Source organism: Maribellus maritimus, from assembly GCF_022267315.1.
Classification (GTDB): domain Bacteria; phylum Bacteroidota; class Bacteroidia; order Bacteroidales; family Prolixibacteraceae; genus Draconibacterium; species Draconibacterium maritimum.
In genome coordinates this window covers 115,343-159,775 of the sequence record NZ_JAIKLE010000015.1, presented here as the reverse complement: position 1 = coordinate 159,775, position 44,433 = coordinate 115,343, and the positions used below count along the sequence as shown (strand labels likewise).

Below are 44,433 nucleotides of genomic sequence, written 5' to 3'. Positions count from 1 at the left end.
ACATGCCCCGGGAAAGGTATGTCCCTCTTTGTGTGTCCCGATAAAAGGATTGACATAAACAGTTAAATCTTCAATACCGGGTTGCTTTTTAGCAGAGATACTCTGGCATCCAAATGCAATTAGCAGTGTTATAGCTGCAACCGTTGTTTTAGTTTTAGTTGAAATACTCATTATGATTTACATCTCGTTAGTTTACATTTAATTCGTAATGGTTTCTGAATGAACTTCAAGATAAATATAAGTTTCAAGCTGTAAAAGTTTTGTTAACAGATTTCTTCCCGACAGCGGGACAAAATCTCTTTATTTTCCTCCATCGTTAAGCAGGCTTTTTTTTGTACATTTGCACCTCAAAAATTTTTAGTCAGAACTCTGAAAAAGAAAACATGGAAATTCCGAGTAAATACAACCCGGCCAAAGTAGAAGACAAGTGGTATAAATACTGGATGGACTACAACTATTTCCATTCAACACCCGACGAACGTGAACCCTACACCATTGTCATACCACCACCTAATGTTACAGGTGTATTGCATATGGGGCACATGCTCAACAATACCATTCAGGATATTTTGGTTCGACGGGCTCGTATGACCGGTAAAAATGCCTGTTGGGTACCCGGAACCGACCATGCTTCAATTGCAACGGAAGCCAAAGTGGTAAATAAACTGCGTGCTGAAGGAATTGACAAATATGATCTTTCCCGTGAAGAGTTTTTAAAACATGCCTGGGACTGGACAGACAAACATGGCGGAATTATCCTTGAACAGTTAAAAAAACTGGGTGCTTCCTGCGACTGGGAACGCACTGCTTTTACCATGGACGAGGCCCGAAGTGAATCGGTAATTAAAGTTTTTGTTGACCTGTTTAACAAAGGACTGATTTATCGCGGCGTTCGGATGGTAAATTGGGATCCGGCTGCCAAAACAGCACTTTCCGACGAAGAAGTGATTTACAAGGAAATGCAGGGAAAACTGTATTACCTCAACTATAAAATTGAAGGAGAAGATGGTTTTGTAACAATCGCAACCACCCGCCCGGAGACTATTCTGGGCGATACCGCGGTTTGTGTAAATCCGGCTGACGAGCGTTTTTCTCACCTCAAAGGGAAACGCGTTTTGGTGCCGCTTGTTAACCGTTCTGTTCCAATTATCGAGGATGAATATGTGGACATGGAATTTGGAACCGGCTGTCTGAAAATCACTCCTGCTCACGACATTAATGACTATGAAATCGGGCTGAAACACAATTTGCCTACCATCGATATTTTTAACGACAACGGAACATTAAGCGAAAAAGCCGAACTGTTTATCGGGGAAGATCGTTTTGATGTGAGAGATAAAATAGTTCCGGAACTGGAAAAAGCCGGTAATCTGGTTAAAATTGAAGATTACACCAATAAAGTAGGTTTCTCGGAACGTACGGATGTGATTATCGAGCCAAAACTTTCGGCGCAGTGGTTCCTGAAAATGGATGAACTGGTAAAACCGGCACTGGAAAATGTGATGAATGACACCATAAAATTTCATCCGGCAAAATTTAAAAATATATACAACCACTGGATGAGTAACATCAAGGATTGGTGTATCAGCCGCCAGTTGTGGTGGGGGCATCAAATACCGGTGTATTATTTACCCGATGGAACTCATGTTTGTGCCGAGACTGTTGAACAAGCACTGGTGCTTGCAAAAGAAAAGTCGGGTAATTCCGGTTTAACAGCAGCCGACCTGAAACAAGACGAGGACGCACTGGATACCTGGTTTTCCAGCTGGCTCTGGCCCATTTCGGTTTTTGACGGAATTCGTGATCCGGAAAACAAAGAAGTGAATTATTATTATCCGACTTCGGATTTAGTAACAGCGCCGGATATTATTTTCTTCTGGGTAGCCCGAATGATTATTGCCGGGTATGAATACCGTGATGAACTCCCCTATAAAAATGTGTATTTCACAGGAATGGTTCGCGATGCGCAGCGAAGAAAAATGTCCAAATCATTGGGAAATTCTCCCGACCCGCTGGACCTGATTGCCAAGTATGGAGCAGACGGAGTAAGGGTTGGAATGCTGCTTTGTTCTCCGGCAGGTGGCGATTTGCTTTTTGATGAAGGCTTACCTCAACAGGGAGCAGGATTTGCTACAAAAATATGGAATGCTTTCCGCCTGGTAAAAAACTGGGAAGTTTCTGCTGAAATAGAACAGCCGGAACACTCAAAACTGGCCATCGAATGGTTTAAAAATAAACTGAATGAAGTAGTCGTCCTGTTAAACAAACAGTTTGAACAATTCCGTGTTTCCGAAGCGCTTATGACGGTTTACACATCGGTACGTGACGAGTTTTCGGGCTGGCTGCTTGAAGTTGTAAAACCGGCTTACCAGCAACCTGTTGATGCAAAAACATATAACGAGGTAGTTGAATTGTTTGACCAGATGTTACGATTGATGCATCCTTTCACACCGTTTATAACAGAAGAGATCTGGCAACTGTTAAGCGAGAGAAAAGAGGATGAAAGCATTATGATAAGCCAACTTCCAAAGGCTGAAAAATTTGATGCTGATTTGCTTTTAGCTTTTGAAAATGTAAAAGAAGCCATTTCGGGTATTCGTAAAATCAGAAAAGATAAAAATATTCCGAACAAAGATTCGCTGGAATTAAAAATACAAAAAGGAGACAAAGGTTACGAAGCCGCTTTTGACAGTGTTCTTGCAAAAATGGGGAACCTGTCATCTCTTGAATCTGTTGGAGAAGAGGTAAAAGGCGCCGCTTCCTTCCGGGTAAAGTCAACAAATTTCTATATTCCTCTGGAAGGATTTATTGATGAGGAAGAAGAACTCAAAAAGTTGGAGGAAGAACTCAAATATACAAAAGGCTTTCTTCATTCGGTGATGAAAAAACTGGGCAACGAACGTTTTGTCAACAATGCTCCGGAAGCGGTGGTTGCAAAAGAAAAAGCAAAACAAGCCGATGCCGAAGCAAAAATAAAGGTACTGGAAGAAAGGATTGCGGGGATGAAATAAAAACAAGTTGCTGATTTTGGTTTCAAAACAGACAACAAGGAGTAGCTAACAATAAGAGCTTCCTTCTCCTTAAATCATGTTAAAAAAGCCGTTAAAATATGTTATCTTTCAGGCCTTCTAAAACCAATTGAATACTTTTATAGCCGGTTTTTTGAATGGCAATGAAAACAATAAACAAAACTATATTCTTTTTTCTGCTGGCTGTTGCCCTCAATGGTTATACCCAGGACGATGTCGTTGTGGACCCGATGTTAATCCGGCTGCAGGCAAAAATTATCAGTGCAGCTGACAGTTCCGCAGTGCCTTATGCCAACATCGTAAACAACCGTACCCACAGCGGAACCATAACAAATGCCGATGGCTTCTTCTCGCTTGAAATGTTAAACATTGATAGTTTGGTAGTATCCTCGGTAGGTTATCAGAAGGCGGTTTTAAAAGTGCCTTATAATTATAACGGGAACAGTGTTTTGGTTTTTCTGTTAAAACCGATGAACTACAATTTGGGGGAGGTTCAGGTAAAAGGGGAACGACCAAACGTTGATCTTGGTCTGGAAACAGGCAAACCAACTGATATTCCTGTTGAATTGCGAGGCGATGCATTTAATGAAAAACCACCTGTGGTTGCGGCACTTTTTAGCCCAATCTCGTTCTGGCACTACCATTTAAGCAAACGCGAAAAACAAAAAAGAGAAGTAAGAAAAGCCGTAGCCCTGGAAAAAAACTGGGAAATGCATTCACAAAATTACAACAAAGAAATGGTCATCTTTCTGACAGGAATGACTGAACCACAAGCTGACACTTTTATGGTTTGGTTTAACGGGAAAGATGTATTGCCTTACACATCAACTGAATATCAGGTCCGTGCTTCTATTCTGGAATACTTCGAAATTTATAAGAGAGAAGGCAGGCTAAAATAAAAAAACCACCCCCAAAAGAGTGGTTCATGTAATTATAATTCAATGACTTTAATATTTCTCCATTTCACCTTTATCCCTCCGCCGGAGTGAATTTGCAACGCAATCGCACCTTTGCCTTTTGCAATTTTTTCATCTTTTATATCAACCATCTCTGTGTCGTTCAACCATGTCGTAACATGACCGCCTTCAACACGGATTCTCATTTTGTTCCACTCTCCCATTTTCAGGATGTTTTCTTTTTCATCAGGAATCTGCACAAGCCATCCCCTTCCGTACGATTCATAAATTCCACCGGTGTCGTGATTTGGCGGAGCAACCTCCACCTGCCATCCACTTACTTTGGTTCCTTCAAATGTTGAACGAAAAAATACTCCGGAGTTGCCGTCAGCTTCCTGCAGAAATTCAAGTGTTAAATCAAAATCGTCGTAAAATTTTTTGGTTGACAGGTAGCCATATTCCTCATCGGGTCCGCTTTCACAAATCAAAAGACCGTCTTCAACATACCATTTTTCAGTGCCGTGAACGACCCATCCTTTTAGATTTTTACCGTTGAATAATGCTTTCCCGTCTTTGGCAGAAGCCATAAAAGTACCTGCAAATGCAAATAAAATCAGAAGTAATAATGTTTTTTTCATCGTTGGTAGTTCGTTATATATGTTTTAGTTTTATTCGTTTTACCGGCCCAATTCTTTTTTCAGCAATTTTACATTATTTTCCAGCCGCGTGATGGTTTCATCTTTTTCTTTAATCTGAGCCTTCAGATTTTCTGTTTCCGACTTCACTTTTTCAAGCTGATTTTGCAAATCCGTAGTTTTCTTTTCACCCGAATTCACTTGCCCTTCCAAAACACTTATTCTTTCCGCCAGTTGACGCTTATCAAAACTATACTGGTCAACAAGCTGTGTTTTTGCATCCAGCTGGCTTTCCATCTGGGCAACCCTCGATTCGAGTGTGCGAATAGATTTATCCTTATTTTCTATAGCTGCTGTTAAGCGCTGTTTTTCAAAATCCAGATTAAAGCTGGTTTGCTCCAATGATTCATTTTGCTGACTTAATTTTTCATTTAAAACAAAAACCTCGCTATTCAATGAGTCAATGTACTGATCTTTCATTGCGTTACTTTGCATCAGCTCATTTTTCATGGCTTCAAAATCGGAAATCAACGCTTCAATTCGTTTTGCCCGTGCATTATTTTCGTCGGTTAACTGCCGAACCTGCTCCTCGGCTTTTAACCTGCCACCCTGCATCTCAAGAAATTTCTTTTTTGATACACACGAACTCATTAAAACTGTAATTGCAAGAAAGAAAAGTATAAAATATTTTTTTGACATATTTTTCGTTTTTGTTTTAACAAAGATATAAATAATAATCCCCTATTATAACGTTATATAAGTGTGAATGGTATTTATTTATTACTTTTAATTCAAAAAGAAAATGAAGAAAATAATTATAATAGTAACGCTCTTTTTTTCTACATGGGTTGCTTCGGCGCAGAACGGGTCAAAAATTATTGAAACCATTAAAGGAAAAGTTATCAATGTAGCAACCAACGAACCGGTAGCTTATACCAACATCGGTTTAGAGGGCACATTGTATGGGACTGCCAGCAATGCAGATGGTGATTTTGAACTAAAAATCCCTGAAGAACTTGCATCAAAAAACATTTATTTCTCAGCAGTGGGTTTTAAAAACAAAACATTTCCGGTTACCGAGCTGTATGGAAAAGAATATAGTGTGATTAAACTTGAGTCGCAATCGTACGATATTGGGAATATTGATGTTGCCGCCCAATCCAAAGTTTTAATACGAATTCTTCGAATGGCTGCAGAAAACACTCCCTATAACTTTATTGGCGGACCTTATAACCTGATTTGCAGTTACGAGAACAATAAAACCACAAACGACACCACACAAACGAATCAGAAAGCAAGCGTTACAATTTATGACAAGAGTGGCTACACCAATCCGTCGAAACTTGATGCTTTTCAGTCGGTAAAATATGTCGTAAAAAAAGACTCGGAATATGAAACCGACTATCGTTTTTCAACCGGAACAAATAACATTGGCGAATTGCTTGATTTTGACTGGGTTCGTTCGGGATCTTCCGTATTAAACCCCGATCTTCTCGCCGATTTCAGACTGACTTTGGAAGATGAGCCGGTTGTAAATGGTGATGAATGCTGGACTATCGCTTTCAAACAAACCGTTCCAACACTGGCTGGTTCGGGTGACTTTTATGCTACTTTTTTTGAAGGAAAAATTACGATTGAAAAAGAAGATTATTCCGTTAAAAAAATTGAAGGAACTATCCGTTCAAAACAAAACAGTTTGCAGGGCCGATCCCTGGCAGTAACGAATTCCAGCCTAAAAGTAAAAAAGGATGTTTCGTATCAGTATACAGTTAGCTACGCCAATTTAAAACCGGAACTTATACAGGTTGAAAAGAAATACAAAATGGATGGCAGCAAAATTCAGGAACAAATCAGTTTAAAAGTTAACCAGGTGCAAACGACTAATGTAACCGCCTTGCAAAACAGAGACTATTTTTCAGGAGAATAAAAAAAATTTAAAGGTTGACGACTATTCCTGTATCTTAAAGGAATTGTTTGATTAAATAAAAAGCGCTTGGTAAAAAAATACAAAACGCTTTTTTTATGAGCCCTTACTTATTTTTAATCTTCTTTGAAAAGTTCTTCTTCGGTTACTTTTTTTACCAGCATACTGTCCTTCAGCGATTTTGTTATTGCATTATAAGGCGCAATAACTACCTCATCCCCTTCTGAAATTCCTTCCAATATTTCAATACTGTTGTTATCCTGAATACCGGTTTTAACTTCCACTTTTCGAACAACATCGTCCTTCAAAACAAAAACAACTTCCTGTTTTTCTTCACGTTCAATAACTTCCTCTTCTCCATCCTCATCCGGCGAATTGCTTTCGTCTTTCACTTCCTCTGTTCCGCCACCTTCCTTTTTCACACGTGTTGTAACAGCAGAAATAGGAACAGAAATAACATTTTCACGCGTTTCTGTTTGAATATCAACTGTGGCCGACATCCCAGGGCGAAACGGGTATAAATTACCGGAAACAGAATCAACAAGATCAGTATAGGACTCAGCCAGCAAAAATACCTTTACCTCAAAATTGGTCACCTGGTCGGTTGCGGTCCCGGTAGTGCTTGCCGAGTTGGCTATTTCAGTGACAACTCCTTTAAATTTCCGCTGCAAATAAGCATCTACCTCAACCAAAGCCGTATCGTATTTTGAGACTTTTACAATATCATTTTCATTGACCTCCACTTCCACCTCCATCCTGTCTAAATCGGCAACAACCATCATTTCAGTACCAACCATCATACTGGTTCCCACTACACGTTCACCTTTTTCAACATTTAAAGCCGAAATGGTTCCAGCGATAGGTGCATAAATTTTGGTTTTTCTCAATTGTTCGTCAGCTTCTGATACCGAGGCTTCAGCACTTTTCACTGAAAATTCAGCAGCCCGAACCTCAGACTGGGCAACTTTATAAGAGGCTTCGGCAGATTCGTATTCCGAAACTGGAATAGCGCCTCCGTCATAAAGCTGTTTTGCCCTTTTAAAAGCCATCTCCCGCTCAATTCGTTGTGCTTCGGCCTGTGCCAATCGGGCTTTCGAAGAATTCAACGTCGCCTGTGCCCTGTTTAATGCCGAAACATACATATCAGGCTTAATCACACATAGTAAGTCACCGGCTTTTACTTCGTCGCCTTCTTCAACATATAACTCAACAATTTCACCGGCAACATCGGGGCTAATTTTCACCTCCGTTTCAGGTTGAATTTTACCATTGGCTGTAATCTGTTCTGTTATTGTTTTACTTTCAACCGTTTCGGTAGCAACGCTAATAGCATATTCCTGCCCAAACCAACCGGCCTTTTTCCCAACAACCAAAACAATAATAGCAACAACAAGCAAAACAATTGCGTATGGTAGTATCTTTTTCTGATTCATAATTGTCGAAGTTTTGTTTTATATGTCAGTCGAGTCCGCTTAAAATTACAACTTATTGGTTGCGATAAAGAAATAATTTCTGAAATAATCTTTATTGTTTTACAAGCATTCTTGCCGTCAGCCTGCTGTGTTGTTCCAGATAAATATCTTTTTCTTTGACCATCCAGTCTAAAACTTCTTCTGTGTAATGCCTGATTGTGATTAAAGTAAGGTCGGTGTTGTACCTGACGGTGTAGAATGGTTTCAGTTCCAGAAAAATCTCCTGCAAATCAGCCTCAGGCGCATCAATTACAAGATTTAAATCGATTGCCGACTGTTGCATGAGGGTAACTTTCACCCGGTTCTCCAGCAAAAAATTGACTACGCGGTCGATGTCATTAATGCTTATAAATGAAAAATCTTTAGGAGATAAGGTAATCAATACCAGATTTTCTTTTAGAATAAAAATTGGAGGCAATTCTATTTTATGATCGATTTTATGAATTACAGTTCCGGAATTTTCAGGCTCCAAAAACGATTTTACATACAGCGAAATACCCTTATTATGAAGAGGTTTCATTGTTTTGGGATGAATAATCTGAGCTCCTGAATGCGTCATCTCAACTGCTTCTCGATACGATAACTCAGTAATTTTTACAGCGCCATCCATCTTTTTGGGATCTGCGCTCAGTACACCCGGTACGTCTTTCCAAAAAGAAACGCTTTCAGCATTTAAGATATTCCCCAAAATGGCAGCTGTAAAATCTGAACCTTCGCGCCCCAGTGATGTGGTTAAATTTGTGGTAGTAGAACCAATAAAACCTTGAGTAATATATAAGTTCTGTCCGTTAAACCGGAATGTGTCCTGAACCAACTCTTCTGTCCATTCCCAGTCAATTGAGGCGTCGCGAAAATTATCGTCTGTTCGGAGACAGGCACGAATATCAATCCACTGATTTTTTACTCCTGCGTAGTTCAGATAATCGCTTATGATTTGTGTAGAAACCAGCTCCCCGAAACAGATAATCTGATCGTATTCAAAATTAAAATCGAGTGAAGGAACCTTCTTCAATTTCGCTTCAAGTTCAACAAATAAAAAGGTAACCGACTCAGGAATTCCGTTTCCATCAAAAAGGTTATCCATTATTTCTTTATGATAAGCTTTAAATTCCTGAAATATCTCGTATTTTTTTTCCTCTCTGTTAAAATAGGCTCTCACCAGCGTTTCCAGCAAATTGGTCGTTTTTCCCATTGCTGAAACGACAACTACAAGGTTCTCACTGTATTTTCCCAGGATACGGGTTACATTTTTAACGGCCTCCGCGCTTTTAACAGAAGCGCCACCAAACTTAAATATTTTCATTGTCCGATATTTTCTCTGTGCAGGGAATACTCCCATTTTTAAACGAAAGGCGTAAAATAATATTTTTCAGCAAAACTAAAGAAATATTATCATCATATATTCAATACAAAACAAACAAGGCTTCCTCTGAAAAATTGATTAATTTAGTTGCGCTCTGAAAATAGCTTATGTATGAATATTTCTTCGAAAGTAAAACTAAATAACGGAGTAGAGATGCCCTGGCTGGGATTGGGAGTATTCGAATCCCGGGAAGGAGGGGAAGTTGAAAAAGCAGTTCTTCATGCTTTGGATTGTGGCTACCGGAGTATTGACACTGCTGCTATGTATTACAACGAAAGAGGTGTTGGAAACGCAGTAAAACAAAGTGGTATTCCCAGGAAGGATATTTTTCTCACAACAAAAGTATGGAACAGCGATCAGGGGTACCAAACTACCCTGCGCGCTTTTGAAGAAAGTATCGGGAAGCTGCAAACCGAATATATTGATCTTTATCTTATCCACTGGCCCAAAGGGAAGCGCTCGGCAGAAACATGGGAAGCAATGGAAGAGTTGTACCAAAAAGGTAAAATCAGAGCCATTGGTATCAGTAATTTTATGATTCATCACCTTGAAGAATTTTTACCCCGATGCAATGTGTTGCCCGCCGTTAACCAGGTGGAGTTTCACCCGGAACTGGTTCAACCCGAATTGTTAAAATATTGTCAGGAGAAAAAAATCCAACTGGAAGCCTGGAGTCCGATTATCAAAGGAAAAGTAAATAACTTACCGGTAATTCAGGCACTGGCAGTAAAATACGGAAAGACACCGGTTCAGATTGTTTTGCGCTGGGATATTCAAAAAGGGGTGGTAACTATTCCAAAATCATCAAATCCGGAACGAATTTCTTCCAATGCGGACATCTTCGATTTTAATATTAGTGAGGAAGACATTTTAAAAATCGACCGGTTGGATAAATCGCTCAGAATTGGGCCGGATCCAAATAATTTTAGCTTTTAATTCAAAAAAAATACGATGAAAAAACTGCTGCTGTTTATTATTATTCTCGGTGCTTTAAGTGTACAGGCACAAATTCAAAAAAATAATAAAAGTGTACTTACGATTGAAAAAATCATGCAGAATCCAGACCACTGGATTGGAACACTTCCTGAAAGAATCTCCTGGGATGACAACAGTTCGAAAATATACTTTAACTGGAATCCCGGTATGGACACGCTTTCATCGCTTTATGCCTATAATCTGAAAAGCAGAAAAACAGAGAAAGTCTCGTTGGAAGAACAGCAAAATTTACCTGGCCGGTTTTCCGATTATAATTCAGACAACACAAAAAAAGTAGCAATCAAAAATGGGAATCTGTATCTTTTCGATTTGAAAAAAAGAACTGAAAAGCAACTCACCGACTGGTTAAAACGAATCTCAGACCCTCAGTTTGTGCTTGATGATTCGCACATTTCTTTCCTACTCGATCAGAATCTTTTTTTGCTGAATTTGGAAACCGGCGTAATAAAGCAAATAACTAATTTTTCTCCGGGTGATGAACGACCGGAAAGAAAGAGTCAGGGACAGGACAAGTGGCTGGAAAAGCAGCAAATGGAACTGTTTGATGTACTAAGAGAAAGAGAAGCCATGAACAATGCCCGTGAAAGACAACGGGAAAAAGAGGAAATACCGGAACCACTAAAAATATACTTGGGTAAAAACAGGTTAAGAGACGCTTCACTGAGCCCTACAGGGAAATTTGTTATTTATTCCACTTTTGAAATGCCGCAAGGACAAAAATCGACATCGGTTACTCACTTTGTTACAGAATCGGGGTACACAGAAGAACGTGATGCACGAGCAAAAGTTGGGAGCCCGCAGGCGAACTCTGAAATGGGGATTTTTGATATTGAAAATAACAAAACTGTTAAAATTAAAACAGATGATATTCCCGGATTAAAAGACCTGCCTGAATACTTAAACGATTATCCGGATAAAAAGGCCAAAGATGATGCTGAATTAAAAAATCGGGGACTTAGCCTACTTGGTCCGATATGGAATCCCGAAAGCGATAAAGCCATTTTAGTGGCTCTTGCTGCAGATCACAAAGACAGGTGGATTTTACTTCTCGATCCGGCAACAGGAGAACTCGATCTACTGGATCGTCAACATGACGAAGCATGGATAGGTGGCCCGGGAATCGGAAGTTGGGGATATTCAACAGGCAGTATTGGCTGGATGCCCGACGGGACATCTGTTTGGTTTCAGTCGGAAGAAAGTGGTTACTCTCAGTTATACACCGTAAATACGGAAACAAAGGCAAAAAAAGCATTAACCTCGGGAAAATATGAAGTTTCCGAAGCTTCCATTTCTAATGATAAAAAATATTTCTATTTCGTCGCCAACAAAGTACACCCCGGAGTAATGCATTTTTACCGGATGCCGGTTTGGGGAGGTGAGTTTACACAAATTACATCGATGGAAGGCAACAACGAAGTAACGCTTTCTCCCGATGAAAAATATCTTGCCATCCGTTATTCGTATGCCAACAAACCCTGGGAACTGTATTTACAGGAAAATAAACCCGGAGCCGAAGCAACTCAGATAACCCAGTCAACAACTGATGATTTTAATGCCTATTCATGGCGGGTGCCCGAGTTTATTACTTTTAGTGCTGAAGACGGAGCGGAAGTTTATGCACGTTTATACCGTCCTGAAAATATAGAGAAAAATGGCCCTGCTGTTGTTTTTGTGCATGGTGCCGGCTATTTGCAAAATGCACACAAATGGTGGAGCAGCTATTTCCGTGAATTTATGTTCCACAACTTTTTAGTCGACAATGGCTACACTGTTTTAGATATCGATTATCGTGGCAGTTCTGGTTATGGCCGCGACTGGCGAACAGGAATATACCGCCACATGGGAGGTAAAGATCTTTCAGACCATGTAGATGGTGCTAAAATGTTAGTCGAAAAGTACAATGTTTCGCCTGATCGAATCGGAATTTACGGAGGGTCGTATGGCGGATTTATTACTTTGATGGCCATGTTCACAGAACCCGGTGTTTTTGCCGCCGGAGCCGGACTTCGTTCTGTTACCGACTGGGCACATTACAACCACGGTTACACTGCGAATATTTTAAATACCCCGGTGGAAGATAGTATTGCCTACAGGCAAAGTTCACCCATTTATTTTGCAGAAGGCCTGGAAGGCGCGCTTCTGATGTGCCATGGAATGGTGGATGACAACGTTCAATTTCAGGATATCGTGCGACTGTCGCAACGTCTGATTGAACTGGGGAAAGAAAACTGGGAACTGGCTGTTTATCCCGTTGAAGCACACGGGTTTGTGGAACCATCGAGCTGGACTGATGAATACAAACGAATTTTTAACCTTTTTGAAGAAAATCTAAAATAAAAATATTGCTCCTCCAGAAAGTAAAAACGTCAAGATTGAATTATTGACATTTTTACTTTCTTAATTTATTATAAAATATCGGATTATTTAACTTGCTGAAATTCAAAACTGTCCTACATTGTTTACCTTTGTTTTCTAAAACAGACAGAATTGAAAAGTTATTTAAAAATATTCAAATGGGTCTCCCCCATTGCTTTTTGCCTGTTTTTCTGTTTATCCGGACAGTTCAACCAATCTATACAAAAAATCAATTCAACAGGCAACATTGTTTGTTCAGAAGATTTGAATTTTATTTGTGACACCTCCACCGAAATCCCCTCTTTTATTGAAGAGGAAGTTGAGGATACAGATAAGAGTTTTGGTGAGCTAACCAGAAAAACATTCTCAAAAAAAAAGATTACCCAAACTTCTTTACCTGCGAAATATACTAACAATGATATTTTACCGGTTGTTGTTTTGATTCAACAGACCAACCTGCCTCCTCCGGTTTTTAACATCGACTGAGGCACATTGACCAATTAAAACAAAAATTTTAAAAAATCGAACCTAAAACAACAGTTTGATTGTTTACCATTTACGGATTGTTTTAGCCCGTTGAATTTTAACACAATGTTTAAAGCAAAAATAAATCCTTCTCTGATTCTGCATTTTCTTTCAATTGTAATTTCTTTTGAAAGTTTGTTTATGTTCCTGGCTGTTTTTGTTTCAGCTTTAAATCACGAAACAATTACAGAAAAGCTTCTTTTGGCATCGGTATTTGCATTTCTTTTAGGACTTTCGTTAAATATTCTCACCAAAAACCAACGACACAGTGAACCATCGCGGAAGGAAAGCTTTTTTATCGTGAGCATTAGCTGGTTTATGCTCGGACTAATCGGTACAATTCCATACCTGGTAACCGGAACTATTCCGAATTTTGTAAATGCTTTTTTTGAATCAATATCGGGATTTACCACAACTGGTTCGTCCATTCTTGCCGATATTGAGTCGCTCCCAAAAAGTATCTTGTTCTGGCGAGCTGAAACTCACTGGATTGGCGGAATGGGAATTATTGTTCTGGTGGTAGCAGTTATGCCCTTTCTGAACATTAACGGGATTTATCTTTTTTATTCTGAAATTTCGAGTGTTACAGATGAAAAAATATCAACAAAAATCAGATATGCTGCCCGGAACATGTGGCTCGTTTACATCGGATTAACATTTATAGAAATAGTTTTTCTGCTGATCGGGAAAATGTCGCTTTTTGACAGTGTCTGTCACGCTTTTGCCACGGTTGCAACCGGTGGTTTTTCCACCAAAAACGACAGCATCGCAGGCTTTTCGCCTTACATTCAATACATTATAACTTTATTTATGTTACTGTCCGGAATCAATTTTTCTTTGCATGTTATTTTGTTAAAAGGGAAATTCCGCACTTTTATAAAAAATGAAGAACTAAGGTTGTACCTCTTTATTATTTTGGTAGTTGGTGCTACCATCACCGGACTTTTATATTTTGAGCAACATCTCAAACTTGAACAGGCTTTCCGAGACTCGGTTTTTCAAGTTGTTTCTGTTTTAACGGCAACCGGCTTTGCCACTGCTGATTATCTGAAATGGCCTGAACAGGCGACTTTACTCATTGCCCTTTTAATGTTAATCGGAGCGTCTTCCGGGTCAACAGGCGGCGGTGTGAAAGTTATCAGGCATCTTATTTCCTTAAAAAAAATAAGACATTCATTTAAAACCTTGATAAAACCCAACGTTGTAAATGTAATACGATATAACGGAAGCGCTGTACAATCCGAATATATCTCAGGAGTACTTGCATTTGTGATTTTGTATTACCTTATATTAATGGTCAGCACACTGATTATGATGTCTTTCGGACAAGATGCCGCCACATCATTTGGTGCATCGGCAACTTGCATGGGCGGTATCGGGCCCGGATTTGGAACCGTTGGCCCTGTCAGCAATTTTCTTCATTTACCCGACGGAGCCAAATACTTTCTTACCCTTTTGATGGTAATAGGAAGACTCGAAATTTATTCTGTCCTAATTATTTTCACCCGGACTTTCTGGCGTTTATAAACGAATCAATGTTTTTGGGAGACAAACCTGTCAACTCTCTGTATTCTGCATCACAAATCTATTTCTCTTTTCAATTCGTTTCGCCCAGTAAACAAATGGAGTATCGGCTGCAGCTACAATCCATTTTAAAAAATAGGTTGTAATAAATATCTCGAATAAAATTCCTGTTTCATAAACACCATAAAAGGCTATCAGCACAAAAACAAGGCTGTCAATTAGTTGTGAAACCATGGTACTCAGGTTATTTCTCAGCCAAATCTGGCTATCCTTTGAAAATCTTTTTCTCCAAAAATGATACGCCCACACATCATGCCGCTGCGACAAAAGATAAGCCGCCAAACTTGCCACCGCAATTCGTGGCATCAATTTAAATATTGTACTGGTTGCTTCATGTGTTACCGCCGCAAATTCATCCCCTTCCAAAGGGACAAAAACCAATGCCAGGTTCATTAGCAATGTCATTGAAATAAGGCTAAAAAAACCTATCCAAACGGCTTTTTTCGCTTCTTCCTTTCCATAGTTTTCGGAAAGTATATCGGTAACCAGAAACGATGTGGCATAAACAATATTGCCGAGTGTCGCCACCAGCCCAAACAATTGTATGGTCTGAATAACCTGTATATTGGCTACAATTACGGAAATAGGAATCCACATAACTAATCCCCACTTACCAAAAAGTTTATAGGCTAAAATAATCAGGAAAAAATTTGCCAGCAGCATAGCCAGCCACAACAATTCGTTTTGCATTTTTTTAATTTTTTAGTCGCAGGGTGATGCCACCTGCAATAGTTTGTATTCGAATTCCGGCTGCAAAAGTAGCAAAAATCTCAATTACCAAAACGATATCATTTTTAACTTTTAAGTTACATCAACCTCCCGGGTTATATAACCGGCATAATCCTTTACTATAGGTCGGTAACTTTCATGAAACAAACTTGACGACACAATAAAGTCAGCGGTTGAACGGTTCGATGCCGTTGGGATGTTGTACAAAACGGTTATCCGAAGCAAGGCTTTTACATCCACATCGTGTGGTTGTGGTTGCATCGGGTCCCAAAAAAATATCAAAATATCCACTTCACCGTTAACAATCAATGCACCTAATTGCTGGTCGCCGCCAAGTGGTCCTGATTTTAATCGTGTTACGGTTGGCGGAACAACACTATTCTCCAAACATTTAAAGGCAAGAGTTTCTTCCACTAGTTTCCCGGTTGTTCCGGTACAAATTAAGTTATGTTGAACCAGTTCCATCCAGTTGTACGACACCCATTCTATTATATCTTTTTTACGATTGTCGTGTGCAACAATCGCAATGTTTTTTTTCTTTTTCATGGCTTTTAATTGTTTAATTTCAATAAACTTACTGTGAATTTTATGTTCAGAAGTTTCGTTTGACGGCAGGTTTATTTGACTTTTTTACACTTGTTCCCATCTTTTCCGGAACAATAATTAATTGTTTTCGCTACAAAGGTATATGCATTTCAGCCACAACTCTGCAACAAAATTCAGGGGAATTGAATTTATTTAGATTTATTTAATCTTTACGAACAAAATGAACGACAACAATCAAACAAACATCACACAAAACACCACATTTACAACATGTTACACAAAATCCATTTCAACGTCTCTTTATTTGAAACAGATTCTTGAATATCCCGATAACTATCAGGTCGAATAACACAAAAAAAGCAAAACGGAATGCTACCAGCTTAAACAATGGCTTTAATATCACCGATTATACTCAAAGCCAAACCATTAGCTGCTTCTTTTGTTTTTGCTTCGGAATAAATTCTGATGATTGGTTCTGTATTTGATTTTCGAAGATGCACCCAGGAATCAGCAAAATCAATCTTAACACCATCAATGTCATTTACATTCTCATGTGCATATTTCACTTTCATTTTTGCGAGAACTTCATCTACATCAATTTCGGGCGTGAGTTCGATTTTATTTTTTGAAATAAAATAATCGGGATAAGTTTTACGAAGTTCAGAACACTTCAGCCCGCTTTTGGCGAGATGGCTTAAAAACAAAGCGACTCCAACCAACGCATCACGTCCGCAGTGACTGGCGGGATAAATAACGCCTCCGTTTCCTTCACCGCCAATTACAGCGTTGGTCTCTTTAATCTTAGCTACCACATTTACTTCGCCAACAGCCGCCGCCGCATATTTCTGTCCGTATTTTTCGGTAACATCCCGCAAAGCACGGCTCGATGAAAGATTGGAAACCGTATTTCCGGGAGTTTTACTCAATATATAATCGGCTACCGCTACAAGTGTATATTCTTCGTTGAACATGGTTCCGTCTTCGTTGATAACAGACAAACGGTCAACATCCGGATCAACCACAAAACCCACATCAACTCTGCTGTTTTTTATTGTTTCCGAAGTTTCAACCAAATTCTCGGGAAGTGGTTCCGGTGTATGTGCAAAATGTCCGCTAGGATCGCAGTTTATTTCAACAATATTTTTAACATCCAGAGCCTTTAGAAGTGCAGGAATTGCAACTCCGCCCACCGAGTTAACGGCATCAACTGCAACGGAAAAACCGGCTTCCTTAATTGCTTTAACATCTACCAATTCCAAATCCAAAACCTTTTGGACATGGATAGCTGTGTAGTCTTTTTCCAGAGTAACTCCCAGATCATCAACCTCTGAAAAAATAAAATCTTCCGAATCAGCAATCTCCAAAATGGTCGCCCCTTCTTCAGCGTTTAAAAATTCACCTTTCGAATTGAGCAACTTAAGCGCATTCCACTGTTTTGGATTATGGCTTGCTGTTAAAATAATTCCTCCGTCAGCCTTTTCTTCGGTAACGGCAATCTCTGTTGTAGGTGTAGTTGCCAAACCGATATTTACTACATCGCAGCCCATTCCGTTTAGTGTTGCAATAACCAGCGAACTCACCATTTGCCCGGAAATTCTTGCATCGCGACCAACAACAATTTTCACCTTTTGTTTACTGGCTGCAAACTTCGCCCAAACGGCATAGGCAGCAGTAAATTTAACTACGTCAAGCGGACTTAATCCTTCACCCGGTTTTCCACCAATGGTTCCACGTATTCCTGAAATTGATTTTATTAATGTCATCTAGTGTGAATTTGAGCTGACAAAAATACAAAGGCGATTTAAAAAATGGAATAAAAACCAATAAACTATTCGTTAATTTCTTCCAATTCCTTTAGTGTAAGTTTTAGTTTGGATATATAATTGCCATACAATTTATGAAATCCCCAGCGGAAAAAAACATAAACTCCAACCGTAATTAAAAGCAGAAGAAACAAAGTAATAAAAACAGTTGTTGCAAGGTCTCCGAATTCAATTTCGTTTATTTGAATTCCCTCACTGTGAGCCTTAAAGAGAACGCCTTCATAAACACCGGCAATAAAATTTATAGAGAATGAAATAAGGATAATAAAAATAGAAATGTAATACAATGTCCGGTAAAAATTTAATGTCGAAATAATCTTTATAAGCGTATTTTTGAGGTCACAGGTTTGATCGCATATTTTTTTCACTTTGTAATACCTCGCCACAAAGACTAAAAAAGTAACGATAATTATCACATCTCCGAAAACAGATAAAATCTGAAGCCAGGTAGGAAGTTCAAGTTCTTTTTCAAAGTTTTTAACCAATTCAGGGGAAAGAACAAAGTCGTTCAGTATAAAAACAAGAATCAACGCGAAAAGGACAAAAAAACCAATGCGGATATTCCGATCGATTCTTTCGATCAGATTTTTTGTCCGTTTTCCCAGCATCTCCCTTATTTGAGCTTCGTCCAACTCCTTGTTCGATGCGAGTTTATCCCATGTTTTTTTCAGATCTTTTAAATCCATATCTGTCTACTCTTCTGTTACCATAAATTTTTTCAATTTTTTCTTAATCCGGTTCATTTTCACCCGCACATAATTCTGGGTAATGCCGGTAATCTCAGCAATTTCTTCATATTTTTTATTTTCAAGATAGAGTAACACAATCGACTTTTCAACGCCGGTCAGCTGACTCACTGCTTTATGCAACTGCTTGATATTTTCTTCGGTTTCTGTATCGTATTTCTCATCAGCAAGCTGAAAATTGTCGTACGACAGACTACTCTGGTCTGGTCGTCTTTTATTCTTTTTGAATGACGTAATTGCTGTATTTAAAGCGACTCTGTACATCCATGTTGAAAATTTCGAATCGTTCCGAAAAGAAGGATAAGACTTCCAAAGCTGGGCAACAATCTCCTGGAAAAGGTCGTTTCTGTCCTCTTCAACGTCGCAATAAATATTGCACACCTTGTGAATGATGCCCTGATTTTTCTGGATTATCTGTAAAAATTCCTTTTCCAAAACTGCACTATTAGTAACGAATGATTGAAAATATTACAATTTTCTTTTTTCAAACCCGGTTTTACCAGTTTTTTTCAAACTGAAAAACTGTTGCGTTTTGGAACCTGCCTTTTTGATTTTTTAAAATCAGTTTATTTTCAGAAAATGAATTTCTTTTTCTGAAAGAAAACGCCACTTTCCCCGGGGAAGATTCTTTTTTGTAAGGCCGGCGAACAGCACACGGTCGAGTTTCTTAACGCGGTATCCCAAATGTTCAAATATTCTTCTTACAATCCGGTTTCTGCCTGAATGAATTTCGATACCAATTTCAGTGCGATTCTCAGAAGTGATAAAACTTATGGCGTCTGCGGCAATTCTCCCGTCTTCCAAATCCAAACCATCAGCAATCTGAAGGAGATGTTCTTTTGTGAGCGCTTTATTTAACGTTACCTGATATACTTTTTTCATATTGTGGCTCGGATGCGTTAACTTTTTCGACAAATCGCCATCGTTTGTAAACAACAGCAAACCGGTGGTATTTCTGTCAAGTCGGCCAACTGGATATACACGCTCTTCACAGGCATTGCGAACCAAATCCATTACTGTTTTGTCGGCATGCGGATCATCTGTTGTTGTCACAAAATCTTTGGGTTTGTTTAACAACAAATACACTTTTTTCTCCGCACTTAATCTGCGTCCATCAAAACGAACTTCATCGCCTGGTTTCACTTTTGTTCCAAGCTCGGTTACTGTTTTTCCGTTGATCGAAACAAGCCCGGCTGAAATGTAGGTATCAGCTTCGCGCCTTGAACAAACTCCGGCATTGGCAATAAATCTGTTTAGTCTGATATCTTCAGAATATGTTTGTTTTTTGGGAGTTTTTTTAATCACCCGGGCTTTTGGTTTGGAATAGGTTTTCTTCTCTTCCACCGAAGAATATCTTTTTGATTTTTCTGTTTCACTTTTTGAAAACCTCCCTTTTGAAGCTACTCCCTTTTTAAGCGATTTTGTTTCTTTATTTTCCAGGCTTTTCCCAATTCGTTTTCCACCACCCACTCTTTTGCTGTCTCCTTTTTTGTAATTATTTCTCATTATTAACGTCTGATTTCTGCAAAGGTCGGAAAAATTCCGCATTAAATATAGCTATTCAACAAGTTCAAAATGATTATCTTTAATCGATTAAAAAAATTAAAAGAAAACAGTTATGCAATCACACGAAATTGATTACGAAATTAAGGGACATGATGTACAATTGGTTGAAGTTGAACTCGATCCGGGGGAAACAGTAATTGCCGAAGCAGGAGCAATGCTTTACATGGAAGACGGTATTCAGTTTAATGCCCGAATGGGTGACGGTTCAAATCCCAATGCCGGTTTTTTTGATAAACTCTTGTCTGCAGGTTCGCGTCTGATTACGGGAGAGTCGCTGTTCCTGACTCACTTCACCAACCAGGGGTGGGGCAAAAAACATGTGGCGTTCTCCGCACCGTATCCCGGAACCATTATTCCAATGAACCTGGCACAAATGGGTGGGCGTGTAATTGTTCAGCGCGATGCTTTTTTATGTGCGGCAATGGGTACAAAAATATCAATCACATTTAACCGCCGACTGGGCTCAGGATTTTTTGGTGGCGAAGGATTTATTTTGCAAACATTACAAGGCGACGGAAATGCGTTTGTTCACGCGGGAGGAACCGTAATTGAACGCCAATTAAACAATGAAGTATTAAAAGTAGATACGGGTTGTATTGTAGGATTTGAACCTTCAATTGACTATAGCATTGAACAGGCAGGAGGACTTCGCTCAATGATTTTTGGCGGCGAAGGAATTTTTCTTGCAACCCTGCGCGGAACCGGAAAAGTGTGGCTGCAAAGTATGCCAATAAGAAAACTGATTGCACAACTTTCAACCCATGGACCAAATACAAGAAAAGAAGCCCGTGGAGGATTACTCAACAATCTGTTGGAAGGATAATTTTAAGTTCTCAGTATTCAGTCGCAGTTTGCAGATTTACCAAGAGTAAACTGTGACTGAACACTGTGACTTTTCTATACTACTTCAGGCAAACTGATTCCTTTAATTTTTCGGTATAAATCGAGAGCAAAAATATCGGTCATCCCGGATATAAAATCTACAACCGACTGAATTTTAGGATATAATAAATCGCTTTCAGTTTTATATTGTTCGGGCAACAAGGAAAGAATTTTTTTACTGTATAAGTTCCCTGGCTGAATTACTGCACTGATAAACTCTTCAAGCAAAGTTCCTATAATTTTGTATCCGGCAATTTCAATCTCAACTACTGAACGATGATTATAGACCTCTGAAAATGAAATTTCCTTTACTACTTTCATTGCTTCTGACTGTTTTTCACGAATCGCACCGATTAAACTTCCTTCAAAAACACCGTTCATAATTGTATCCTGGTTTTGTACAAAAACGTCCATACATTCATGAATCAGTTTCCCAATAACTCCTGCCCGTAAATAGCTGATTTGCTCATTTCTGTCAGTTACACGCCGAAGTGTATTTTCAATACTTCCGAGCGATTTTTTGTCATACTCGGGGTGATAAAAATCGAGGTAAAGTTCCTTTGTTGTATCGTAACTCAAAATCCCCAGTTTAAATGCATCTTCCAAATCCATAATCTGGTAGCAAATATCGTCAGCCGCCTCCACGAGGTAAACCAGCGGATGTCGTTGGAATTGATTTCTTTTCTCCGGGAGCATTTCAATCCCTAATTCACTTGCTATTTTTAAATAATCTTCTTTTTCCGACTGAAAAAAGCCAAACTTTTGTTTTGTTGCCCAAACCGATTCAAAAGGATATTTTACAATGCTGGCCAGGGTTGGATAAGTAAGCGCAAAACCGCCAGGTCGTTTCCCGTTAAACTGGTGTGTTAACAAACGAAAGGCATTGGCATTTCCATCAAAATGGGTTAAGTCTTTCCACTCTCCCACATCTAATTTTTTCTCAAATTCAATACCTGCACCGTTGGTAAAAAAATTGGAAATAGCAGCTTCACCTGAATGCCCAAATGGCGGATTCCCCAAATCGTGCGCCAGGCAGGCTGTTGAAACAATTGTTCCGATTTCGGAAACCAGGGTACTTTCCGAATCAACTTTCTCAAAAAGTAAGTTTCCAAGCGAACGTCCGACACTGGCCACTTCCAAACTGTGTGTCAACCTGTTGTGCACAAATATATGTTCCGGCAATGGAAATACCTGTGTTTTATTTTGCATCCGGCGGAAAGGCGATGAAAAAATAATCCGGTCATAATCACGTTGAAACTGGGAGCGATCCTCTTTCTTTTTCGATGATTCCCAGTCTTCCATCCCCAAACGTTTTGTTGAAAGCAATTTATTCCAGTCCATTCTAAATTTTTATGCTGCTAAATTATTTAATCTGCCCAAAGAAATCTAAAAATCCAAAACCAATTGAAGCTTGAGATTTACTATTTGCTATGCATCACAAAGTATAGGTTGAATATTGTTTTACCTGTTTAGCCAATTCCCTTGCTTTTCCATCAGTAATCTCATTCAATTTTTTCCAGAATTCCGGTCCATGATTTTTTATTTCAGTATGAACAAGTTCGTGTAACAAAATATAATCAATCAGTTCATCGGGCAATTTCATCATTTGTAAATTCAAACTAATATTGTTTCTCGAAGAACAACTTCCCCAGTTCCGGCGGTTATTTCTGATTGTAATCGTATTTACATTAAATTTATAAATGTTAGCCAGTTGCCTTAATCTTTCCGGAAGAAATCGTTTGGCTTCAAAACGGTAAATTTCCGTTAAAACTTTTTCAATAAAAAGTTGCGCTTGTTCCGTGTCAAAATCCTTTACAAATATTTTGATTGTTTCACTTTTGTGCTCAACTTTATTTTTTTCAGCTTCACAAAAAACGACCGTATGTAATTTTGTTTTTATCTCATCACCGGCTTTTACCCGATTCTTTTTTAACTCAAATTTGTCCTGTTGCCGCCGAATCCATCCTACATTCTTTTGAACAAATGTTGCTACTTCGTAGTTCGATACAAAATAAGGAAAAGAAACCAGTACAGATTTATCGGGTTTTACGCTTATCTTTATATTTTTAGATCGTCGGTTAGGGTAAAAAGTGACTTTTCCGATGTCGTTAATTTGAACTACTTTATTTGTCATTCGTTTATATAGAAAAATAAAATCAAAGATATTAATATGAAACGAGCTGAACCTTTTTTCAGCATTTTTAGTATTAAAAATTTATACAGCTAATTTCAATCTGACTAAATAAAATAATTTATGGAACGAAAAAAAATGGAAGTATTTGGGAACCTCACAAAATACGATACAGTGGTTGCAATAGAAGAAAAAATCCTTCCGGGCAGCCTGGTTTTTGATTCATTAAATCCTTTCCCCGGATATTATCATGAAACCCCGATGAATGTAAAACCCATTTATTTGTACCTGGTTCTTGAGAAACAATATCCTTTGGAAGAAGTGCTTCGGGCTACTCAAAACATTGAGCGTGAATACAAGTGGAATTTTGATGCAGGAAAAGGATATATGCAGATTGGTTCTGAATTCTTAAACGTAATTCGTGTCAGGCATCTCCCCGATCTTGATTTGGTTGAAAAAATTCAGGAAGCTTATTTGCAACATGGGATTAAATTTTTGATGAACAAACGCCTGAAAGGAAAACTTGAAGCAGAAGTGAAAATTGTAAAATTTATGATGCTTGAGAAACAGGGAGACGGCGTTTATGTTGATGTGAATGAACCAACATTTGGATATATTGAAATTCCAAAATTTTTACACTATGAAGCATTTGTAAAAGTTTCGATGGATGTAAAATACAACTGGGAAGGGCATGAATATGATGCCGCCAGTGGATCTTTTTACAAAGATGGAAAACTGTATGAAGTGGTTCGTATTCGTTCCAACAAGCTGGATTCCGAATATCTCTCAAAAATCAGAAAATTATACCTGGAAAAAATTCGATAAAACAACTTAAAAAAAAGGTAAAGCTATAATGAGATTAGCTTTACTTTTTTTTACTGACGCTATTTTTCTTCAAAATGATTCTTCAGTCCTCTCAAAAAGATATGAGCAACGGAAGCAACTGCCAGACAAGCCCGGAATTTATCTTCAAAAAATTTATAGAGAAATGTCAACTTCTCGTCTTAAAAACCAGAGTGATTTCTTTTTCATCGTATAAATAATGTTTACCGTTGTACCCCTTGATAATGTTTCAGGAATTTCTATTTGAAGATAAAAGCAGGTGGTTTGAAAGAATCGTTTTAGGTTTCATCTACTGCTTACAGAAAACAAATATTCAATTTAATCAATTATGAAAGCAAGAAGACACTAAAAAACAAAATAAGCCAGAGAGAACGTTTTTAATAGAGCCTCCAGCAGCCGAGCAAACAGACTTCCTCATCTTACAAATGCTTATCACAAAATGCCGATAAAATAAAATCCCTGGTCCGGTTAGCTTCTGGCTAACCGGTACAAGGGATCATTCTACCAGAAATACTTCTTAAAACTGAAGTTTATCTTCTATTTTTATCATTTCTTCTCTACTCATCCCTGGCATTGCAACAATCAAAAGAATCATGCCGTTTGAAGGATATTCTACCAGTAGTGCCGTTCCGTCTTCTTCGGTCAGCTTTCCGTAACGACAAGTGTGTCCATTGGTATTAAAGCGTTTAAACGACTTGTATTCTGCATCATCCTTATCCACATTTCTATCAGCCTGCAAGGTTATTGCAATAGTTTGTATTCCATTCATGAAAGTGGCAACATAAATGCCATCAGAATTGGCAGCACCAAACGATTTATACCCTTCCAATTCACAATTACTGATAACCTGCTTAAATTCATCAAACTTGTAATTTACCGGTATTATATTATCGTCCTCGTCCTCCATATTTTCCATATCGCCAAAGGCCGACATTAATCCGCCAAACCCGTGCTCCTGCTGTTTGGCTGAAATATTTTCGTAATCGACACCTGCGGGAGGGTTAAACTTTGATGAAGCAACTTTTGCATTTGGACTAAATTCAACATATTTTTCGTTGGCTTCAACGCCCAGTATTTTTGCTTCATTTTTTAAACTAATACCTTTGTAAATCCACGACTTTGCACCCAGTAATTTTATAACGTCACATGAGTAGGAACCGAGATTTTCTGTGCCCAGTTTTTTTCCACCCAGTTGCCCCAATAACTCATCAGCAAATTCCTGCTGCTCCTGTTCAGTCATATCGCTGGCGTAATCCTGTGCTTCCTGGTAATATGCCACTGTTCCGCTGGTTCCGGCGCCAGCAATATAATCGGCCACCCAAAATTTATCTTTTACCAAAACGGTACACATATTTTTTTCTTCGGTGTTTTTTATACCAAACATTTTTGTAGTAGTTTTCGACTTTTCAAGCTCGCAACTTTTTTGCCCAAAATCGTCCCACCAAAGCTCTTTTGTTCTGGTTGTATTTCCGGTAAGTTCGTATTTTATATAGCCCGATTTTATGGCATATTTTTTTGCTTCCTGTGCAAAACCATTTAAGCTAATAATAGCCAAAATCAGGATTATTACCTTTTTCATATTTTATTGTTTAGTGCAGATTGTATTAATACACGAGTTAGGTGTGCAAGTTGATAAAAAGAGAGGTTATTCAGGACTGTTTTCCCGTAAAACCTCTTCCAATTATTCTACCTTACATTTAAAGTCCAAATAAAATCTTGGCACCAATTCGCAGATAGCCGCCGTCGCTGACAGTATATTTTATTTCGGGAGCAATGCCCAGCTTATCGGAAGCAGCAATATTTAACCCCAACCCCAAATTAATACCTACATCAGAACCGGAAGCATCAACATCCATATCATACGAGCCAAACTCTCCCAAGTCAATGGTCCCGCCATCATAATCAACGTTCCAGAAAGTTATATTTAAACCTCCAATCCCATACAGGCTTCCAATATCCTCCAGTTCGGTAATGTTATAATTGGCATCAAAATCAAGAGCCGACCATTTTACATAATCTTTTTCAAGAAAATAAGTAAAAGATGGAGCAGCACTCCATTTTTCATCAAACGAATAGTGGCCGTTTGCACTGATACCAATAGTGTTAATATCGCTTCCATACCAAAGCCCGCCGCCTACGCTTATTTGAGCTTGTGATTTTGTAACTACAAAAAAAAGAGAGACAATTAAAAATGTTCTTAAAAGTGTTTTCATTTTTAAAAATTAAAGTGATTAATAATGATTTTGTGTTATTAAATTTGAGACTATCGCACCTCAAAAGCTTTTTTATCAGTAAAAATTTTAACCTTCCAATAAATTATTAAGTAAGCCTCCGCGCTCACCTTTATTTACATTTGAACTTCCGGGAGAAAGTTGATCGATTAACTTACTAATTGGCATTGACTGTAACCAAACTTTCCCGGTGCCACGAAGCGTAGCAAGAAATAATCCTTCGCCGCCAAACACCATCGATTTTAATCCGCCGGCCTGCTCGATGCTAAAGTCGATTCCTTCCTGAAAACCTACTACACAACCAGTGTCAATACGTAGCGTTTCGCCATTCAATTCATGTTCAATTAAAGTTCCTCCGGCATGAATAAATGCTCGCCCGTCGCCTTGCAGTTTTTGAAGAATAAAACCTTCTCCGCCAAAAAATCCGGCTCCCAGTTTACGGTTAAAATGCATGCTTATTTTTGTTCCCAAGGCGGCACATAAAAATGCATCGCGTTGTACAATTACTTTTCCGCCCAGCTCGTTCAGCTCAAGTGGAACAATCGTTCCTGGATATGGAGCAGCAAAAGCTACATGGCTTTTCCCCATTCCACGGTGAGTAAAATGGGTAATAAAAATCGACTCGCCCGCAATTTTGCGTGAAGCTGCTGATAAAAGCTTTCCAAACAATCCTTTATCCGGCTCTGATCCGTCGCCCATTTTTGTTTGAAAGTCAATTCCTTCTTTCATGTATAACATTGCTCCTGCTTCGGCAATTACGGTTTCATTTGGGTCAAGTTCAATTTCTACATATTGAATATCGTGACCACCAATTTTGTAATCTACTTCATGTGAATTCATAAAATTTTTATTGTTGATTAATTATGTGTTACTCGCGGAACTTATTACCTGCCAAACAAAAATCTTTTAAACAGGTTTACAACCATTAAAACAGAAACAATACAAAAAAGCAATGGAAGTTTTAACAAAATACCCAGCATAAAACCTGTTCCGGGTTCGAGCACTGCTGTATTAGGAAATTCAGGATCGTAATGTACCAACACTGTTTTGCCTTTTGCATATTTTTTTAATGTCTTTTTTACGCTGCTCTTCGAGCTGGTCGATCCATCAAGGGTTCTAATCGCCGAACAGTTGTATTCCTTTCCATCAACGGTATAATCATACTGCACACTTGCTGAATACATATCTTTTCCTTCATTATTACGGGTTTTATTCAATTTTGCAAGTGTAATAGTTCCTTGTGTTGTTGGCCATTCCTTGGCCTCCTCAGCTTCTTCGGCAATAGGTTTTGTAAGGTATTGATAGGCCATTAAGCCAGCGACAAAAAATACAACTGCAAAAATCAGTGTTCCGATAGGTGATTGTCTTTTTCGCATGATTAAAATTTTACAAATTCTACTCTTCGGTTATTTGCTTTTCCTTCTGCAGTGCCATTGTCGGCAACAGGTTGACTTTCGCCAAAACCCTTGCTGGTAAGGTGGTCGGCAGAAATGCCCATTTCTATAAGTTTATTCATTACTGCTTTGGCACGTTGCTCAGAGAGTGTTTGATTTTTTGCCTCATCGCCATCACTGTCGGTGTGGCCTTCCACACTGAATTTCAGGTCGGGCTGTTTTTGCATCAGGCTGAATATTTCGTTGATGGAGCCCATACTTTCCGGTTTCAGTGTAGCTTTGTTTACGTCGAATCTTATACCGTTGCAAACAATTTTTCCATCGCTCAGTACCCGGTCATAGTATTTAACGCCGCCTTTGGCAATGCGAACGTTTTTAATGTACTGCAATTGTTCCGGTTTATCAGATGAATAGCCACTACACGTAATTGTTACGCCGGACGGGTTTCCTTCGTAATGAGGAATATTGACAAGCCTGGTTTCATCGAGATAAGCTTTTAGTTTTCCCTTTGTATAGGCGATTGAGATATGTCGCCATTTACCATTATGCTTTGTCTTTTTTTCCAGTTCCTGATAGGTATTACCGGCTTCAAGAGAAAAACTATTTACCTCTATATCATCATGCAAACTGTTTTTTTGATTTTTTTTATCATACCAATTGACATAAATATCACGTTGATTATCATGCCATAACCAGGCATCAAATTCTATGGTAAATACTTCAGGTAAATAATCTGTTTTGCTATTTTTCAGGTAAGGTACAATAGAGCCGCCTTTAGGAAAAGCTATCACATTTTCTCCATTTACTTGTATTATCTCACAATTTCCACTAACTAAATCCCAACGGCTGGGGAATTCCCCGTTTTCTTCCAAGGCCGCAGGACCGTCTTCAAAAATCACCTCATCGCCGGGAACAAAATCGAACCTACTCCACTGAACATCCATAGTTGGTGCAGTTGCAGGGGTAGCAGATGCATTGGCATTGGCTATTTCAGCGTTCTGATTCTGATTTTCCGAAGAAGCATTGTTGTCATCCGCTTTATTTTTCTTCTTCTTTTTGCCAAAAAGGCTTCCAATTCCATCTTCAATTTTGTCGAAACCTTTATCAATTCCTTTATCGATTTTACGATTAACTCGTTGGACTCCCTTGCGTTCAGCTTCTTCCTGAACATTTTTAACTTGTGCTGTTGTGCAAAGTGCACTAAAGGTTAAAATTAGTGCAAATAGAATAGTAAAACTTCGTGTCATGGTAGAATGATTTTTTGTTTTGTTTTTCAAATTTACAGCCGGTATTCTATACCAATATTTATAAATATGAATCTGCTGTATTCAGATTTGAATCCGCGTAACTTTTTTCAGGAAGTGTCTTACCTCTTCTTTTCTCTCCGGACTTACCAACACTCTTTGCCCGTTAACGAGCAATATCTCAAGCTCCTGAATGCATTGCACTTTAGAGACATACTGACCGTTTACCAAACAATTATCCTGCGGCTGGAAAAAATCGGCTCGTTCAATTTTATTACGAATCACTTTCAACGGTATATCAACACAAAGTTTTTGTCCACCTTTTAGGCATACTGTCGTCTTCATATCCGTGGTTGTTTCACAAATAATAATGTCATCCAACTCAACAATGTGAAAATAATTTGGAGTTGATAATATTAGTTTTGATTCGTGCATTTGCATTCTATTTGCATTCATTTTCACGCAAGTAAAATCACATTTCGCTATAAATTGAGAAGAAATTTGAAAGTGTTGGGATTAAATTTGAATACGACAAAAACAGTTACAGGTTTTCTAATTGATCGAAAACAAGCTGTTTTCTGCGGGTCGATATAGGGATTTCTGCTCCGTTACTGACAATTATAAAACCACCATCGGTTTTATCAATTCTTACAATCGCATTCAAATTCACCAAATAAGATTGATGGGGCCTCAAAAAGTTATGTTCTGAAAATAATTCGGCAAACTCTTTTATACTTTTCGATACGGTTATTTTCTGTTCCCCAACAAGAAAGAAAGTGGTATAGCTGTTATCGCTTTTGCAGTATAGAATTTCGTTTATATCAACCAGATGCATTGACTCAGAGGTTCTCAAAACAACTTTTTTACAGGCATTTCCGTTACCTGTATGCGCCAGTAGATTTTCGGTTTGGATATCAATGTTGTTTTCAGCCAGCTGTGCAATAGCACTCTGGATAGCTGCGCAAAACTCGTATTCGTTTACAGGCTTCAGAATATAATCGATAGCACTAAACTTAATCGCTTTTATGGCGTATTGATTAAAAGCAGTTATAAAAACGGGGCGAAACTTATAAGGTTTGCATTTTTGTAGTACCTGAAAGCAATTTCCGTCTTTCAGTTCTATATCGCAGAGTACCAAATCCGGTTTTTCCGACTTTATCAGTTCAATTGATTCTGCCACGTTTCCGGCCTCTCCTACAATTTCTATATCCGGAAAATTTTCCATTAAAAGCATTTTGTTGGTCTCGCGCAAATGGAGTTCATCCTCGATAATTACCGTCTTAATCATGATTTAGATTGGTATGTGTATTTTCACTTCAGTTCCTCTTTGTTCAGGGTTTATTTCTGACAAATCAATGGTTTTAAATTCAATATTACGCTGATATTTTTTGGATAATATTCTGGCGCGGTCTTTAAAAATTGACATTGACATTGAGCGGTGTGTTTTTTCTTCATCTTTCTCTTCATTATGATGAATGCCATGCCCGTTATCTTTAACAGATATTGCCAGAACGTTTTCTATTTGGTTGAAAGATAGAAGTAATTCGCCCTCGTAATCGAGATTTTTTAGTCCATGCTTTATCGCATTCTCAACAAATGGCTGTATGAGCATTGGCGGAATTTTGATATCTTCTGTATCCAGGTCTTCACCAATAAAAATTTTGTAGGAAAATTGTTCCCGGAGCCGCATTTTTTCCAGCTCAATATAATTTTTCAGCGTACTAATATCCTCATCCAGGGTTATCTCTTCGGCGGTAGAATTTTCTAAAATAGAGCGGGTTAACGAAGCAAAATTACCCAAATAGCGTGCTGCTTTTTTTGCTTCGTTTTTGTACATGAAACTCTGAATACTTGCCAGTGCATTGAATAAAAAATGAGGATTCATTTGCGAACGAAGCAGTTGCTGTTTTAACTCTTCATAACGAAATTCGGTTTGCTTTTTTCGCTGAGCATAAAGAAGAATAAGTAAAAGAATAATTAAAATAAGCACACCGGAAAGGGCGATAAAAACAACAACTCGCTGCCTTTTTATTCGATTCTGCTTTTCCAAATCGGCAATACGGCTTTCTTTTTCAAAAACTTTATAGTTGGTTTCGGCATTTGCTATCGACCTGTTTAACGATTCGTTTTCTAAACTATCTTTTAAACTCACAAAGTTTTTGAAATTCGCCACAGCTTCCTCTTCTTTACCTTGTTTTATAAGTAATTCCTGCTTCACCTGATACAACTCCAACAACTTTGGTAAGTCTTTCTGTTCTTCAAGAATCCTGAAACTTCTGTCTAAATAGGTTTCACAGGCCTGAAGATTATCCAACCCAAGTTCAATTTGTGCCAGATTTCTCAAACTGTATCCTATTCTTCTTCTATCGTTTTTACGTTCGAAAATTTCAAGTGCTTTTTCTGAGTTCTCTTTTGCTTCATGAAGTTGTCCAGACAGAATAAACTGCTCAGAAAGATTATTGAGCGATGTAGCATAATTCACACTGTCGCCAAGTAATATGTACATCTCAATTGCCTGCCGAAGATAATAACTCATCGAGTCGACATCTTCAAACCTTTCGCTAAAAAGAACACCAATATTATTGCACGTTGAGGCTATGCCGGAAGAGTCATTAAGTTCTGTTTTTAACGCGAGTGCTTTTCTGTACAGCGATAAGCTTTTATCGTAATCATTCATCTCAACATAGGCAACTGCAATATTGTTATAAACAAAAGACATTCCTTGCTTGTCGTTTAGTTTTTTCATCACCTCAAGCGCTTTGTAATGCAAATCCAGCGCTTTTGCATAATTCCCGATAACTTCATTTATTACTGCCATATTTGAAGAAGTTCTGGCCACCTCCATTTCTTGGTTTTCGGTCTGAAAAAGCACGAGAGCTTCTTCGAAATACTTTAAGGCATACTCCATTAAATTTTTGGTATAAGCCATAACTCCAATGGTTCGAACCACATTGGCATGTGGCACTTTGCCCAACAATAATCTTGAAACATCTTTTACTTCTTCTGCTTTGTCGTAAAAAAGAAAGACTGAATCCGAATTAACCGAGCGAAACTCTGCAAAATATTCACTTTTTAAAAAGTCAGAATCAGATTGAATAGAATCAGCTTGCAATTCTTTAACGATAGTTTTTATTTGCTTGCTTTGGCCCCGGGCAGAAATTCCGGCATTTAACAGTAACAGAATAAATAAAAAAGACCTATAGTTCATTTCAAATTCTTAAATATCCACCAAAACAATATCTACTTTTTGCTCAATTTCTTCTACTTGATTGATAAATCAACGGATAAAAAATTGAAAAATATTTAGCTTCTTTCAGAATCCACGTTACGTACAATCCTCCTACTGATGAAAAACAGTTGAGTTTTTGTGCTAATGTCTTTTTTAGTCATTATTTAATAAAAAAAAGAAAAACAACTAAATAGCAATAAATCAAAATATTAACTCTGACATCAGTAGGAAACAACAAAAAGCGAATCCAACCTCTCGGAAGAAAAATGAAGCAAACCTACTTAAAAAAACTACTACGTTAATCAACTGTATCACTTCAAATTACAAACAAACTCCTTCCTAAGCCGCGAAGATAACGATTTAAATTTTTATTAACATAAAAAAAATACAAATCAACTAAACAGTCGAACATTTATTAAAAAAACAAAATCAAGAATTCAAGAATTCAAACAAATGTTTAAATATTAAACAACTGAACTAAAACCAGAAACAAGATTCAATAGAAAAAAAATAAATCCGGCTCTTTCAGTTATTCTGTACTTTCAAAGACGGAGTAAAAGTTTCTTCCTGCGAAAAAAGAGGAATTGCCCGAATGAACTATTTTTCTTGGACATGTAATGAACAAATAAAAAAGAGTCACAAATAGACTTTTGTAACTCTTTTTTGGGTGGGCCCAACTGGGCAAGAATCGAACCATTTATTAGAGGATTATAATGCTATATTGAGTTTTATGAATGCCGAGATACAGAAGAAAAAACTCAAAATTTAGGTTTTGGTGTCGTTTATAGAAACTCGTATAATCTCGGACAACTTGCTGCGCATAGAAATATAAAATAGCCAGTACACAGCATGGCATGAAACAAGACAATTGGTCTATACATTTGCTTAGAATTATAATTATACACCTTCAAATGCTAGACTTTATAATAGCCAGATGCAAAACATTAAACCCAGAATAGTGATGGTTTAGAAATAAACCATATTTTTTTAAAGTGCTTATTTCATATCATTTCAAATAGCACTTTTTTATAAAATTATGACAATAATATATATTATTACAAAATGCAACTACAAATTCATACTTCACTATATCAATAGCCTACAAAAGAAGCAGTTATAGATATAATGTAAATAAACGCAACCCTATTGTGTTTATTTACAAGTTGTGTGCAATATGAAAGATGAACTCCTGACCAAAACATAATGAACCTGTAGCCAAATTAACGAATAGATTTACTACATATTTTTGTATCATACAATTTTTAAAATAAAAGATTATGGACAAAAAAGTAGTTTTAATTACAGGAGCGTCTTCAGGTATTGGACGCGAAATTGCCGTTTTCCTGGCAAAGCACAATTACAAGGTATATGGAGTTGCACGTCGTACGGACAAACTTCAGGAGTTACACAAACTTGGCGTTGAAACCATGCCAATGGATGTAACGGATGAAGATTCTGTGAAAAGTACAATTGATGCGATTATTAAAAGAGAGGGCACAATTGATGTTTTGGTAAATAATGCCGGTTATGGCGAATACGGCGCAATTGAAGATGTTTCGATAGAAAATGCCCGCTATCAGATGGATGTAAATGTTTTTGGTCTGGCCCGTATTACACAGCTGGTTTTGCCTTTTATGCGGAAGCAACAAAGTGGAAACATTATCAATATTTCGTCAACCGGGGGTAAAATTGCCAATCCGCTGGGAGGTTGGTATCATGCCAGTAAATTTGCTGTTGAAGCATTGAGCGACAGCCTAAGGCTTGAAGTGAAGCAATTTGGAATTAATGTAACTGTGATTGAGCCGGGCGGCATTAAAAGTGAGTGGGGCGGTATTGCTTTTGGTAAAATGATGGAAGCTTCAAAGGGATCAGTCTATGCTGATTATGCCAACAAAATGTATAATTTTATTCAGAATATGGAAAAAAACAATAGCGCTCCGGAGCCCATTGTGATTGCTGAGCTTATAAAAAAAGCTATAGAATCGAAAAAGCCGAAAGCTCGTTATGCTGCCGGTGCAATGGCTAAGCCTTTGTTGTTTATGAAACGTTACCTTAGCGATTCAATGTTTGACCGGATTATTTTGCGAATATTTTTCAAATAAGAGACCATGATAGTTGATGACATTTCGGTAAATAATATCTTGTTTAGCTGCGATACAAAGAAAAAATATGCCGATGAACAAGTGGTTGTTGACCATGCACTTGGCCTAATTGTTTCAGGCAAGCTGGAAATGCATTTCGCCAATCAGAAAGTCGTGTCTGAGGTCGGTAACATCGGCCTGATTCGCCGCAACGAACTCGTGAAAGTATTGAAGATTCCGGGCGATGACGGTCGGCCATTCAAAGCTATTAATATCTTTCTTACGCAGGATATTTTACGCGAATATGCTTTGCAGAATAAAATATCGAAACAAGAAAAGTATGTTGGTCCACCTATTATTGATTTGACTCAGAATCGTTTTATTCGGGCTTACTGGGATTCGTTATTACCATATTTTAACGAACCCGGAAAGTTCTCGCCAAAGATGGCGCAACTAAAGACGAATGAGGCCATTGAGCTTTTACTGTCGGGCGGTGCCGATGTCGAGAATTTCTTATTTGATTTAAGTGAGCCACACAAAATTGATTTGGAAAAATTCATGAATAAGAATTTTATTTTCAATGTTTCCATTTCTGAATTTGCCCGGGTGACTGGCCGCAGTTTATCAACTTTCAAGCGAGATTTTAAAAAGATCTTTGATGAAACACCCGAAAAGTGGTTGCGAAACAAACGACTCGAAGAAGCAAAATATCTATTAAAAGAAAAGCATATGAAACCCGTAGAAGTATATTACATTGTAGGGTTTGAGAATTTTTCTCACTTCTCCGATTCTTTTAAAAAACGGTTTAGAATAAATGCTTCAAGTTTATGCTAATATTTTAGACACTTTAAGTATGTATGAATTGAATCGTTTAAATTTATTGCACTAAAGTTGATTTTAAAGATAAATACAGCACACAACATAGGTTTTGTACAAGTAATGGCAGGTAAAGTGCTAAATATCAAGGTTTGTATCCCGTTCAAGCTGCTTAGCGGTTTTACAGAAAACTACCACGCAACCTGCCACTACTCATACAAATTACCGTTATGCACAAGCAAAGAACTCCCCTAACTGACAGTCAGACAGCCGACTAACCAACACAGCCACAACACCGAAAAAATAAAAAAGCCCACGGCACAGGAAAGGAAAATATTTAGCCAACGCTTTTGGCACATTTGTTTTTTCCTACACACAACTCAACGCTAAAAAAACCAAAAGAGCCAAGCCCACCCACCACCCGACACTTGTGAGCCAATCAACAAAGCAAGTTTGAGCCATACAGCAAACCAGCATTCCTTATTCGCGTCATATTTTTGTAGCATTAAAAAATAAAATTTTAAAAAATGACAAAAGTTTGGTTTATTACAGGTAGTTCACGCGGTTTGGGACGTGGACTTGCAGAAGCAGTATTAAAGAATGGAGATAAGCTCATAGCTACTGCAAGAAAGCCTGAACAACTCGCAGATCTTATTGAACTTTATGGAGAAAATGTACGTTCTATTGAACTTGATGTTACTAGCCCTGAGCAAGCAAAAGAAGCTGTTCAATTCGCAATTGAATCGTTTGGCAAACTTGATGTTATAGTCAATAACGCTGGCTACGGTAATATGGGGTCTGTTGAAGAAACTTCTCTTGAAGATTTCCGGGCTCAGATTGAAACCAACCTATGGGGTGTAATTAATGTATCTAAAGCAGTTTTACCTATTTTACGCAAGCAGAAAAGTGGCCATATAATACAGGTCTCTTCTATAGGAGGTCGTACAGGTTCTCCTGGATTAGCTCCCTATCAGACTGCAAAATTCGCAGTTGAAGGATTTTCCGAAGTGTTATCAAAAGAAGTTAGACCATTAGGAATTAAAGTTACTTTGATTGAGCCAGGTGGATTTCGCACCGATTGGGGAGGTTCATCAATGAAAGTAATAGAGCCAATGGAAGACTATCAAGCAACAGTGGGATACTTGTCGAATTATATTCGAGAGCATACGGGTAAAGAAAGAGGTAATCCTGAAAAAGCCGCAGAAGCAATCATTCAGATTGTAAATGAAGAAGAACCTCCTTTAAGGCTCTTATTAGGCCCTGATGCAGTTGACATTGCGAATGCAGCTGATCAGGAAAAACTTGCTGAAACAAAGCGTTGGGAAAATCTCAGTCGGTCTACAGATTTTGATGATATTCAAGATTAATTATTTTTCATTATTCTGATAAAAGAATATGATACAAGTAATCAGCAAAAAAATCGGAAACTGATTGGAGATTGCACAAATGTTTACTTCTTACTATCTAATGTAACTTAGTATATAGAAAGGTGTCATTTTGAAGTATATGGAAGATTTTTCATCAGGTGGCAATATATTGAATTAATTAATGCTATTAACGTGCAAATCATGCAACAATATTTTAATAAAAAGGAATTGTTTAAATTAGGAGCAGGCTTCATATTGCTTTCTGCTGGTGCTTCTTGGGGTTTATCGTCTTTGTTGGCAGTATTGTTAGCGGCTAAAATAGGCATTGTAGCTGGAGAAGCATCTAAGGTAGATACTTTGGCTTGGGTGGCTACAATTGCCAATATCTGTGGATTTGCCATTGCCATTTTTGCAGGACATTTTTCTGACCGCACGCGTTCACGAATTGGTAAACGTAATCCATGGATTGTTGGTTCTGGTATTGGTACTTTTCTTTCGTTTCTTTTATTAATGTGGACAGATGATATTTTCTTGTTGGCGCTAAGTTCATCATTAATTTCAATTTTTATTACTGTCAATATGGTTGTAACATCTGCCATCATTCCTGACCGTGTTCCAATTGAAAAACGAGGGACATTGGCTTCCTGTATCGGCATCGGACAATTAATAGGAATGGCTATTGGTTTGGCTTTGGGTGGCAATTTTGTTGACAATGTAAACACTGGTTTAATTATAACTGGTTTGGTTCCATTTATTGTTTCGATTGTGTTTGTATTGCTTATCAGAGAAGAATCCAACATAAATGAACCTTTGCAAAGCGATTCCACAATAATGTGGCAATCATTTTTTACACCCAAAAATTCACGTGATTTTTATTGGGCAATTCTTTCACGGTTCATACTTGTTTTCGGAACACAAATGATATTGGCATACCAACTTTATATCATTACCGATCATTTTCATCAACAATCCGAAGGAACAGTAAGAGCATTAAATTTGGCAGCAATAGCCTATACCGTAGGAGCATTAATTGGTGGGGCAGTGGGTGGTCCACTTTCGGATAAACTCGGTAAACGTAAAGGCTTAACAATTTTGTCAGTCTTTATCATTGGTTCATCTATTCTACTGATTATTGTCTTTCCAACTGTTACTTCTTTTGCATGGTATAAATTACTAAACGGTTTAGGCTATGGTGTTTATTTGTCAGTTCACACAGCTTTAACAGCAGACTTAATTCCTGATGGAAATTCAAAAGCTAAGGATATGAGTTTCTTGAGTGTAGCCAATGGCTTAGGAGGGGTATTCGCCCCTTTACTTTCCGCATTTGCAATAGGCTTAGGCATGGGCTACAATCCTATGTTTATAATTGCAACCATATTAAGCATAGGTTCTTTGTTCTTGATATTGCCGATTAAATCTGTAAAATAATAAACTTAAGTGAGAACAAATAGGGAAAATGATTTCTATATTCATAACTCAATAATATAAAAAAGCAAAATGGATCTGATAAATTTTTCATGCCATACATCAGATTATAGAGAGGGTGAGCATTTCACATCTGCTCATAGTTTTGGTATGGTTATTTCAGGTATAATGGAACTGAATGATGGTGAAAAGAAAAAACAATTCAAAAAAGGAGACTTGTATTCTGCAAGGAAAAATCACTTATTGAAGTTCGTAAAGCATCCGCCAGCTAATGGAGAGTTTAAATCAATATCCATTTATTTTGATGAAGAATTACTGCGTGATTTTAGTATAGAATATGGTTGCATTGCTGAAAATAAACAAAATCAACCAGCGTATATTTCATTCCCGAATGATAAATTACTTACTGCATTTATCGATTCCTTATTAAGATATGAAGATGCATTAAAAGAAAAAAGTGACATTCAACTAATACGGATTAAACAAAAAGAAGCATTACTGTTATTACTTCATTATGATGCCTCGTTAAAAGACAGTTTGTTTGATTTTAGTGACCCTCATAAAATAGATTTGGAAGCATTTATGAACAAAAATTTCCATTTCAACGTACATCTCGACAAATTTGCATACCTCACGGGTAGAAGTATGGCAGCTTTCAAAAGAGATTTTCAGAAAATATTTAATGACTCTCCACGACATTGGCTACAGCAAAAACGTTTACAGGAAGCGCATTATCTTTTAAGTCAGAAAGGAAAAATCGCTACCGATATTTATTTAGACCTTGGCTTTGAAAATTTGTCACACTTTTCTTACGCCTTTAAGAAAATGTATGGATATAACCCTTCCAGTCTGTGAAATGATGAATTTGTGTAACAAATAATAACTCGTTAAACTTTAAGTATTTTAACCACAAACAACTATAACCAATTCACAAATAAAAGTAATCACTCAGCATACAAGACTTTGACTGTCATATATGTTTATTTCACTTACCTTTAAAACGTATGCTTATGAATAATTTATCCAAAACGAAGTTGTTTAGCTTATTGTCTGAACCTTCACAAGTAACAAACGAAGAAATACAAGATGCCTATGAAGATTTTGTAAGCCAACGAACAATCCACAATCAATCCGAAATGAACCTTACTGAAGCTTTTCGAAACTTGAATTTTACCCGTATTGAGTTTGATTTTCTAGAATCATTGCCTTTTTACGGGCAGGGGGGAAAATGCCTATAAAAAAGCTTACCTTCAAAAAACACTGGCCTTTATTGATGCAGAAACGGAACTGCTATACCTTAAAATCCGGCATCCCGAACAATTTTGTCATCCCGAACAATCTTTTAAATCCAACCTGTATATTGTCCCCAAGTCAAAAGGACTAGGAATTATTGGTTTTGTGGAATTGGCTGTAAGTTTGTTTCTTCTGGGTGAGATATACACCAAAACCGGGAAACATGCCTCGCTGTCCGATATTGCCAAAGCTTTCGAGTTGATGTTCAACTTTAGCTTTGGCTGCATCTATAAAAAACGGATTGCCCTGTTCGACCGCAAGCCCTGTAATCTTACCCGGTTGCTGGACAGCCTCAAAAATTTGCTTCTAAAAGAAAACCGGAACAAAATGAAAAATAATGATTTCTGAGAATATTAGTAGTCAGTCATATACAAATAAAAAGTAGGGAGGTTCCTAAAGACCTCTCTATTTTTACTGCCCCCATCTGCCGTCCTTTGCTTTGTCAATGCATTGAATACAGGAATGTAAAATTTAAAAACAAAGCAAAATCATGTATATCAATAACGATGAATTTGAAAAGTGGATGGAAAAACTTTCCATGAAGCTAAATGAGATGGGACAGGACATAAAAGCCATGACAGGAAAAGGCGAGATAAACATTTTGGATGAAAATGATAAATTGCTGGACAACCAGGATTTGGCTTTTCTCCTGAAAGTGTCTTACCGAACCCTGCAAAGATACCGGACAAGCAAAAAGCTCCCCTATTTTATGATAGGCCATAAAACCTATTACCGTACCTCCGATGTCCGGGCATTTGTCCGCGAACACATGGAATTACAACAATTCAAACAGTTTGAAAAAGCTACTCATGGAGATAAATAATTCTGCCCTTTAACCTAAGCAGAATGAAGCAAATGAATGAGGCTATTTTTATCCTAAGCCTCCTGTTTAACGGCTCCGCATTCAGCAGAAACAACATTGCCAAGTGGCCTTATTTGTTCCGCTGAATTAAGCAAGAGGGAACTGGACAAGTCCTGTTCTTTCCCTCTTGCCCTTCGGGGAAAGCCTTCGGCTTTAGCGTGTTACAATAACACGCTGTTATAACACCTGTAATAACCTTTTTTTGTTTGTCGCTTATTGATAGGGTGTTAACGTATTAAATAGTCATAAAATAGTTATAACATATGGGCAATCAATACCGGAAAACCCTATTCACAACTATCGGGATAGATAAAGAAACCAATGCACTTGTAGAAAAGGTATGTAAACGCTATTCGTTGAAAAAGGGTGAAATAGTGAAATTCGCTTTTCAATATTTGGAGAGAGCCCATATTAATCCGGCTGATGCCCCCGAATCCGTAAAATCGGAGCTTGCCAAAATCAACAAACGGCAGGACGATATTATCCGCTTTATCCGTCACTACGAAGAACAACAGCTTAACCCAATGATACGGACAAGCCATTCGATTGCCACTCGTTTTGACAGTATTGCCAAAACATTGGAAAACTTAATCCTTTCACAACTGGAAGCAAACCGGGAAAAGCAATATACCATACTGCATAAAATCAGTGACCAGTTTGGCAAACACGCCGATGCAATAAATAACCAGTCCCGGCAAATTAATGCTTTGCACCAGTTACAACAAAAAGAAAGCACGAAACTGTTGAAATTAGTTAGCCTCTATACCGATTTGGCAAGCTGCGGGGTTATGGACGGGAAACGTAAGGAAACACTGAAAACCGAAATCACCAATTTGATAAACAGTCAGTAAAAACAGGAACAAGAAAACAATGAATATCGACTTCCCACCACCATCGAAAAACGGGGTTTATAACAATGCTGGCAGTAGCCGGAGGCTGGCGAACTATTTGGAACATGAAGATTTGGAGCGGATGGAACAGGGCATTTACACCGAAGGCTTTTTTAACCTGGCAGAAAATGATATTTACAAATCGAAGGTCATAAAAGAGATAGACAGCAACATCGGTCAGTTAATGAAGACAGATGCTAAGTTCTACGCTATCCATGTCAGTCCGTCCGAAAAAGAAATTCAAAGGATGGGAAATACTCAAGCAGAACAGGCAGAAAATATGAAACGATATATTCGCGAAGTGTTTATCCCAGAATATGCCCGAAACTTTAATAAAGGCTTATCGGCAGAAGACATTAAATTCTTTGGTAAAATCCATTTCAGCCGCGACCGTTCCGAAAACAAACACAACATGCATTGTCATTTAATTGTCAGCCGCAAAGACCAATCAAATAAAAAGAAGCTTTCCCCTTTGACCAATCATAAGAACACAAAGAAAGGGGTAATCAAAGGCGGCTTTGACCGGGCTAACCTGTTCCAGCAGGCAGAAAGAGGCTTTGACAGGTTATTTGACCATGACCGACTATTAACCGAATCTTTCGAATATTACAACGCCATGAAAAATGGTAGTATAACCGACCAACTCAAAATGCAGGAACGGGAATCAGAAACCAATGAAATACCTTTTCCCGGTGAAAAGAAAAATACGGCTGAGGTACAAACGAAAACAGGTTTAAGAGCAGGCTCAAATATCTCCATGCCACAGCAGACAAGCGAAAACGCTTTATCTTCTTTATTTCCAATTCTTCCATTGGATGATACTTTTACAGACAATCAGCAACAGCCCCGAAAGAAGAAGAAACGCAGAAAAGGTTTTAGAAAGTAAAACTGGGATTAATGTGCCAAAAGTTATTTCCCGCACCTTTCCGGTTATCTCCCGTTTAGGGCTCCCCAGCCGTTTAAGGGGCGGCAGCCCACGGGGATAACCGGGGTGTGAGAATAACTTTCGCCAGTTTAATGGTGGCTTTTGAGCCACTTCACGACAACACCGGACATTGCTGCCAATTTCCGGCAACTGGTTAAAAATCAGGATTACTTTACTCGAAAATCATTGCAATGAGAACAGTTTTAATAACCAGTTAAACAAATTGAATTATGGATATAATCGCAATTGAGAGCAAGACTTTCGAACAAATAAAAGAGCGTTTTGAGGATTTCTCCCGACAGGTAAAAAACCTGTGCGGGGATAGCCGGGACAGGGACAAATGGCTGGACAATGACGAAGTTTGTGAACTTCTGCAAATGTCAAGACGGACTTTACAGTCGTACCGGGATAACGGCATCCTACCGTATTCTCAAATAGGTAGAAAGTGCTATTACAAGGTAGCAGATATTGAAAATCTCATTAACCAGTCACAAACCCCAAAATAACAGCAGTTATGGAAACGAAATATATCAACCCGGACAGGTTAACCGGAACATGGGAAAGTGTGAACCTGAACCCGACAGTTATTATTTACCGGGATGGGGAAAGCTATTTACTTAGCATCATCCACATGAACGAAACAAGCAAACAGGCCAGTCCTACGACCTATGAAATACAAAAAGATGAAGAAGGGGTCTTTTTCAATTATAACCTGAAACGAATGGCTATCAGCTATGATGCGAAGCTGGATATATTAAACCTCTCCTTATTAGGAGACTATTCGAGGAACTAAAAATCAAAAAACCATGGAAATACTGGACAAGAAATCAATGGAAATTGTCTCTCTTTTTGAGGAATTGGATGAGTTGTTAAACACCATCCAGCAAGCCCTCAAAAATCGTACTCCGCACCTGAACGGCGAAAAGTTCCTGTCAAACCACGATGTTTGCCGGATGCTGCATATTTCTTCCCGAACTTTACAGGATTGGCGGGATACGGGTAAAATTCCGTTTATTCGGATTAAAGGGAAGATTTTGTACCAGCAATCGGAGATTATGAAGTGGTTGAAAAAACATGTCAACTGCATGTAGTACTATCAAGCCGAGTATTCTTCTCGGCTTTTATTTTGAAATACAGACAATTAAAATAGAAATTTATATTGTATAATTCAATTTAGAGCAATATCTTTACGTTCAAGGTCAATAATTTTGCAGATGAAACAAATAAATAGATTGAAAGTCGTATTGGTTGAGCAGCAACGCACGGGGAAGTGGCTTGCTGAAACATTGGGGAGAAATGAAGCGACTGTTTCTCGCTGGTGTACAAATGAGACCCAACCCTCATTAGAAACGCTTTCAGAAATAGCTAAAATTCTGGACGTAGATATTAAAGATTTGCTCGTTTCAACAAAGAAATAAATCGCATATGTGGACAGATAATACGACAGATAAAGATTTTTTAGGTTTTGATGTACATGCAAATCTGATAAAAGAACTCATCAAAGATGAGAAAATGTTACCCCTTACAATTGGTTTATTTGGGGACTGGGGAAGCGGTAAATCAAGTATTTTGGAGGCACTCAAAAAAGACCTTGAAAAAGAACCTAAAACAGCTTGTCTTTATTTTAATGGATGGGTGTTTGAAGGATATGATGATGCAAAAGCGGCTTTGCTTGAAACAATATTAAGAGAATTTGAGGACGAAAGAAAGTTTGGGGCAGAGATAAAGGATGATATTAAAAAACTATTCAAATCCGTAAACTGGATGAGAATTATCGGATTCGGCATAAAGAATGTTGCATTACCTGCTACTGCTGCATTTATGACAGGAGGGTTAAGTGTCATCCCCCAATTAGTAAATGGGCTAAAAGAAGCAGCCCAAAACCCTACTGATTTAGTTGATAGGATTAAAGGGCAGGATACAGAAGGCTTTCTGAAACAATTCGTGAAAGAAACCGATAATACAGATAAATTTGACGTAGTTCGTAAATTTCGAGATGATTTTGAAGAATTATTGAAAAAGTCCCAAATAGATAAGCTGGTTATTCTTATTGACGATCTTGACAGATGTTTACCTGATAGAATTATAGACAATCTCGAAGCTATTAAATTGTTCTTAAATGTAAAAAACACTGCATTTGTAATTGGTGCAGATCCCAGAATTGTTAGGCATGCTATAGAGTATCGATATAAGGATAAGATTGTTGACACAAATACAGAAAATACCAATGATAGAATTGTAAATGATTATCTTGAAAAATTAATTCAAATACCTTATAGTCTGCCTAAATTATCTGATTCAGAAGTAGAAACGTATATTACGCTACTTTTTTGTGAAAATGATTTGGCATCACCAGATGATTTTAATGGAGTATTAGAAGCATTCAAAAAATTTCGGGAAGAAGAAAGGTATTCTGTTTTTGATTTTGCTAAAGTCAAAGATGCTGTGGGAGATGCAAGTAAAACCGAAAAATTGGAACAGAATGTTTCGCTAATAGCAAAGCTATCTCCAATAATTTCGGAAAGCTTATATGGAAATCCTCGGCAAATTAAACGTTTCCTGAATACGTTCATGTTAAGAAAAAAACTGGCTACAATTGCTCGTATCAAAGATTTCAGGGATGATATTTTG

Annotated in this window: 44 protein-coding genes (1 of these 44 running past the window's edge); 24 read left to right on the top strand and 20 right to left on the bottom strand. The window is 38.0% G+C overall.

What is annotated here, in order from left to right:
* The first annotated feature begins 383 nt into the window (after nucleotides 1-383).
* Nucleotides 384-3,011 carry a valine--tRNA ligase gene (locus K5G00_RS14900; RefSeq protein WP_238766975.1) on the top strand — a complete coding sequence of 876 codons (2,628 nt, stop codon included), beginning with the start codon at nucleotides 384-386 and terminating at the stop codon, nucleotides 3,009-3,011.
* Nucleotides 3,012-3,172: 161 nt separating this feature from the next.
* Nucleotides 3,173-3,928, top strand: a complete 756-nt coding sequence (locus tag K5G00_RS14895) for a carboxypeptidase-like regulatory domain-containing protein (RefSeq protein WP_238766974.1) — start codon at nucleotides 3,173-3,175, stop codon at nucleotides 3,926-3,928.
* A 32-nt stretch (nucleotides 3,929-3,960) separates the two neighbouring features.
* Here the strand turns inward: K5G00_RS14895 and K5G00_RS14890 are convergent, their stop codons facing one another.
* The gene (locus K5G00_RS14890) at nucleotides 3,961-4,563 is read right to left on the bottom strand and encodes a 3-keto-disaccharide hydrolase (RefSeq protein WP_238766973.1); all 603 of its coding nucleotides are present in this window, start codon (nucleotides 4,561-4,563) and stop codon (nucleotides 3,961-3,963) included.
* Between the two features lie 39 nt (nucleotides 4,564-4,602).
* Complete coding sequence (locus K5G00_RS14885; RefSeq protein WP_238766972.1) at nucleotides 4,603-5,259, bottom strand: hypothetical protein; 657 nt, start codon at nucleotides 5,257-5,259, stop codon at nucleotides 4,603-4,605.
* 103 nt (nucleotides 5,260-5,362) lie between these two features.
* On the opposite strand from K5G00_RS14885, the gene K5G00_RS14880 reads away from it, so the two are divergent.
* Nucleotides 5,363-6,487: a carboxypeptidase-like regulatory domain-containing protein gene (locus tag K5G00_RS14880; RefSeq protein WP_238766971.1), complete on the top strand. Its 1,125-nt coding sequence runs from the start codon at nucleotides 5,363-5,365 to the stop codon at nucleotides 6,485-6,487.
* Nucleotides 6,488-6,600: 113 nt separating this feature from the next.
* Here the strand turns inward: K5G00_RS14880 and K5G00_RS14875 are convergent, their stop codons facing one another.
* Nucleotides 6,601-7,917 (bottom strand): efflux RND transporter periplasmic adaptor subunit, encoded by a 1,317-nt coding sequence (locus K5G00_RS14875; protein WP_238766970.1) that lies wholly within the window; start codon nucleotides 7,915-7,917, stop codon nucleotides 6,601-6,603.
* 91 nt (nucleotides 7,918-8,008) lie between these two features.
* On the bottom strand, nucleotides 8,009-9,259 hold the full coding sequence (locus K5G00_RS14870) for an aspartate kinase (RefSeq protein WP_238766969.1): 1,251 nt from the start codon (nucleotides 9,257-9,259) through the stop codon (nucleotides 8,009-8,011).
* Nucleotides 9,260-9,430: 171 nt separating this feature from the next.
* On the opposite strand from K5G00_RS14870, the gene K5G00_RS14865 reads away from it, so the two are divergent.
* The 4 genes from K5G00_RS14865 (at nucleotide 9,431) to K5G00_RS14850 (ending at nucleotide 14,722) form a co-directional block, all read left to right on the top strand.
* Entirely contained in the window at nucleotides 9,431-10,255 is an 825-nt protein-coding gene (locus K5G00_RS14865; protein ID WP_238766968.1) for an aldo/keto reductase, read from the top strand.
* Nucleotides 10,256-10,270: 15 nt separating this feature from the next.
* Nucleotides 10,271-12,652, top strand: coding sequence for a S9 family peptidase (locus K5G00_RS14860; RefSeq protein ID WP_238766967.1), 2,382 nt, complete (start codon nucleotides 10,271-10,273; stop codon nucleotides 12,650-12,652).
* Between the two features lie 150 nt (nucleotides 12,653-12,802).
* Nucleotides 12,803-13,156 (top strand): hypothetical protein, encoded by a 354-nt coding sequence (locus K5G00_RS14855; protein ID WP_238766966.1) that lies wholly within the window; start codon nucleotides 12,803-12,805, stop codon nucleotides 13,154-13,156.
* 105 nt (nucleotides 13,157-13,261) lie between these two features.
* Nucleotides 13,262-14,722 (top strand): TrkH family potassium uptake protein, encoded by a 1,461-nt coding sequence (locus K5G00_RS14850; RefSeq protein WP_238766965.1) that lies wholly within the window; start codon nucleotides 13,262-13,264, stop codon nucleotides 14,720-14,722.
* 30 nt (nucleotides 14,723-14,752) lie between these two features.
* Here the strand turns inward: K5G00_RS14850 and K5G00_RS14845 are convergent, their stop codons facing one another.
* The 6 genes from K5G00_RS14845 to K5G00_RS14820 form a co-directional block, all read right to left on the bottom strand.
* Nucleotides 14,753-15,469: a queuosine precursor transporter gene (locus K5G00_RS14845; RefSeq protein ID WP_238766964.1), complete on the bottom strand. Its 717-nt coding sequence runs from the start codon at nucleotides 15,467-15,469 to the stop codon at nucleotides 14,753-14,755.
* 111 nt (nucleotides 15,470-15,580) lie between these two features.
* Nucleotides 15,581-16,054, bottom strand: coding sequence for a methylglyoxal synthase (locus tag K5G00_RS14840; protein ID WP_238766963.1), 474 nt, complete (start codon nucleotides 16,052-16,054; stop codon nucleotides 15,581-15,583).
* A gap of 380 nt (nucleotides 16,055-16,434) precedes the next feature.
* Nucleotides 16,435-17,817: a phosphoglucosamine mutase gene (gene glmM, locus K5G00_RS14835; protein WP_238766962.1), complete on the bottom strand. Its 1,383-nt coding sequence runs from the start codon at nucleotides 17,815-17,817 to the stop codon at nucleotides 16,435-16,437.
* A 65-nt stretch (nucleotides 17,818-17,882) separates the two neighbouring features.
* A complete protein-coding gene (locus tag K5G00_RS14830) occupies nucleotides 17,883-18,563 on the bottom strand; it encodes a hypothetical protein (protein WP_238766961.1) in 681 nt (226 codons plus the stop codon).
* 6 nt (nucleotides 18,564-18,569) lie between these two features.
* Nucleotides 18,570-19,058, bottom strand: coding sequence for an RNA polymerase sigma factor (locus K5G00_RS14825; protein WP_238766960.1), 489 nt, complete (start codon nucleotides 19,056-19,058; stop codon nucleotides 18,570-18,572).
* A gap of 126 nt (nucleotides 19,059-19,184) precedes the next feature.
* Complete coding sequence (locus K5G00_RS14820; RefSeq protein ID WP_238766959.1) at nucleotides 19,185-20,129, bottom strand: pseudouridine synthase; 945 nt, start codon at nucleotides 20,127-20,129, stop codon at nucleotides 19,185-19,187.
* 112 nt (nucleotides 20,130-20,241) lie between these two features.
* Here K5G00_RS14820 and K5G00_RS14815 point away from each other — a divergent pair, with 112 nt between their 5' ends.
* Complete coding sequence (locus tag K5G00_RS14815) at nucleotides 20,242-21,012, top strand: TIGR00266 family protein (protein ID WP_238766958.1); 771 nt, start codon at nucleotides 20,242-20,244, stop codon at nucleotides 21,010-21,012.
* Nucleotides 21,013-21,086: 74 nt separating this feature from the next.
* Here the strand turns inward: K5G00_RS14815 and K5G00_RS14810 are convergent, their stop codons facing one another.
* Nucleotides 21,087-22,412, bottom strand: a complete 1,326-nt coding sequence (locus tag K5G00_RS14810) for a deoxyguanosinetriphosphate triphosphohydrolase (protein WP_238766957.1) — start codon at nucleotides 22,410-22,412, stop codon at nucleotides 21,087-21,089.
* 94 nt (nucleotides 22,413-22,506) lie between these two features.
* Nucleotides 22,507-23,205: a M48 family metallopeptidase gene (locus tag K5G00_RS14805; protein WP_238766956.1), complete on the bottom strand. Its 699-nt coding sequence runs from the start codon at nucleotides 23,203-23,205 to the stop codon at nucleotides 22,507-22,509.
* 120 nt (nucleotides 23,206-23,325) lie between these two features.
* On the opposite strand from K5G00_RS14805, the gene K5G00_RS14800 reads away from it, so the two are divergent.
* Complete coding sequence (locus K5G00_RS14800; RefSeq protein ID WP_158867584.1) at nucleotides 23,326-24,027, top strand: hypothetical protein; 702 nt, start codon at nucleotides 23,326-23,328, stop codon at nucleotides 24,025-24,027.
* Nucleotides 24,028-24,562: 535 nt separating this feature from the next.
* Here the strand turns inward: K5G00_RS14800 and K5G00_RS14795 are convergent.
* The 8 genes from K5G00_RS14795 to K5G00_RS14760 form a co-directional block, all read right to left on the bottom strand.
* Nucleotides 24,563-25,624: a hypothetical protein gene (locus tag K5G00_RS14795; RefSeq protein ID WP_238766955.1), complete on the bottom strand. Its 1,062-nt coding sequence runs from the start codon at nucleotides 25,622-25,624 to the stop codon at nucleotides 24,563-24,565.
* Between the two features lie 118 nt (nucleotides 25,625-25,742).
* Nucleotides 25,743-26,258, bottom strand: coding sequence for a hypothetical protein (locus K5G00_RS14790; protein ID WP_238766954.1), 516 nt, complete (start codon nucleotides 26,256-26,258; stop codon nucleotides 25,743-25,745).
* Between the two features lie 87 nt (nucleotides 26,259-26,345).
* Nucleotides 26,346-27,116, bottom strand: coding sequence for a TIGR00266 family protein (locus K5G00_RS14785; protein ID WP_238766953.1), 771 nt, complete (start codon nucleotides 27,114-27,116; stop codon nucleotides 26,346-26,348).
* 44 nt (nucleotides 27,117-27,160) lie between these two features.
* Nucleotides 27,161-27,652, bottom strand: a complete 492-nt coding sequence (locus K5G00_RS14780; protein WP_238766952.1) for a DUF3592 domain-containing protein — start codon at nucleotides 27,650-27,652, stop codon at nucleotides 27,161-27,163.
* Nucleotides 27,653-27,654: 2 nt separating this feature from the next.
* Nucleotides 27,655-28,917 carry an OmpA family protein gene (locus K5G00_RS14775; protein ID WP_238766951.1) on the bottom strand — a complete coding sequence of 421 codons (1,263 nt, stop codon included), beginning with the start codon at nucleotides 28,915-28,917 and terminating at the stop codon, nucleotides 27,655-27,657.
* Nucleotides 28,918-28,998: 81 nt separating this feature from the next.
* The gene (locus K5G00_RS14770) at nucleotides 28,999-29,370 is read right to left on the bottom strand and encodes a LytTR family transcriptional regulator DNA-binding domain-containing protein (protein ID WP_238766950.1); all 372 of its coding nucleotides are present in this window, start codon (nucleotides 29,368-29,370) and stop codon (nucleotides 28,999-29,001) included.
* Between the two features lie 85 nt (nucleotides 29,371-29,455).
* The gene (locus K5G00_RS14765; protein WP_238766949.1) at nucleotides 29,456-30,202 is read right to left on the bottom strand and encodes a LytR/AlgR family response regulator transcription factor; all 747 of its coding nucleotides are present in this window, start codon (nucleotides 30,200-30,202) and stop codon (nucleotides 29,456-29,458) included.
* Between the two features lie 3 nt (nucleotides 30,203-30,205).
* Entirely contained in the window at nucleotides 30,206-32,122 is a 1,917-nt protein-coding gene (locus K5G00_RS14760; RefSeq protein ID WP_238766948.1) for a tetratricopeptide repeat-containing sensor histidine kinase, read from the bottom strand.
* 1,298 nt (nucleotides 32,123-33,420) lie between these two features.
* On the opposite strand from K5G00_RS14760, the gene K5G00_RS14755 reads away from it, so the two are divergent.
* The 15 genes from K5G00_RS14755 to K5G00_RS14685 all read left to right on the top strand — a co-directional run.
* Complete coding sequence (locus K5G00_RS14755; RefSeq protein WP_238766947.1) at nucleotides 33,421-34,245, top strand: oxidoreductase; 825 nt, start codon at nucleotides 33,421-33,423, stop codon at nucleotides 34,243-34,245.
* Nucleotides 34,246-34,251: 6 nt separating this feature from the next.
* A complete protein-coding gene (locus K5G00_RS14750; protein ID WP_238766946.1) occupies nucleotides 34,252-35,058 on the top strand; it encodes a helix-turn-helix domain-containing protein in 807 nt (268 codons plus the stop codon).
* Nucleotides 35,059-35,567: 509 nt separating this feature from the next.
* Nucleotides 35,568-36,407, top strand: coding sequence for an oxidoreductase (locus K5G00_RS14745; RefSeq protein ID WP_238766945.1), 840 nt, complete (start codon nucleotides 35,568-35,570; stop codon nucleotides 36,405-36,407).
* 201 nt (nucleotides 36,408-36,608) lie between these two features.
* Nucleotides 36,609-37,835, top strand: a complete 1,227-nt coding sequence (locus tag K5G00_RS14740) for an MFS transporter (protein WP_238766944.1) — start codon at nucleotides 36,609-36,611, stop codon at nucleotides 37,833-37,835.
* A 69-nt stretch (nucleotides 37,836-37,904) separates the two neighbouring features.
* Nucleotides 37,905-38,687, top strand: a complete 783-nt coding sequence (locus tag K5G00_RS14735) for a helix-turn-helix domain-containing protein (protein WP_238766943.1) — start codon at nucleotides 37,905-37,907, stop codon at nucleotides 38,685-38,687.
* A 155-nt stretch (nucleotides 38,688-38,842) separates the two neighbouring features.
* Entirely contained in the window at nucleotides 38,843-39,070 is a 228-nt protein-coding gene (locus K5G00_RS14730) for a hypothetical protein (protein WP_238766942.1), read from the top strand.
* A gap of 160 nt (nucleotides 39,071-39,230) precedes the next feature.
* Nucleotides 39,231-39,473 (top strand): hypothetical protein, encoded by a 243-nt coding sequence (locus K5G00_RS14725; RefSeq protein WP_238766941.1) that lies wholly within the window; start codon nucleotides 39,231-39,233, stop codon nucleotides 39,471-39,473.
* Between the two features lie 142 nt (nucleotides 39,474-39,615).
* Nucleotides 39,616-39,948: a helix-turn-helix domain-containing protein gene (locus K5G00_RS14720; protein WP_238766940.1), complete on the top strand. Its 333-nt coding sequence runs from the start codon at nucleotides 39,616-39,618 to the stop codon at nucleotides 39,946-39,948.
* 302 nt (nucleotides 39,949-40,250) lie between these two features.
* Nucleotides 40,251-40,838 carry a BfmA/BtgA family mobilization protein gene (locus K5G00_RS14715; RefSeq protein WP_238766939.1) on the top strand — a complete coding sequence of 196 codons (588 nt, stop codon included), beginning with the start codon at nucleotides 40,251-40,253 and terminating at the stop codon, nucleotides 40,836-40,838.
* A 19-nt stretch (nucleotides 40,839-40,857) separates the two neighbouring features.
* A complete protein-coding gene (locus tag K5G00_RS14710) occupies nucleotides 40,858-41,763 on the top strand; it encodes a DUF5712 family protein (protein ID WP_238766938.1) in 906 nt (301 codons plus the stop codon).
* Between the two features lie 269 nt (nucleotides 41,764-42,032).
* On the top strand, nucleotides 42,033-42,308 hold the full coding sequence (locus K5G00_RS14705; protein ID WP_238766937.1) for a helix-turn-helix domain-containing protein: 276 nt from the start codon (nucleotides 42,033-42,035) through the stop codon (nucleotides 42,306-42,308).
* Between the two features lie 8 nt (nucleotides 42,309-42,316).
* On the top strand, nucleotides 42,317-42,595 hold the full coding sequence (locus K5G00_RS14700) for a DUF3876 domain-containing protein (protein ID WP_238766936.1): 279 nt from the start codon (nucleotides 42,317-42,319) through the stop codon (nucleotides 42,593-42,595).
* 13 nt (nucleotides 42,596-42,608) lie between these two features.
* Complete coding sequence (locus tag K5G00_RS14695; RefSeq protein WP_238766935.1) at nucleotides 42,609-42,893, top strand: helix-turn-helix domain-containing protein; 285 nt, start codon at nucleotides 42,609-42,611, stop codon at nucleotides 42,891-42,893.
* A gap of 141 nt (nucleotides 42,894-43,034) precedes the next feature.
* A complete protein-coding gene (locus K5G00_RS14690) occupies nucleotides 43,035-43,220 on the top strand; it encodes a helix-turn-helix transcriptional regulator (RefSeq protein WP_238766934.1) in 186 nt (61 codons plus the stop codon).
* A gap of 7 nt (nucleotides 43,221-43,227) precedes the next feature.
* On the top strand, nucleotides 43,228-44,433 hold the 5' portion of the coding sequence (locus K5G00_RS14685) for a KAP family P-loop NTPase fold protein (protein ID WP_238766933.1). The gene runs 636 nt beyond the window's last position; only the first 1,206 of its 1,842 coding nucleotides appear in the window; the start codon lies at nucleotides 43,228-43,230; its stop codon lies off the right edge, out of view.

What these genes read in the sequence shown, in the direction of transcription:
- K5G00_RS14900 (WP_238766975.1), top strand. Translation starts at nt 384, where the DNA reads ATGGAAATTCCGAGTAAATACAACCCGGCCAAAGTAGAAGACAAGTGG.
- K5G00_RS14895 (WP_238766974.1), top strand. Translation starts at nt 3,173, where the DNA reads ATGAAAACAATAAACAAAACTATATTCTTTTTTCTGCTGGCTGTTGCC.
- K5G00_RS14890 (WP_238766973.1), bottom strand. Translation starts at nt 4,563, where the DNA reads ATGAAAAAAACATTATTACTTCTGATTTTATTTGCATTTGCAGGTACT.
- K5G00_RS14885 (WP_238766972.1), bottom strand. Translation starts at nt 5,259, where the DNA reads ATGTCAAAAAAATATTTTATACTTTTCTTTCTTGCAATTACAGTTTTA.
- K5G00_RS14880 (WP_238766971.1), top strand. Translation starts at nt 5,363, where the DNA reads ATGAAGAAAATAATTATAATAGTAACGCTCTTTTTTTCTACATGGGTT.
- K5G00_RS14875 (WP_238766970.1), bottom strand. Translation starts at nt 7,917, where the DNA reads ATGAATCAGAAAAAGATACTACCATACGCAATTGTTTTGCTTGTTGTT.
- K5G00_RS14870 (WP_238766969.1), bottom strand. Translation starts at nt 9,259, where the DNA reads ATGAAAATATTTAAGTTTGGTGGCGCTTCTGTTAAAAGCGCGGAGGCC.
- K5G00_RS14865 (WP_238766968.1), top strand. Translation starts at nt 9,431, where the DNA reads ATGAATATTTCTTCGAAAGTAAAACTAAATAACGGAGTAGAGATGCCC.
- K5G00_RS14860 (WP_238766967.1), top strand. Translation starts at nt 10,271, where the DNA reads ATGAAAAAACTGCTGCTGTTTATTATTATTCTCGGTGCTTTAAGTGTA.
- K5G00_RS14850 (WP_238766965.1), top strand. Translation starts at nt 13,262, where the DNA reads ATGTTTAAAGCAAAAATAAATCCTTCTCTGATTCTGCATTTTCTTTCA.
- K5G00_RS14845 (WP_238766964.1), bottom strand. Translation starts at nt 15,469, where the DNA reads ATGCAAAACGAATTGTTGTGGCTGGCTATGCTGCTGGCAAATTTTTTC.
- K5G00_RS14840 (WP_238766963.1), bottom strand. Translation starts at nt 16,054, where the DNA reads ATGAAAAAGAAAAAAAACATTGCGATTGTTGCACACGACAATCGTAAA.
- glmM (WP_238766962.1), bottom strand. Translation starts at nt 17,817, where the DNA reads ATGACATTAATAAAATCAATTTCAGGAATACGTGGAACCATTGGTGGA.
- K5G00_RS14830 (WP_238766961.1), bottom strand. Translation starts at nt 18,563, where the DNA reads ATGGATTTAAAAGATCTGAAAAAAACATGGGATAAACTCGCATCGAAC.
- K5G00_RS14820 (WP_238766959.1), bottom strand. Translation starts at nt 20,129, where the DNA reads ATGAGAAATAATTACAAAAAAGGAGACAGCAAAAGAGTGGGTGGTGGA.
- K5G00_RS14815 (WP_238766958.1), top strand. Translation starts at nt 20,242, where the DNA reads ATGCAATCACACGAAATTGATTACGAAATTAAGGGACATGATGTACAA.
- K5G00_RS14810 (WP_238766957.1), bottom strand. Translation starts at nt 22,412, where the DNA reads ATGGACTGGAATAAATTGCTTTCAACAAAACGTTTGGGGATGGAAGAC.
- K5G00_RS14805 (WP_238766956.1), bottom strand. Translation starts at nt 23,205, where the DNA reads ATGACAAATAAAGTAGTTCAAATTAACGACATCGGAAAAGTCACTTTT.
- K5G00_RS14800 (WP_158867584.1), top strand. Translation starts at nt 23,326, where the DNA reads ATGGAACGAAAAAAAATGGAAGTATTTGGGAACCTCACAAAATACGAT.
- K5G00_RS14795 (WP_238766955.1), bottom strand. Translation starts at nt 25,624, where the DNA reads ATGAAAAAGGTAATAATCCTGATTTTGGCTATTATTAGCTTAAATGGT.
- K5G00_RS14790 (WP_238766954.1), bottom strand. Translation starts at nt 26,258, where the DNA reads ATGAAAACACTTTTAAGAACATTTTTAATTGTCTCTCTTTTTTTTGTA.
- K5G00_RS14785 (WP_238766953.1), bottom strand. Translation starts at nt 27,116, where the DNA reads ATGAATTCACATGAAGTAGATTACAAAATTGGTGGTCACGATATTCAA.
- K5G00_RS14780 (WP_238766952.1), bottom strand. Translation starts at nt 27,652, where the DNA reads ATGCGAAAAAGACAATCACCTATCGGAACACTGATTTTTGCAGTTGTA.
- K5G00_RS14775 (WP_238766951.1), bottom strand. Translation starts at nt 28,917, where the DNA reads ATGACACGAAGTTTTACTATTCTATTTGCACTAATTTTAACCTTTAGT.
- K5G00_RS14770 (WP_238766950.1), bottom strand. Translation starts at nt 29,370, where the DNA reads ATGAATGCAAATAGAATGCAAATGCACGAATCAAAACTAATATTATCA.
- K5G00_RS14765 (WP_238766949.1), bottom strand. Translation starts at nt 30,202, where the DNA reads ATGATTAAGACGGTAATTATCGAGGATGAACTCCATTTGCGCGAGACC.
- K5G00_RS14760 (WP_238766948.1), bottom strand. Translation starts at nt 32,122, where the DNA reads ATGAACTATAGGTCTTTTTTATTTATTCTGTTACTGTTAAATGCCGGA.
- K5G00_RS14755 (WP_238766947.1), top strand. Translation starts at nt 33,421, where the DNA reads ATGGACAAAAAAGTAGTTTTAATTACAGGAGCGTCTTCAGGTATTGGA.
- K5G00_RS14750 (WP_238766946.1), top strand. Translation starts at nt 34,252, where the DNA reads ATGATAGTTGATGACATTTCGGTAAATAATATCTTGTTTAGCTGCGAT.
- K5G00_RS14745 (WP_238766945.1), top strand. Translation starts at nt 35,568, where the DNA reads ATGACAAAAGTTTGGTTTATTACAGGTAGTTCACGCGGTTTGGGACGT.
- K5G00_RS14740 (WP_238766944.1), top strand. Translation starts at nt 36,609, where the DNA reads ATGCAACAATATTTTAATAAAAAGGAATTGTTTAAATTAGGAGCAGGC.
- K5G00_RS14735 (WP_238766943.1), top strand. Translation starts at nt 37,905, where the DNA reads ATGGATCTGATAAATTTTTCATGCCATACATCAGATTATAGAGAGGGT.
- K5G00_RS14730 (WP_238766942.1), top strand. Translation starts at nt 38,843, where the DNA reads ATGAATAATTTATCCAAAACGAAGTTGTTTAGCTTATTGTCTGAACCT.
- K5G00_RS14720 (WP_238766940.1), top strand. Translation starts at nt 39,616, where the DNA reads ATGTATATCAATAACGATGAATTTGAAAAGTGGATGGAAAAACTTTCC.
- K5G00_RS14715 (WP_238766939.1), top strand. Translation starts at nt 40,251, where the DNA reads ATGGGCAATCAATACCGGAAAACCCTATTCACAACTATCGGGATAGAT.
- K5G00_RS14710 (WP_238766938.1), top strand. Translation starts at nt 40,858, where the DNA reads ATGAATATCGACTTCCCACCACCATCGAAAAACGGGGTTTATAACAAT.
- K5G00_RS14705 (WP_238766937.1), top strand. Translation starts at nt 42,033, where the DNA reads ATGGATATAATCGCAATTGAGAGCAAGACTTTCGAACAAATAAAAGAG.
- K5G00_RS14700 (WP_238766936.1), top strand. Translation starts at nt 42,317, where the DNA reads ATGGAAACGAAATATATCAACCCGGACAGGTTAACCGGAACATGGGAA.
- K5G00_RS14695 (WP_238766935.1), top strand. Translation starts at nt 42,609, where the DNA reads ATGGAAATACTGGACAAGAAATCAATGGAAATTGTCTCTCTTTTTGAG.